The 44,319-nt window shown below is 71.0% G+C and carries 38 protein-coding genes and 2 rRNA genes (2 of these 40 cut by a window edge); 18 read left to right on the top strand and 22 right to left on the bottom strand.

Annotated features, from left to right (window positions below; translation table 11 throughout):
• Both NRK68_RS15940 and rrf read left to right on the top strand, forming a co-directional pair.
• Window positions 1–2,183 (top strand): 23S ribosomal RNA (locus NRK68_RS15940) (it extends 937 nt beyond the left edge of the window).
• Window positions 2,184–2,260: 77 nt separating this feature from the next.
• Window positions 2,261–2,377: ribosomal RNA gene (gene rrf / locus NRK68_RS15935) — 5S ribosomal RNA — on the top strand.
• Between the two features lie 86 nt (window positions 2,378–2,463).
• On the opposite strand, the gene NRK68_RS15930 is transcribed toward rrf, so the two are convergent.
• Complete coding sequence (locus NRK68_RS15930) at window positions 2,464–3,288, bottom strand: DUF3626 domain-containing protein (protein WP_257856054.1); 825 nt, start codon at window positions 3,286–3,288, stop codon at window positions 2,464–2,466.
• 48 nt (window positions 3,289–3,336) lie between these two features.
• Here NRK68_RS15930 and NRK68_RS15925 point away from each other — a divergent pair, with 48 nt between their 5' ends.
• The gene (locus NRK68_RS15925) at window positions 3,337–3,897 is read left to right on the top strand and encodes a GNAT family N-acetyltransferase (RefSeq protein ID WP_257857864.1); all 561 of its coding nucleotides are present in this window, start codon (window positions 3,337–3,339) and stop codon (window positions 3,895–3,897) included.
• On the opposite strand, the gene NRK68_RS15920 is transcribed toward NRK68_RS15925, so the two are convergent.
• From NRK68_RS15920 to NRK68_RS15895, 6 genes are all read right to left on the bottom strand, one after another.
• Window positions 3,894–5,519: a type VI secretion protein gene (locus tag NRK68_RS15920; RefSeq protein ID WP_257856052.1), complete on the bottom strand. Its 1,626-nt coding sequence runs from the start codon at window positions 5,517–5,519 to the stop codon at window positions 3,894–3,896. The genes NRK68_RS15925 and NRK68_RS15920 overlap by 4 nt on opposite strands.
• A 1-nt stretch (window position 5,520) precedes the next feature.
• Window positions 5,521–6,942, bottom strand: coding sequence for an ATP-binding protein (locus NRK68_RS15915; protein ID WP_183069707.1), 1,422 nt, complete (start codon window positions 6,940–6,942; stop codon window positions 5,521–5,523).
• Window positions 6,943–6,961: 19 nt separating this feature from the next.
• A complete protein-coding gene (locus tag NRK68_RS15910; protein WP_183069706.1) occupies window positions 6,962–8,524 on the bottom strand; it encodes an SCO6880 family protein in 1,563 nt (520 codons plus the stop codon).
• A complete protein-coding gene (locus NRK68_RS15905; protein ID WP_257856051.1) occupies window positions 8,521–9,849 on the bottom strand; it encodes a hypothetical protein in 1,329 nt (442 codons plus the stop codon). Before NRK68_RS15905 ends, NRK68_RS15910 begins: the two co-directional genes overlap by 4 nt.
• Complete coding sequence (locus NRK68_RS15900) at window positions 9,839–10,669, bottom strand: DUF8175 domain-containg protein (RefSeq protein WP_257856050.1); 831 nt, start codon at window positions 10,667–10,669, stop codon at window positions 9,839–9,841. Before NRK68_RS15900 ends, NRK68_RS15905 begins: the two co-directional genes overlap by 11 nt.
• Before the next feature lie 103 nt (window positions 10,670–10,772).
• Entirely contained in the window at window positions 10,773–11,081 is a 309-nt protein-coding gene (locus NRK68_RS15895) for a DUF8827 family protein (protein ID WP_008742356.1), read from the bottom strand.
• A 920-nt stretch (window positions 11,082–12,001) separates the two neighbouring features.
• On the opposite strand from NRK68_RS15895, the gene NRK68_RS15885 reads away from it, so the two are divergent.
• The 3 genes from NRK68_RS15885 (at window position 12,002) to NRK68_RS15875 (ending at window position 16,185) form a co-directional block, all read left to right on the top strand.
• Window positions 12,002–13,174, top strand: a complete 1,173-nt coding sequence (locus NRK68_RS15885) for an alpha/beta fold hydrolase (protein ID WP_308296179.1) — start codon at window positions 12,002–12,004, stop codon at window positions 13,172–13,174.
• Window positions 13,175–14,431: 1,257 nt separating this feature from the next.
• Window positions 14,432–15,058: an RNA polymerase sigma factor gene (locus tag NRK68_RS15880; RefSeq protein ID WP_183069702.1), complete on the top strand. Its 627-nt coding sequence runs from the start codon at window positions 14,432–14,434 to the stop codon at window positions 15,056–15,058.
• Complete coding sequence (locus NRK68_RS15875; protein WP_183069701.1) at window positions 15,058–16,185, top strand: CU044_5270 family protein; 1,128 nt, start codon at window positions 15,058–15,060, stop codon at window positions 16,183–16,185. The genes NRK68_RS15880 and NRK68_RS15875 overlap by 1 nt, the downstream gene beginning before the upstream one ends.
• A gap of 375 nt (window positions 16,186–16,560) precedes the next feature.
• Here NRK68_RS15875 and NRK68_RS15870 read toward each other — a convergent pair whose 3' ends face one another.
• Entirely contained in the window at window positions 16,561–17,370 is an 810-nt protein-coding gene (locus NRK68_RS15870) for a pentapeptide repeat-containing protein (RefSeq protein ID WP_257856049.1), read from the bottom strand.
• Window positions 17,371–17,374: 4 nt separating this feature from the next.
• On the bottom strand, window positions 17,375–18,130 hold the full coding sequence (locus tag NRK68_RS15865; protein ID WP_257856048.1) for a GNAT family N-acetyltransferase: 756 nt from the start codon (window positions 18,128–18,130) through the stop codon (window positions 17,375–17,377).
• Window positions 18,131–18,193: 63 nt separating this feature from the next.
• On the opposite strand from NRK68_RS15865, the gene NRK68_RS15860 reads away from it, so the two are divergent.
• The 5 genes from NRK68_RS15860 (at window position 18,194) to NRK68_RS15840 (ending at window position 23,600) form a co-directional block, all read left to right on the top strand.
• Entirely contained in the window at window positions 18,194–18,802 is a 609-nt protein-coding gene (locus NRK68_RS15860) for a LysE family translocator (RefSeq protein ID WP_030964704.1), read from the top strand.
• 51 nt (window positions 18,803–18,853) lie between these two features.
• Window positions 18,854–19,648 carry a thioesterase family protein gene (locus tag NRK68_RS15855; protein WP_257856047.1) on the top strand — a complete coding sequence of 265 codons (795 nt, stop codon included), beginning with the start codon at window positions 18,854–18,856 and terminating at the stop codon, window positions 19,646–19,648.
• A 140-nt stretch (window positions 19,649–19,788) separates the two neighbouring features.
• Window positions 19,789–21,555, top strand: coding sequence for a protein kinase domain-containing protein (locus NRK68_RS15850; protein ID WP_257856046.1), 1,767 nt, complete (start codon window positions 19,789–19,791; stop codon window positions 21,553–21,555).
• 76 nt (window positions 21,556–21,631) lie between these two features.
• Window positions 21,632–22,639 (top strand): C40 family peptidase, encoded by a 1,008-nt coding sequence (locus NRK68_RS15845; RefSeq protein WP_046778605.1) that lies wholly within the window; start codon window positions 21,632–21,634, stop codon window positions 22,637–22,639.
• 229 nt (window positions 22,640–22,868) lie between these two features.
• A complete protein-coding gene (locus NRK68_RS15840) occupies window positions 22,869–23,600 on the top strand; it encodes a phosphatase PAP2 family protein (RefSeq protein WP_257856045.1) in 732 nt (243 codons plus the stop codon).
• Between the two features lie 190 nt (window positions 23,601–23,790).
• Here NRK68_RS15840 and NRK68_RS15835 read toward each other — a convergent pair whose 3' ends face one another.
• On the bottom strand, window positions 23,791–24,009 hold the full coding sequence (locus NRK68_RS15835) for a hypothetical protein (RefSeq protein WP_183069693.1): 219 nt from the start codon (window positions 24,007–24,009) through the stop codon (window positions 23,791–23,793).
• Window positions 24,010–24,152: 143 nt separating this feature from the next.
• Window positions 24,153–24,383, bottom strand: a complete 231-nt coding sequence (locus NRK68_RS15830) for a hypothetical protein (RefSeq protein ID WP_257856044.1) — start codon at window positions 24,381–24,383, stop codon at window positions 24,153–24,155.
• A gap of 131 nt (window positions 24,384–24,514) precedes the next feature.
• Between NRK68_RS15830 and NRK68_RS15825 the strand changes: the two genes are divergently transcribed.
• Window positions 24,515–25,351 carry an SCO4651 family lipoprotein gene (locus NRK68_RS15825; RefSeq protein ID WP_257856043.1) on the top strand — a complete coding sequence of 279 codons (837 nt, stop codon included), beginning with the start codon at window positions 24,515–24,517 and terminating at the stop codon, window positions 25,349–25,351.
• 136 nt (window positions 25,352–25,487) lie between these two features.
• Window positions 25,488–25,673, top strand: a complete 186-nt coding sequence (locus NRK68_RS15820; protein ID WP_037864540.1) for a hypothetical protein — start codon at window positions 25,488–25,490, stop codon at window positions 25,671–25,673.
• Between the two features lie 109 nt (window positions 25,674–25,782).
• Here the strand turns inward: NRK68_RS15820 and NRK68_RS15815 are convergent, their stop codons facing one another.
• Window positions 25,783–26,166 carry a metal-sensitive transcriptional regulator gene (locus NRK68_RS15815; protein WP_257856042.1) on the bottom strand — a complete coding sequence of 128 codons (384 nt, stop codon included), beginning with the start codon at window positions 26,164–26,166 and terminating at the stop codon, window positions 25,783–25,785.
• 207 nt (window positions 26,167–26,373) lie between these two features.
• Between NRK68_RS15815 and NRK68_RS15810 the strand changes: the two genes are divergently transcribed.
• On the top strand, window positions 26,374–26,994 hold the full coding sequence (locus NRK68_RS15810) for a DUF47 domain-containing protein (protein WP_046778610.1): 621 nt from the start codon (window positions 26,374–26,376) through the stop codon (window positions 26,992–26,994).
• A gap of 5 nt (window positions 26,995–26,999) precedes the next feature.
• The gene (locus tag NRK68_RS15805) at window positions 27,000–27,998 is read left to right on the top strand and encodes an inorganic phosphate transporter (protein ID WP_183069689.1); all 999 of its coding nucleotides are present in this window, start codon (window positions 27,000–27,002) and stop codon (window positions 27,996–27,998) included.
• A 748-nt stretch (window positions 27,999–28,746) separates the two neighbouring features.
• Here NRK68_RS15805 and pstB read toward each other — a convergent pair.
• From pstB to mshD, 7 genes are all read right to left on the bottom strand, one after another.
• Entirely contained in the window at window positions 28,747–29,523 is a 777-nt protein-coding gene (gene pstB / locus NRK68_RS15800) for a phosphate ABC transporter ATP-binding protein PstB (RefSeq protein ID WP_046778612.1), read from the bottom strand.
• Window positions 29,524–29,552: 29 nt separating this feature from the next.
• Window positions 29,553–30,635, bottom strand: coding sequence for a phosphate ABC transporter permease PstA (gene pstA, locus NRK68_RS15795; protein WP_183069688.1), 1,083 nt, complete (start codon window positions 30,633–30,635; stop codon window positions 29,553–29,555).
• The gene (gene pstC, locus NRK68_RS15790; protein ID WP_183069687.1) at window positions 30,635–31,624 is read right to left on the bottom strand and encodes a phosphate ABC transporter permease subunit PstC; all 990 of its coding nucleotides are present in this window, start codon (window positions 31,622–31,624) and stop codon (window positions 30,635–30,637) included. The genes pstA and pstC overlap by 1 nt, the downstream gene beginning before the upstream one ends.
• Before the next feature lie 141 nt (window positions 31,625–31,765).
• Window positions 31,766–32,902, bottom strand: coding sequence for a phosphate ABC transporter substrate-binding protein PstS (pstS, locus tag NRK68_RS15785; protein WP_183069686.1), 1,137 nt, complete (start codon window positions 32,900–32,902; stop codon window positions 31,766–31,768).
• 248 nt (window positions 32,903–33,150) lie between these two features.
• The gene (locus tag NRK68_RS15780) at window positions 33,151–34,128 is read right to left on the bottom strand and encodes a CHAD domain-containing protein (RefSeq protein ID WP_183069685.1); all 978 of its coding nucleotides are present in this window, start codon (window positions 34,126–34,128) and stop codon (window positions 33,151–33,153) included.
• Window positions 34,109–36,424 carry an RNA degradosome polyphosphate kinase gene (locus tag NRK68_RS15775; RefSeq protein WP_183069684.1) on the bottom strand — a complete coding sequence of 772 codons (2,316 nt, stop codon included), beginning with the start codon at window positions 36,422–36,424 and terminating at the stop codon, window positions 34,109–34,111. The genes NRK68_RS15780 and NRK68_RS15775 overlap by 20 nt, the downstream gene beginning before the upstream one ends.
• Before the next feature lie 328 nt (window positions 36,425–36,752).
• Window positions 36,753–37,679, bottom strand: coding sequence for a mycothiol synthase (gene mshD, locus NRK68_RS15770; protein ID WP_183069683.1), 927 nt, complete (start codon window positions 37,677–37,679; stop codon window positions 36,753–36,755).
• Window positions 37,680–37,851: 172 nt separating this feature from the next.
• On the opposite strand from mshD, the gene NRK68_RS15765 reads away from it, so the two are divergent.
• Complete coding sequence (locus NRK68_RS15765; protein ID WP_183069682.1) at window positions 37,852–39,669, top strand: bifunctional metallophosphatase/5'-nucleotidase; 1,818 nt, start codon at window positions 37,852–37,854, stop codon at window positions 39,667–39,669.
• 98 nt (window positions 39,670–39,767) lie between these two features.
• Here NRK68_RS15765 and NRK68_RS15760 read toward each other — a convergent pair whose 3' ends face one another.
• Window positions 39,768–40,556, bottom strand: coding sequence for an alpha/beta fold hydrolase (locus NRK68_RS15760; RefSeq protein ID WP_183069681.1), 789 nt, complete (start codon window positions 40,554–40,556; stop codon window positions 39,768–39,770).
• A 143-nt stretch (window positions 40,557–40,699) separates the two neighbouring features.
• Between NRK68_RS15760 and NRK68_RS15755 the strand changes: the two genes are divergently transcribed.
• Both NRK68_RS15755 and NRK68_RS15750 read left to right on the top strand, forming a co-directional pair.
• The gene (locus NRK68_RS15755; protein WP_183069680.1) at window positions 40,700–41,269 is read left to right on the top strand and encodes a TetR/AcrR family transcriptional regulator; all 570 of its coding nucleotides are present in this window, start codon (window positions 40,700–40,702) and stop codon (window positions 41,267–41,269) included.
• 183 nt (window positions 41,270–41,452) lie between these two features.
• A complete protein-coding gene (locus NRK68_RS15750) occupies window positions 41,453–42,319 on the top strand; it encodes a phosphatidylinositol-specific phospholipase C (RefSeq protein WP_183069713.1) in 867 nt (288 codons plus the stop codon).
• A 46-nt stretch (window positions 42,320–42,365) separates the two neighbouring features.
• Here the strand turns inward: NRK68_RS15750 and NRK68_RS15745 are convergent, their stop codons facing one another.
• Together NRK68_RS15745 and NRK68_RS15740 are read right to left on the bottom strand one after the other, a co-directional pair.
• Window positions 42,366–43,808: a sensor histidine kinase gene (locus NRK68_RS15745; RefSeq protein WP_183069679.1), complete on the bottom strand. Its 1,443-nt coding sequence runs from the start codon at window positions 43,806–43,808 to the stop codon at window positions 42,366–42,368.
• On the bottom strand, window positions 43,805–44,319 hold the 3' portion of the coding sequence (locus NRK68_RS15740) for a response regulator transcription factor (protein ID WP_183069678.1). The gene runs 217 nt beyond the window's last position; only the last 515 of its 732 coding nucleotides appear in the window; the start codon falls outside the window, past its right edge; the stop codon is at window positions 43,805–43,807. Before NRK68_RS15740 ends, NRK68_RS15745 begins: the two co-directional genes overlap by 4 nt.

Raw genomic sequence — 44,319 nt, 5'->3', positions numbered from 1 at the left:
CGTCGTGTGTTTCTTGCCGGAGGTAGAGCACTGGATAGGCGATGGGCCCTACCGGGTTACTGACCTTAGCCAAACTCCGAATGCCGGTAAGTGAGAGCACGGCAGTGAGACTGTGGGGGATAAGCTCCATGGTCGAGAGGGAAACAGCCCAGAGCATCGACTAAGGCCCCTAAGCGTACGCTAAGTGGGAAAGGATGTGGAGTCGCAGAGACAACCAGGAGGTTGGCTTAGAAGCAGCCACCCTTGAAAGAGTGCGTAATAGCTCACTGGTCAAGTGATTCCGCGCCGACAATGTAGCGGGGCTCAAGCGTACCGCCGAAGTCGTGTCATTGCAGCTATAGGGCCAACGCCCGCTGTGATGGGTAGGGGAGCGTCGTGTGCCGGGTGAAGCAGCAGCGGAAGCTAGTTGTGGACGGTTCACGAGTGAGAATGCAGGCATGAGTAGCGATACACACGTGAGAAACGTGTGCGCCGATTGACTAAGGGTTCCTGGGTCAAGCTGATCTGCCCAGGGTAAGTCGGGACCTAAGGCGAGGCCGACAGGCGTAGTCGATGGACAACCGGTTGATATTCCGGTACCCGCTTTGAAACGCCCAATATCGAATCAGGCGATGCTAAGTCCGTGAAGCCGTTCCGGACCCTTCGGGGAAAGGAAAGTGGTGGAGCCGACGAACCAGACTTGTAGTAGGTAAGCGATGGGGTGACGCAGGAAGGTAGTCCAGCCCGGGCGGTGGTTGTCCCGGGGTAAGGGTGTAGGCCGAGGGGTAGGCAAATCCGTCCCTCATACAAGGCTGAGACCTGATGCCGAGCCGATTGTGGTGAAGTGGATGATCCTATGCTGTCGAGAAAAGCCTCTAGCGAGTTTCATGGCGGCCCGTACCCTAAACCGACTCAGGTGGTCAGGTAGAGAATACCGAGGCGTTCGGGTGAACTATGGTTAAGGAACTCGGCAAAATGCCCCCGTAACTTCGGGAGAAGGGGGGCCATCACTGGTGATCCAACTTGCTTGGTGAGCTGGGGGTGGCCGCAGAGACCAGCGAGAAGCGACTGTTTACTAAAAACACAGGTCCGTGCGAAGCCGTAAGGCGATGTATACGGACTGACGCCTGCCCGGTGCTGGAACGTTAAGGGGACCGGTTAGTGACCTTTCGGGGTTGCGAAGCTGAGAACTTAAGCGCCAGTAAACGGCGGTGGTAACTATAACCATCCTAAGGTAGCGAAATTCCTTGTCGGGTAAGTTCCGACCTGCACGAATGGCGTAACGACTTCTCGACTGTCTCAACCATAGGCCCGGTGAAATTGCACTACGAGTAAAGATGCTCGTTTCGCGCAGCAGGACGGAAAGACCCCGGGACCTTTACTACAGTTTGATATTGGTGTTCGGTTCGGCTTGTGTAGGATAGGTGGGAGACTTTGAAGCATCAACGCCAGTTGGTGTGGAGTCGCCGTTGAAATACCACTCTGGTCGTGCTGGATGTCTAACCTCGGTCCGTGATCCGGATCAGGGACAGTGTCTGATGGGTAGTTTAACTGGGGCGGTTGCCTCCCAAAGGGTAACGGAGGCGCCCAAAGGTTCCCTCAGCCTGGTTGGCAATCAGGTGTTGAGTGTAAGTGCACAAGGGAGCTTGACTGTGAGACCGACGGGTCGAGCAGGGACGAAAGTCGGGACTAGTGATCCGGCGGTGGCTTGTGGAAGCGCCGTCGCTCAACGGATAAAAGGTACCCCGGGGATAACAGGCTGATCTTCCCCAAGAGTCCATATCGACGGGATGGTTTGGCACCTCGATGTCGGCTCGTCGCATCCTGGGGCTGGAGTCGGTCCCAAGGGTTGGGCTGTTCGCCCATTAAAGCGGTACGCGAGCTGGGTTTAGAACGTCGTGAGACAGTTCGGTCCCTATCCGCTGTGCGCGTAGGAATATTGAGAAGGGCTGTCCCTAGTACGAGAGGACCGGGACGGACGAACCTCTGGTGTGCCAGTTGTCCTGCCAAGGGCATGGCTGGTTGGCTACGTTCGGGAGGGATAACCGCTGAAAGCATCTAAGCGGGAAGCCTGCTTCAAGATGAGTATTCCCACCTCCTTGAGAGGGTAAGGCTCCCAGTAGACGACTGGGTTGATAGGCCAGATGTGGAAGCCCGGTAACGGGTGAAGCTGACTGGTACTAATAGGCCGAGGGCTTGTCCTCAGTTGCTCGCGTCCACTGTGTTAGTTCTGAAATAACGAACAGCTGTGATGTCAGCCAGCGTTCGAATTTCATAGTGTTTCGGTGGTCATAGCGTTAGGGAAACGCCCGGTTACATTCCGAACCCGGAAGCTAAGCCTTTCAGCGCCGATGGTACTGCAGGGGGGACCCTGTGGGAGAGTAGGACGCCGCCGAACAATCATTGTGGGAAAGCCCCGCACCAGTCATGGTGCGGGGCTTTTCTGCGTTCACGGGGTTTACGGGGTTTGCGGGGGAGTGTTTTTCAGCGCATTCCGAATCCGAATCTTGCCAGGTAGTGCCACACCCGTTTGAGTGCCTGGTCGTCGTACCGGCCCGTGCGGGCCGCCTCGCCGAGGATGCGGGGGGTCAGCCGGCCGGCGACGGCTATTTCCGCGCCGAGGTCGACGTACTCCTGGCCCCGGTATTCGGGGTGGCGGCGGAGCTCGGCGACCGTGAGCACATAGCCCGGGTGCCATTCGGTGGGGCAGGGAAGCCGGGCGGCCGCGGCCTCGACCGGGGTACCGCGGTAGCTGGGGTCCAGGACGAGAGCGGCGACATCGCGTTCGAGGAGGACAGGGGTGTGGACCTGGGCCTCGATGTAGTCGTCGAGGGCGTCCTGGTCGTCCGCCTCGGCCAGGGCGATCAGGGACATGCGGTCCGCGACACCGAAGGACTCCGGTTCCAGGTAGCTGTCCGGGTAGCAGAAGGTGGTCAGCGACAGGGCCGCGGGCGTGAGGCGGAAGTGCGCGGAGCCGAAGCGCGGGGCGGCGCCGGCCGGGTTGCGGCGGAAGTTCAGGGCGCCGTACACCGGGCGGGCCTCCGGGGGCGCGTCGTCGTAGGCTCCGCCGAAGATGCGGCTCTCCCACAGCCAGCGGGCGCCCCCGGGATGGGCGGTGAGACCGCCGTTGCCGGTGCCCGTGACGAACTGGGATCGGTACACGCCGTCCTCGGCCAGAGCGGCGAGGATCGGGCGGTCGCCGGACCAGCGGTCGGGATGGAAGTTGAGGGTCACCGCGATGGCCGGGTCCAGCGGCTGGCCGTGAGACCGGGCGGTGACGTGGTCGATGGCTCTGACGTGCGGATTCATGGGTGAAGTCTGACTGATGGATGGTTAGGATCTCCGCTCATGAACGAACTGCGGTACGTGATACGTCCGGTGCGCGCCGACGAGTGGGCGAAGATCAAGGAACTGCGGATCGCCGGGCTCAAAGACCCTGCGGCTCCGGTCGCCTTCCTCGAGACGGTGGAGCAGGCAGAGGGACACCCCGACGAGTTCTGGCAGGGGCGGGCCGAGGGTGCGTCGCACGGACGGGCCGCCCGGCAGTTCGTCGCGGAGGCCGCCGACGGGCGCTGGGTCGGTACGGTGTCCGTGCTCGTCGAGGAGGGCGGGACCGTCGATTTCTTCGATCAGGCCGTCGAGCGGCCGCAGGGGCACCTGGTCGGGGTGTTCGTGCGGGCCGAGCAGCGCGGGACCGGGCTGACCGAGGCCCTGTTCTCGGCCGCGCTGGACTGGGCCTGGGGGCTGGAGGAGCCGGTCCTGGAACGCGTACGGCTCTTCGTGCACGAGGACAACGCGCGGGCCGGCGCCTTCTACCGGAAGTATGGGTTCGAGGCGACCGGCACCGTCGTGCCGATGCCCGGGAGTCCGGCCGCCAAGGAGCTGGAATACGCGCTCCGGCGGCCCGCCACCGCTTAGAGGTCGGCTCCGGGCCAGCGGGAGCGGGCCTGTTCACGGCTGCGGCACAGGGCGAGGAGGGGCAGCGTATCGCCGACCAGCAGCTCCGGGAGCTGGGGGATCGGGGCCACGGCCGCGACGTCTTCCAGCACCAGGGAGAGTGGTGGGTCGAGCCGACCGTGGGATGACCGTGCGGCCATGCGGCGGCCGTGCTCGACCACGTGAGAGGCGAGTGCGGTCAGCAACGGCATCGCACCCGGGTGGGTGCGAGGGTCCTCCAGAGATTCACCCACCACATACAGGCTGCCCCCTTCGGACAGGAACGAAGCCAATGTGAGCGAATCCGTTCGGTTCGGATTGCAGGCCTCGCGGATGTGGATCGAGGTGAGGCAGGAGAGGGCACGGGCCGTCAGGTGCAGGGCGAGCTCGCGGCGTTCGGGGTGCGCGGTGAGGGCGCTCTCCAGTTCGCCGGCCGCGCCCGCGGCGGCGTCGGGGTGGGTGCGCAGGATGCGTACGGGATCCTGGGCGCTGTTGCCCTGGGCCCAGCGGTGGAGCTGTTTGAACGGGCGGTCGTCGAGGGCGGCGGCCTGGAGCCAGCTGCGCAGGAGCGTTTCGGCGGTGTCGGCCACCGCCTCGTCCATCCGGGCCTGGGGGCGTACGGGGGCCAGCAGGGCGACCGCGCGGGCGGCGGCGGTGTCACGGTGGGCGCAGCCCTCGGCGGGGTTCCAGTGCATGCGGGCTGGGGTGTCGCACAGGTGGGAGGGGTCGTAGAGGAGCACCGGGCCGAGTTTGGCGCGGGCGTCCTTGGTCTCGGCCCAGAGAGTGGGGGAGGAGGTGACGATGAGGGCGGCGCCCTCGGTCTCGCCGATGCGGGTGGCTGCGGCGCGCAGGCGTTCGTGCGGGCTGCCGTAGGTGACCCCCTGCGGGGTGGCACTGGCGAGGGCACTGTGGGTGACGGTGGGGGTGACGGTGGTGGCTGTCGGCCGGGGCGCGTAGCCGAAGCCGTAGCGGTAGGCGTCGTGGTTCGGGCCGGTGTGGTTGGCGGGGGCGCTGCCGCCGGGCCCCTGCGGCTCAAGCGTCGGCGGGGTTGGATGTGGCGGGGTCGGTACGAGGTCTGCGGTGCGGAGGTGGGCGGGGGCGCTGTCGCCGGGCCCCTGCCGCTCATGCGTCGGCGGGGCTGGCGGAACGAGGTCCGCGGCGCGGGGGGCGGCGAGAGCGCTGCTCCCGGGCCTCTGCGGCTCATGCGTCGGCGGGGTTGGATGTGGCGGGGGTTTGGGGTTGGCGCGGCGGGCCTTGGTGCGGGCTACTACGCCGATCACGAAGACGGTCAGCACGAAGAGGATCAGCAGTTGGCTGACGAAGAGGCCCCAGAACAGGCCCCAGCCGGAGAGGGCCGCGGGGGCTGTGTCGGGCCAGGCGGCCGCGATGTCGTGCGGCTGCGCTATCAGGGCGCGCACGGCCGTCGGGGTCCGGGTGAAGGTGACGGTGTCGGGCCAGGAGCCGCGGGCGAAGAGCGCGGCCAGGCCGGTGGCCGTCCAGACGAGGACGGCCAGGCCGAGGAGGAAGGCCAGCAGGGCGACCAGCAGGCCGTCCGGGATACCGCCGCCGCGCGCGGCTGGTTCCGTACGTCGTGCTTCGTGCATGTCAGGCCACCGTGGTCGCGGATCCCGGGCTGCCGCTGCCGCGGCTGCGTTCGATGGACAGGGCGCGTTCCTCCGCTTCCAGTTCGGCGGCGAGGAGGTCGTCGGGGAGGCGGTTGGGGGTGGAGGACTCGGTCATGGCGCGGTCGGTGAAGACGAGGGGGCGTTCGGCTTCGGTGATCAGGTGTTTGACGACCTGGACGTTGCCGTTGACGTCCCAGACGGCGATACCGGGGGTGAGGGTCGGGATGATCTCCACCGCCCAGCGGGGGAGGCCCAGGACCCGGCCGGTCGCTCTGGCCTCGTCGGCCTTCTGGGCGTAGATCGTTCGGGTCGAGGCCATCTTGAGGATGGCGGCGGCTTCGCGGGCGGCGGCGCCGTCGACGACGTCGGAGAGGTGGTGGACGACGGCGACGAAGGACAGGCCGAGGCGGCGGCCGAACTTCAGGAGGCGCTGGAACAGCTGCGCGACGAAGGGGCTGTTGATGATGTGCCAGGCCTCTTCGACGAGGAAGATGCGCTTCTTGCGGTCGGGCCGGATCCAGGTGTGCTCCAGCCACACGCCGACGATCGCCATGAGGATGGGCATGGCGATGGAGTTGCGGTCGATGTGGGAGAGGTCGAAGACGATCAGGGGGGCGTCGAGGTCGATGCCGACGGTCGTGGGGCCGTCGAACATGCCGCGCAGGTCGCCGTCGACGAGGCGGTCGAGGACGAGTGCCACGTCGAGGCCCCAGGCCCGGACATCGTCTATGTCGACGTTCATGGCGAGTGCGGACTCGGCTTCGGGGTGGCGCAGTTGTTCCACGATGTCGGTCAGGACGGGCTGGCGGTCCCGGATGGTGTCGACGACGTAGGCGTGGGCGACCTTGAGGGCGAAGCCGGCGCGCTCGTCGAGGCCGTGGCCCATGGCGACTTCGATGATGGTCCGGAGCAGCGCGAGCTGGCCGGTCGTGGTGATGGCCGGGTCGAGGGGGTTGAGGCGGATCCCGGAGTCGTTGGCGGCGATGGGGTCCAGGCGGATGGGGGTTATTCCCAGCTGCTGGGCGATGAGGTTCCATTCGCCGACGCCGTCCTCGCCCTGGGCGTCGAGGACGACGACCTGGCGGTCCTTGAAGCGGAGCTGGCGCAGGACGTAGGTCTTCTCCAGGGCGGACTTGCCGTTGCCGGATTCGCCGAGGACGAGCCAGTGGGGGGCCGGGAGCTGCTGGCCGTAGAGCTGGAAGGGGTCGTAGATGTAGCCCTTGCCGCTGTAGACCTCGCGGCCGATGATGACGCCGGAGTCGCCGAGGCCGGGGGCGGCGGTGGGCAGGTAGACGGCTTGCGCCTGCCCGGTGGAGGTGCGTACGGGCAGGCGCGTGGTTTCGACTTTGCCGAAGAGGAAGCTGGTGAAGGCGTCCGTCAGCGCTGTCATGGGATCTCGCATGGGCGGGTCTTCCCTCCAGCTAGCGTCGGATGCCGGTGGCGAACGGCAGGGTGTTGACGAAGGCGCGGTGGTGCTCGCGGTCGCACCATTCCAGCTTCAGGTAGGACTTGCCGGCCGAGGCGCGGATGGTCCGCTTGTCGCGGGCGAGGGCCTCCGGTGAACGCGAGGACACCGTGATGTACCCGACAAGGTTGACTCCGGCAGCGCCGCTGGCGAGATCTTCACCCCTCTGGTCGAGTCGGCCGTGGGCGGCGATGTCGCGGGGGTCGACGGTGCGGTTCATCTTGGCGGCGCGGGAGGCGTCGGCCTCGTCGTTGGTCTTCTCGGTGAGCATGCGCTCGATGGCGACCTCGGTGGGCTCCAGGTCCATGGTGACGGCGACGGTGCGGATGACGTCGGGGGTGTGGACGAGGAGGGGGGCGAGGAAGTTCACGCCGACGGGGGTCATGGGCCATTCCTTGACCCAGGCCGTGGCGTGGCACCAGGGGGCGCGGGTGGAGGACTCGCGGGTTTTGGCCTGGAGGAAGGTGGGTTCGACGGCGTCGAGCTCGGCGGGCCAGGCGTTGCGCTTGGTCATGGCCTGGATGTGGTCGATGGGGTGGTCCGGGTCGTACATGGAGTGCACGAGGGAGGCGAGGCGGCCCTGGCCGAGGGGCTGGCGGACGCGGATGTCGGCTTCGGCGAGGCGGGCGCAGATGTCGGTGAGCTCGCGGGCCATGACGATGGCGAGGCCGGCGTCGCGGTCGAGCTTGCGGCCCTTGTGGGGGGTGGAGGCGCGGGCGATGGTGACGGCTTCGGCGGCGAGGTCGCGGGTGTAGTGCATGCAGGCGACGAGGTAGGCGCGGTGCTGCTCGGAGGAGGTGGACACCATCGACTGGAGCTGGTCGTAGGAGTCGCGGAGCCAGCCGGGTGCCTGGGTGTCGCCGCGCTGGGCGACGTCCTTGGCGTGGGCGTCGGGGTCGGCGGGCAGGGTACGGGCGAGCATCTGGAGGCGGGTGACGAAGCCGTCGCCGTTGGCGACGTGCTTGAGGAGGGTGCCGAAGCGGTCGACGAGGGCTTCCTGGTCCTCGCTGTCGCGCAGGCCGACGCCGGGGCCTTCGATCTCGATGGCGGCGGTGACGGTGCGGCGGTCGGCGTGGAGGAGTACGGCGATCTCGTCGGGGCCGAAGGGGGCGGCGAGCCAGTTGATGCGGCCGATGCCGGGGGGCGGGCCGACCTCGACCTCGCGGCCGTCGGCGGCGCGGACGCCGGCTTCGATCGCGCCGGAGCGGTAGGTGGTGCCGCGGCGCAGGGTGCGCTTGTAGCTGCGGTTGATCTCGAACCAGCGGTAGAAGGTGCGGCCCTTGTAGGGGACGTACACGGCGGCGAGCGCGAGCATGGGGAAGCCGACGAGGCTGACGATGCGCAGGGTCAGGTCGGGGACGAGCAGTCCGCTCATCATGCCGAAGAACGCCCCGGTGATGATGAGGGCGATCTCGCCGGTCTCGCGGTTCTTGCCGACGATCGCGTTCGGCCGGGCGCGGCCGATGAGATACGTACGGCGGGGCGCGACCGGGTGCAGCTGGTGGGACTGGGTCGTCAACGCCCGTCACCTCCTGTGTTCCTCGTGCTCGAGCTCGTGCGGGGCGGGGGTGCGGCGGAGGGGACAGATCCGCCGCCGGCCCCGCCGCCGGAGGCGGGACGGCTGCTGTGGGCGGCCACGCCTCCGGAGAGGGGGTTGGCGGGGCGGGGCGCGGCGCCGCCGCCGTCGCTTCCGCGGTGGGCGCCGCGGCTGCTGTGGGTTTTGATGCCCTGGGAGACGAGGGAGGCCGGGGAGCTGATGACGGCGGCTGCCTGGGCTCCGTCGGTGGCCTTGCTGCGGCCGGCGCGGGCGGAGGCGATCTCGTCGCCGAAGCCGGGGACGAAGCGGTAGATCATCGCGGAGGCGAAGATCGCCAGGAGGATGATGGAGAGGCCGGTGACGACGGCGGAGAAGGCGTTCGGGCCTTGTTCGCCGGTGAGGGCGCCGGCGAGGCCGAGGACGATGACGATGACCGGCTTCACGAGGATGACGGCGATCATGATGCCGGCCCAGCGGCGGACGTGGCCCCAGAGGTTGCGGTCGACGAGCCCGGAGTAGACGACGACGCCGAGGAGGGCGCCGACGTAGAGGAGGGCGGCGCGGATGAAGAGTTCGAGGAAGAGGATGCCGGCGGCGAGGACGGTGACGAGGGAGACGACGATCAGCATGATCGGGCCGCCGCCGATGTCGTCGCCCTTCTTGAGGGCTTCGGAGAAGGAGCCGAAGAAGACGTCGGTCTGGCCGCCGGTGGCGGAGGCGATGACCTCGGTGACGCCGTCGGTGGCGGAGACGACGGTGTAGAGGATCAGGGGGGTGAAGGCGGAGGCCAGGACGGTGAGCCAGAGGAAGCCGATGGCTTCGGAGAGGGCGGTGGTGAGGGGGACGCCGCGGACGGCTCGCTTGGCGACGGCGAAGAGCCAGAGGACGAGCGTGAGGATGGTGGAGGCGGCGAAGACGACGGCGTACTGCTTGAGGAAGGCGGCGTTGGTGAAGTCGACGTTGGCGCTGCCGTTGACCGCTTCGCTGAGCTTGGTGACGATCCAGGCGGCGGCGTCGGCGCAGCCCTTGGCGAGGGAGGCGAGGGGGTTGAGGGCGTCTCCGCTGTCACTGGGGGCCAGTCCGGTCCCGGGTGTGCCGCCGGATGCGCCCGTGCCGTTCTGGCAGTACTGCTTGGAGGGGCCGTCGAGCAGGGCGCAGGGGTCGTTGGTGGCCTGCGGTGTGGGGGCGGCCGGTGTCGGATCCGGGGCGGCGGGCGCGGCGTGAGCGCGGGTCGCCAGGGCGGCGAGGGCCACGTGGGCGGAGGCGATCACGCCCAGCCGGGCGGGAAGCCGGAGGCTATCGGGCATAGGTGAATCCTCCGAATTCCTTGATGGCCTTGCTCATGTCGTCGGACGTCGACACGAGGACATCGCCGGGAACCGGGGCGGGCCCGTCCTGTTGGGTGTCGTCGACGACTTTCCAGTCCTCGCCGATCCAACTCAGCTCGAAGGTCCAGGTCTTCCAGAGGGTCCGGACCGGGTCGGTGGACTTGGTGCCGGACATGCCGATGAGGCCCGTGTACCAGACGGAGACCTTGGCGGCGGTCGGCGTGTAGCTCTCCACGCGGGTGCCGATCGGGACGGTGCGGGTGACGAAGGTGCTGCCCTGGGGGGCGTTGCCGTTGGCGTCGAGGCCGAGTCTGGCGAGGAAGGCCGCCGAGTATGCCTCGTCCTGCGGGCCCTTCATTCTGGACGCGACGTCGGGTGCGTAGATGCCGTCGACGAGGGCGTGGCGGGTGTTCTTGCGGAACATGCCGTCGGAGCCGAGGGCTACCGCGTAGTTGGCGGCGGCCGACTGGGCGCCCTGTTCGTCGTGGGCGAAGCCCTTCGGGATGCTGGCGGTTTTGCCGGTGACCGGGTCGGTGCCCGTGGCTGCCGTGGAGGCGGCGGCCGGGGCCTCGTCCGAGGGGCGGTCGTCGGGGGTGTCCGGGGCCTGGTTGGCGAAGGCGATGGCGGCGATCAGGAGGACCACCACGCCGACCACGGTGACCAGGCTGCGGGGGGCGCGGGAGGTGCGCCGGGCGGGGCCGTACGGGTCGGAGGGGGCTTCGGGGAGGCGGGTGCGGGTCTGGCCCGTGCCGCCGACCTCGCCGTAGCCGGCGCCGCCGTACTGGTCGTCGTTGCTCATTCCGTTTCCGCCCCCTCCGCGTCGTTCGACGGTAGCGCTGGTTCCCGCGTGGACGCGGTGTGGTGAGCCCTCATCAGGTCGGGTCCACCGGTGGTCGGTCGGGCTAGACGGCCATTCCGTAGACGATCGTGAAGAGCGTGCCGAGGGAGCCGATGATGAAGACGCCCGTGAGGCCGGCCACGATCAGGCCCTTGCCCTGTTCCGCGCTGAACGTGTCGCGCAGGGCGGTCGCGCCGATGCGCTGTTTGGCCGCGCCCCAGATGGCGATGCCGAGGCAGAGGAGGATCGCCACGGCCATGACCACCTCGATCATGACCTTCGCTTCGTTGCCGAGACTGCCGAACGGCCCCCAGTTCGGGGCGATTCCGCCGATGATGGTGGTGATGTCGCCCTTTTCAGCTGCCAGGATCATGTAACTCACCGCCCCTGTATGGGTAGTTCCGGAAGCCCGCTGCCCGGCGGCAGGGGTCACGCACTATCTTCGCTGATGAAACCGCCGTCGTCGTCGACTTGTCGGCTCTCTTTACCCGATCTCGCGGCCTGCGACCGGCTTCCGTGCTCTGACCTGGGCCGGGTCGGTGTCCATGCGCAAGAACGTGCGGTCACTCTGTGTATCACGGGGGGTGACGCCGGGCAATGATTGCCCTCTCGGCGTACGGGGGGCGGGGCGAGGGGCCGCCGTTCGGAGCAACGGGGTCGCGTGTCGCTGGGCCGACTCGCTGACATATGTCCGACATTCCGTCAGTAGTCCATTCGTACGTGGGGTTGCGGGTGAAGCTCCACGTCGTCAGGTAGGACGACGCAGGGCGCGAAGGGGGTTCCGTGATCGGGGCGGCACGGCGCAGGTGGCCGGCTGCGGGTCTGGCCGTGCCTTTGGTTCTGGTGCTCGGGGGTGTTTCGGCTCCGGGGGCGGCCGCGGTGTCGGGGGTGGGTGGGTGGGTGGGTGGGTGGGGAGTCCGGGGCCGCCGGGGCCGCCCGGGCCGTGCGTGGACATCGACACGGTCGGGGTTCCGGGGGCGATGTCCGGTACCGAGTACAGCGCGGCGCTGAGCCGGGGCCGGACTTACGTCGGCCACCGGAGCGCGCCGACGGGTGCCTACGGGCCCCTACGGTGGCCCCGGCCGACGCCCGGTTGCCCGAGGAACGCCTGCGGGGTGTCGGTCAAGGTCGCCGACCGGGTCTACGTGAAGGTGCTCACCACCACCGGGGCCGCTTCTAGACCTCGTGCACCCTGACCCTGACGCTGACCTGCACGCTGGGCTGGGCCGCCGTCATCAAACCCTGAAACGGTGAGGCCGCTGCGCTGTCAGTGGGGTGCGGCAGGCTGGAGGGATGACGACTACCTGGACTCTTGCGGATCTCGAGGCGGCCATTCGGGCGGGATGGTCCGTCGAGACCTGCGAGCCGGCCGACATCAGCCGGGTGCCCTGGACTCCGGAGAATCCGGCGTGGGGGCAGTGCGACATCACCGCCCTGCTCGTACAGGACCTCGTGGGCGGGGACCTGGTGCTGGGCGAGGTGTTCCACGAGGGCCGGCAGGAGGGCTACCACTGGTGGAACCTGCTGCCCGGTGGCATCCGGGTCGACCTGACGAGGGAGCAGTTCCGGCGGGGCGAGGTGGTCACGCCCGGGCGGGTGGTGAAGCGGCCGGGCGGGCGGCTGAAGCGGCGCTGGGAGGAGTACCAGCTGCTGCGGCAGCGGGTCATCGACAAGCTGGGGCCGCTGCCGGGCCTGATGGTGACGGGGGACGGCCGGCGCCTCGCCTACACGGACTTCGGCGGTCCGGGGATGCCGCTGCTGGCGCTGCACGGGCACTTCGGGGCGGGGGCGGACTTCGAGCGGCTGGCCCGGGAGGTGGGTCCGGCGTGGCGGGTGATCGCCCTGGACCAGCGCGGGCAGGGGGGTTCCGACCGGGCGGCGGAGTACACGCGGGAGGGGTACGTCGCGGACGCGGCCGCGCTGCTGGAGCACGTGGGGCTGGGGCCCGCGGTGGTACTGGGGCATTCGCTGGGCGGGGTCAATGCGTACCAGCTGGCCGCGCGGCGGCCGGATCTGGTGCGGGCGGTGGTGGTGGAGGACATCGGGGCGGTGGTCGACGGCGATCTGTCCTTCGCGCGGGCGTGGCCGCGGCGGGCCACGACCCGGGCCGGGCTCCTTGCGGGGGTGGGGAGTGCGGCGCCGTATCTGGAGGGGGCGGTACGGGAGTACGCGGACGGGTGGGGGACCGCCTTCGAGGTGGAGGACATGGTGGAGTCCCAGCGCGGGCTGAACGGGGACCACTGGGCGGACTGGCTGCGGGTACGGACGCCGACGCTGCTGGTACGGGGGGACCGGAGCGGGGTGCTGTCGGCGGAGCACGCGCGGGAGATGACGGTGCGCAGGGCGGGGGTCCGGCTGGTGGAACTGCCGGCGGGGCACGCGGTGCGGGTGGGAGACCCGGAGGGGTACTTCGCCGCGGTGCGGGGCTTCCTGGCAAGGCTCGGCCGAGCCGCCACCCCGGCCTGACGACTGGCCGACGGGCCTGCCGGCCGGGCGGGCCTGGGCTGCCGGCCGGGTCGGCCTGGGCTGCGGGGGATTGGCCGGCGGTGCCCGGCGCCCGGGCGGGCGGGGCCGGTGGAGCCTGGCGGCCGGGCCGGTGGGGCCTGGGCCGTCAGGGCCTGTGGCCGGTCCGCCTGGGTTGATGGTTGGGCCGGCGGTGCCGCGGGCTTGGTTGGCGCCGGGCTGAGGGTGTGCCGGGTTGGCTGGTGTCGGGCTGAGGGCGTTGCTGGGCTGCCGGGTTGGCCGGTGGTGCCCGGCGCCCGGGCGGGCGGGGGCCGGTGGTGCCTGGTGGCTGGGCCGGTGGGGCCTGGGCCGTCAGGGCCTGTGGCCGGTCCGCCTGGGCTGGTTGGGCCGGCGTGCCGCGGGCTGGTTGGTGCCGGGCTGAGGCGGTGCCGGGGTTGGTCCGGGCTGCCGGGTGTGGCGCTGGGTCGTCAGACTGCGGGGTTGGCCGGTGGGGCCTGTGGCCGGTTCGCCTGGGTTGCTGGTTGGGCCGGCGGTGCCGCGGGTGTGGTTGGCGCCGGGCTGAGGGTGTGCCGGGTTGGCTGGTGCCGGGCTGAGGGCGTTGCTGGGCTGTGGGGTTGGCTGGCCTCGGGCCGAGGGGCTGCTGGGCTGATGCCGAGTTGTCAGGTTGGCTGCGGGGTTGGCCGGTGGAGCCTGGCGCCCGGGCGGGCGGGGGCCGGTGGGGCCTGGCGGCCGGGCCGGTGGTGCCTGGTGGCTGGGCCGGTGGGGCCTGGGCCGTCAGGGCCTGGGGCCGGTTCGTCTGGGTCGCTGGTTGGGCCGGCGGTGCCGCGGGCTTGGTTGGTGTCGGGCTGAGGCGGTGCCGGGTTGGTCCGGGCTGTCGGGTGTGGCGCTGGGTCGTCTGGCTGCGGGGTGGCTGGCGTCGGGCTGCCGGATCGGCTGGCTGCTTGGGCTTTTGAGTTGGCTGGCGTGGAGATGTCGGGCTGCCGGAGCCGGGCTGGCCGGTCCGGTGTGGTCATAGGTCGGCTCTGCCGCCGGGCGGCCGGATCGGGCCGTCGGTTGTGGTGCCAGGGTGCTGCGTGTGGGTGGGGTGTCGGGCTGCGGGGATTGAGGTGGTGCTTGGGTGGTGTCCGACGGGTTGGTGGCTTGGGGCTGCCGTGGGCCGGGCGGTCCGGCGGTAGCGCGGACCTGGCACCTCGGGTGCTGTGACGCGGGTCACGGGAACTCGGGCGGGGTGGCGGACAGCCGACAGGAGTGACCACAGAGATGCGAACTCGGGTGCGGGCCGGTGATCCGGACGCCTATGCGGAGCTGTTCGACAGTTACTCCCGCACCCTCTACAACCATGCCTTCCGGATGACCGGGGACTGGGCCGTCGCGGAGGACGTCATGTCGGCGGCCTTCCTGGAGGCGTGGCGGCTGCGCGGCACGGTCGATCCCGAGGGCGGTTCCCTCCGGCCCTGGCTCCTGGGGATCACCACCAACCTCGCCCGCAACCACTGCCGCAGCAACCGCCGCTTCCGGGCCGCCGCGGCCGCCGCCGCGGCGGCAGCGGGGGCCGTGGCCGTACCCGATCACGCCGACGAGGTGGCCGGCCGGCTGGACGACCGGCAGCAGATCGCGGCGACCCTGGCCCGGTTGAGTGCGCTGCGCGGACCCGAGCGCGAGGTGTTGCTGCTGTGCCTGTGCGAGGGCCTGGAGTACGCCGAGGCCGCCCGGGTCCTCGGCATTCCGGTTGGAACCGTGCGCTCGCGGCTGTCCAGGGCCCGTACGAAGCTCCGCAAACTCGCCGACGCGGAACTGAAGAAGAACCGGCGGGAACTCGCGGCCCGGGCCCGACAGACATATGAGGACCGCGCGAAGGCGGTCCGGTCCGCACAGGAGGGAATCTGATGAACGCCGACCTTTCCCGGCCCCGCCCGGCCGATCGGGAGGACGAGTCCTCCCTCCGCCTGACGTTCGTCGAGCGGGAACTCCCTGCGGGCCGCCACCAGTTCCACAAGGAGCGACTGATGGCCCAGATCCACGAAGACCTCCGAGCCGCCGGTACCGACGCCGACGCCGGCACCGTCACCCCCGCCCGTCGGACGGGGTCGCGCAATCCCTTCCTGCGCCGTGCGTTCCTGGTGCCCGCGGCGGCGTTCGCCCTGGCGGGCGCGCTCGCGGCCGGGTTCCTCACGTACGTGGACCAGGGCGCCGCGGACGGACCAGGCTCCACGATCGCCACGGGGCCGGCGATGACCACCCGGATCGGCACCGCCGAGGCCAAGGGCACGGCGGAGCTCCTGGACCGGATCTCGCTGGCGGCCGCCTCCGTGGGACCGGGCGTGAAGGTGCGCCCGGACCAGTTCATCTACATCGGGAGCAAGACGGCCAACACCTACGTGAAGATCGTCGAGAACAAGAGCAGCCTGGTCAGCCAGGAACTGCACATGCGCCACACGTGGAACTCCCCTGACGGCCTCAGGGGCTGGCTGATCGAGCCCGGCGCCACGGGCCCGGGGGGCCTGACCCTGGACCGGCCGAAGGTGAACGGCAAGGACATGCCGCCGAGCCTCAATGGCCCGAGCCACGACTATCTCGCCACGCTGCCCACCGACCCCGACGTGCTGCTGAAGAAGATCTACGAGGAGACCCGCGGGATGGGCCGCAACCCGGACCAGCAGGCCTTCACGACCATCGGTGACCTGCTGCGGGAGTCCTATCCGCCGGCGGAGCTGGCGGCCGCGCTCTACAAGACCGCGGCGAAGATCCCCGGTGTGGTGACGGTCGATGACGCGGTCGATGCCGAGGGCCGTCATGGGCTCGCGGTCGCGCGGCTGGATGAGGAGAACGGCCAGCGGGAGGAGTGGATCTTCGACCGGCAGACGCTGGAGTTCCTCGGGGAGCGGGTCGTCCAGGTGCGGGGTGACGCCGGCGAGGACGGGCTGATCAAGGAGGGCACGGTGGTGTACACCAGCGCGGTGATGACACGGGGGGTCGTGGACCGGATGAAGGAGGTGCCGGGGGCGGGGCGCTGACGCTTCGCCTGCGGCGGGCTGCTTGGCGGATGGCGTGAGGGTGGGGGCGTGTGCGGGGCCGGTGCGGGTGCGGGTGCGTTGTCGGGTGCGGCGCCGTTGCGGGGGCGCTGCCCCCGGGCCCCCGCGCCTCAAACGCCAGCGGGGCTGAAAAGAGCGGGGCTCCGCCCCGGACCCCGCGCCTCAAATGCCGGCGGGGCTGGGATGGTGCGGCGGGGCTGAAAAGAACGGGGCTCCGCCCCGGACCCCGCGCCTCAAATGCCGGCGGGGCTGGGATGGTGCGGCGGGGCTGGGAGGTCGGGGCTCCGCTTGGGACCCGGCGCTTCAAATGCCGGCGGGGCTTCGGGACCGGGTTCGTGTGGGTGGGGGGGCTGGGGGTCAGAGCCAGTGGGTGGGGTGGGTCAGGGGGGTGGGGAGTTGGGTGTGCTGGTCGCCTTGGGCGGCGTTCAGTTGGGGCTGGGTGAGGAAGACCGCTCCTCGGAGGTCCGCCCCGCGCAGGTTCGCGTCGCGCAGGTCCGCGCCGATCAGGTCGGCCGTACGGAGGTCGGCGCGCGAGAGGTCGGCGGCGATCAGGTAGGCGCCGCGGAGGTTGGCCCCCCGCAGGTTCGCCCCGGAGAGGCGGGCACCCATGAGGTCCGCGCCCCGGTGGTTCTTCTTGCGGCCCGGGACCTTGGCGCGGACCAGCTCGCTGGTCTCCAGCAGCAGTGTGTTGATCCGCCCGCGCAGGGCCGCGACGTCCAGGGCGGCGAGGGCGCCGGCGTCGGCGCGCGTCCACTCCTGCGTCTCGGAGAGCAGGCGGCGCAGGCCGGGGTGGACCGGAGCCGCGTCGGGGAGGCCCAGTGCCTGGTCGATGTAGAAGAGCAGCTCGTGCAGCTGTCGCATCACCGGGAAGACGTCGAACATCGGCCCACGGGTCTCGGGGTGCGCGCGCCAGTCGCGGCCGCCGAAGGTGACCTGGGAGACCTGCTGGCCCGCGCCGAAGCAGTCGAAGACGGTACAGCCCCGGAAGCCCTGGTCGCGCAGCCGGGTGTGGATGCCGCAGCGGAAGTCCTGCTGGAGGTTCTTGCAGGGGGTTCCGGCGGGCTTGTTCACGGCGAAGTCGTTGGACTTGGCGAACGGCAGCGCGACGCAGCAGAGCGCGAAGCAGTTCGCGCAGTCGGCTCGGAGAAGGGGCAGGCTCTCGGACACGCCTTCATTGTCGCCGGTCGGCGGCGGTCAGGCGCATCCTGTGGACGCTCCAGGGCACGCCGTCGACGACCTCGACCGCTTCGAGGGTCGCCGTCGTGCGGAAGCCGAGCTTCTCGTAGACGCGCAGCGCCGCCGTGTTGTGGCTCCAGACGCCCAGGCGGATCTCGGGCAGGACCAGTTCGTCGAAGGCGATGGAGACGGCGAGCGTGACGAGTTGCTCGCCCAGGCCCCGGCCGCGGGCTCCCGGGGCGATGAGGACGCGGCCCAGGCGGCCGTCGGCGAGGGAGATGTGCCCCAGCGGGGTGCCGAGCGGCAGGCCGGGCTGGAGGCCGGGCTGGAGGCCGTCAGCGGTGCCGCCCACCGCCGGGTCGGCCGGGGCGCCGAGTGGGGGGCCGTCTGCGGTGCCACCCGCAGTGCCGCCCGGGCGGCCGACCCCGGTTCCGCCCGCCGTGTCGGCCGACGTGCCGCCCGGCGTGATGCCCGGCGTGCCAGCCGGCGGGTCGGCCGCCGCGCCGCCCGCCGTGCCGCCCGGCGGGTCGGCCGGCGGGTCGGCTGGGGTGGAGGTGCGGGACACGGCGGTCCATGTGTGGCGGCCGGGTTCGGCGGCGTATGCGGTGAGCTGGGCGTCGGTCAGGGGCCAGGTGAAGTTCGGGCCTGCCCAGGTCATCAGGGCGGTGGGGTCCGGGATCCAGCTGCGGAGCACGGGGGCATCGGTGAGTGGGTGGAAGGGGCGCAGGGCGAGCGGCTGCGGAAGGGGCATACGGCAAGTGTGCTCCGCGGGAAGGGGGTTGATCGAGATGGAGGGGGCGGCGAGCATCGCCGTATGACAGAAGTGATCGCAGTCGCCGTCATCACCCTGCTCGCCGTGATCAGTCCCGGCGCCGATTTCGCCATGGTGGTCCGCAACAGCTACCTCTACGGGCGGCCCACCGGGCTGTTCGCCGCCGCCGGGGTCGCGGCCGGTGTGCTGGTGCACGTCTCCTACACGATGCTGGGGGTCGGCCTGCTGATCGCCTCCTCCACCGCGCTGTTCACCGTGATCAAGCTGGCGGGTGCGGCGTACCTGGTGTGGATCGGGATACGGACCTTCCGTGCGCGGGCCGAGGTGACCGTGGACCTGGAGTCGAAGCCGCAGCTGACGCGGCTGGGGGCGATGCGGTCGGGGTTCCTGACCAATGTGCTCAACCCGAAGACGACGCTGTTCGTCGTGTCGACCTTCACGCAGGTGGTCGATCCGGGTACACCGCTGTGGCAGCAGGCCGGCTACGGGCTGTTCATGTCGGCGGCGCACCTGGGCTGGTTCGGGGCCGTGGCGGTGTTCTTCTCCGTCTCCGGTCTGCGCGAGCGGATGCTGAGGGCGCAGAAGACGCTGAACCGGGCCATCGGGTCGGTGCTGGTGGGGCTGGGGGTGGGGCTGGGGTTCGCCCGCTGAGCCCGCGCCGGGGGCTGGTGGGCGTGGTTACCAGTCGGTAGCGTGGCCTGTATGGGCGCTGCCGAGGGGTTCTTCGAACGACGTGATGCCGGGCGGTTCACCGCCACCGAGTACACACGCGGGCCGTGGGACCCGGGCTCGCAGCACGCCGGTCCGCCGGCGGCGCTGCTCGGGCGGGCCGTCGAGGAGCGGCCGGGTGCCCGCGCGGACATGCGGATCGCCCGGATCACCTACGAGATCCTGCGCCCGGTGCCGATCGGCGAGCTGGAGGTCACCACCACCGTGCTGCGCTCCGGCCGCAGCACCGAGGTGGTCGAGGCCGCGATCGGCCCGGTGGGAGCCGCGCCCGTGATGCTGGCGCGGGCCCTGCGGATCCGGGTCGCCGAGGAGCCCGTACCGGCCGTGGTGAGCGGGCCGCAGCTGCCGACGCCCGGAGAGGTGGAGGTGACGCCGTTCTTCCCGGTGCCGTGGGAGACCGGCTACCACTCGGCCATGGAGACCCGGTTCACCGAGGGCGCCTTCGTCGAACCGGGCCCCGGCACCTGCTGGATGCGGATGAAGGTGCCGCTCATCGCCGGGGAGGAGACCCGGCCGCTGGACCGGGTGCTGATCGCGGCCGATTCCGGCAACGGGATCAGCGCGGTGATGGACTTCGGCGCCTATGTCTTCATCAACAGCGACCTGACCGTCCACCTGCACCGCCATCCGGTGGGCGAGTGGGCGTGCGTGCAGGCCCGTACGAGTGTGGACGCGGCCGGCATCGGTCTGGCGGACGCGCAACTGCACGACGAGAAGGGCCCGATCGGGCGGAGCGCGCAGAGCCTGTTCGTGGCGCCGCGTTCCTAGCCGGGGGCCGGGGTCGGGGCCGGGGACGGGGGCGTCGCTCCCGAGGTCGCGTCGGGGTCGCGTCGGGGTCGCGTCGGGGTCGCCGGGCGCGCCTCAACCCGGCGTCGTGGCACGGTAGTCGGTATGGCAGGCTCGTGCGGGTGGAGGCCCTGAGAGACGTCGACCCCGCCCAGATCGGGGCGCATGCGCTGCTGGCCCGGCTCGGTGCCGGAGGGATGGGGCAGGTGTACCTCGGGCGGTCGCCCGGTGGGCGCCTGGTCGCGGTGAAGGTGATCCGGGACGAGATCACCGGGCATCCGGAGGCGCTGGCCCGGTTCCGGCGCGAGGCCGAGACGGTACGTGCGGTGCGGTCGGCGTACACGGCGAACCTGATCGACGCGTCGCTGGCGGCGGCGCCGTACTGGCTGGCGACCGAGTACGTGGCGGGACCGACGCTCGGTCACGCCGTGGCCGAGCGCGGCGGCCTGCCGGCGGACACCTGCCTGCGGCTGTTCGCGGCCCTGGCCGAGGGACTGGCGAGCGTGCACGGGTACGGGGTGACGCACCGGGACCTGAAGCCGCAGAACGTCATCCTGGGCGCGCAGGGGCCGCAGCTCATCGACTTCGGTATCGCGCGGGGCGTGGGCGAGACGGCCCTCACGCAGGACGGGCACGCTCCGGGGACGCCGGGGTACACGGCGCCGGAGGTGTTGCGGGGCGCGGAGGCCGGGGCCGCGGCGGACGTCTTCGCCCTGGGCGCGACGATGGCGTACGCGGCGACCGGGCGCCCGCCGTACGGTACCGGCGACGCGGCGACGGTGAGCTACCGGGCGGTGCACGAGCCCGTCGACCTGGCCGGGGTCGCGCCGGGCCTGGCGGCGCTGATCGGGGCGTGCGTGGCGAAGGACCCGGCCGAGCGCCCGGACCCGGCGGAGATCGTCCGCCGCTGCGGGGTGCGGGACGCGCTGGTGGACGACCCGGTGTACGCGGGGCTGGGGGCGCTGGGCGAGCCGGTGCCGGTGCCGGCCCCCGCGCGCGTGCCCGTACCGGGTTCTGCCCCCGTACCGCGTTCCGCCCCCGCGCCCATATTCGGTCCCGTGCCGGTGGCGGGCGCGGTGCATGCGCTGCCGACCGAGGGGCCCGGGTATCCGTACGTCGCCACCCGGCCCGAGGAGTTCCCGGCGCGGCCCGTGGGGCGGCGCGGGCTATGGGCCGGTGCGGGGGTGGCCGTGGCGGCGGCTCTCGCCCTGGCGGCCTGGAAGCTGGTACCGCCGGCCGGCGGCGAAGGGTCGGGCCGCGGGGCGGAGGCCTCGGCCGGTCCCGCGGGCACGCCCGCCGGGAACCCGGGCGCGGGAGGCGTCGGCCCCGCGCCCGCGGCGTCCGGGGGCGCCGCCGGCAAGCCGCCCGCCGAGTACATCGAGGGCAACCGGATCTCGCGCTACTTCTGGCTGCCCTCCACCGACCCGGAGCGTGCGGCGCACGGCACCGGCGCATGCAATCTGGGGGCGGAGCAGAAGCCGCCAGGTGCGGACTTCCAGGTGGGCGCCGAGGTTTCGGGCAAGTCCGTCAAGATCAGCATGCGCGTGAAGTACGCCGAGAACAGCCCGGCCAAACCCGACCCGTACTACGTATCGGTGGCGGTCAGGGCCCCGCACGACCTCGACCCGCAGACCGGACAGCCGTTCCCGATGGACAACCGGTCCGTGGGCTTCACCAGCAAGCCCGTCGACATCTACAGCAAGTGGAAGACGGGTGAGTTCCTCACGCTCACGTACCCGGACGACTTCGCGGAGCACGTGAACGGCCGGACGTACCCCGGCGTGCCCCTGGCCAACGACCCGGGGGACTGGACGCTGGTCTTCTACCACGTCGAGGATGATCCTACGAAGTACGCGAGCATCGCCTGCTCCGGCTTCCAAGTGGGGTAGTAGGACATGCGACACGGGCGATTCGCACGTTGAAGTGACGTCGATGGGGGAGGGTTGACGGGTGCGCAGATTCTGGATGGCCGGCGGGATCGGGATCGGGCTGTGTCTGACGTTCGTGACGCTCCTCGTCGTGGGGACGTACTCGGCGGCGGCGGGGCTCGTGGGAGCGGGTGCCGGCGGCCGTGCCGTGGGCCTGACGAAGGGGGCCGTGCCCGCGAAGTACCAGGCCCTGGTGGAGAAGTGGGGCAACCTGTGCCCGTCCATCAGCCCGCCGTTGCTCGCGGCGCAGCTGTACTCGGAGAGCGGCTGGAATCCGAGTGCCGTGAGCCCGGCGGACGCGCGGGGCATCGCGCAGTTCATCCCGGGCACCTGGGCGGGCCACGGAATCGACGGGGACGGGGACGGCGACCGGGACATCTGGGACCCGAACGACGCCATCCCCTCGGCCGCTTCGTACGACTGCACGCTGGCCAAGGACGTGCGGAGCGTGCCCGGTGACGCGACGTCGAACATGCTGGCCGCCTACAACGCCGGCGCCTACGCGGTCATCAAGTACGGGGGTGTACCGCCGTACAAGGAGACCCAGGGGTACGTGAAGGCGATCACGACGCTGGCGAAGAGCTTCGAGCGGCCCGTGGGGCGGGTGGCGCCCTCGCAACAGGCCGCCGGGGCGATCTACTTCGCGCAGAAGCAGCTGGGCACGCCGTACCTGTGGGGCGGCAACGGTACGCCCGACCACGGCGGGCGGTTCGACTGCTCGGGGCTGACCAAGGCCGCGTACGAGACGGTCGGGATCGAGCTGCCGCGCGTGGCCAACGACCAGTACAACGCCGGACCGCACCCCTCGCGGGACGAACTCCTGCCCGGAGACCTGGTGTTCTTCTCCGATGATCTGACGAACTCTCGGGAGATCCGGCACGTCGGGCTCTACGTGGGCGGCGGATACATGATCAACGCCCCGTTCACCGGAGCGGTCATCCGCTTCGACAAGATCGACACCCCCGACTACTTCGGGGCGACCCGTGTGACGAAGGACGGTGCGGCCTCCCTCCCGGTGCGGGCCGCGGCCGGTCGGCCGTCCTAGGGGCGTCCCAGGGGGGGGTGTCTTGCAACTCTCCGTGATGCAAAGGCCCTGAGCTGCGACGACCAGTCACTCTTCGATAACGTTGCCGTGATCATTCGGTGGAGAGTGGAACCCGGCTGCCAGAACGGGCGTTCCATCAACGCGGGGGTTGATCAATTGGGTGTCGAAGGGGCGCACACCCGGGTGCGCCCGCAGGGGAACCACGGCAAGAGCAAGGGGCCGCGTCACCATGGCTGGACTCACAACAGGTGGGCCGAACGTGGATGTCAGCCTGCTGTACCAGGTCAACGGAGCGGCCCGGCGGGCCCCCGCGTGGCTGGACACGGCCGTGAGCCTGGCCGGTGAGTACGGGATCCTGCTGGCCCTGGTGCTGCTCGTGCTGTGGTGCTGGCGTGGCGCCCGGCGCCAGGACGAGACCACCGCCGTCGAATCCTTCACCGCGCTCGTGTGGGCCCCGCTCGCCGCGGGCCTGGCGCTGCTCGTGAACGTACCGCTGCGTGAATTCGTCGGCCGGCAGCGGCCGTTCCGCCAGCACGAGGGGCTGCAGGTGCTCGACCCCGGCTGGGGCGTGGGGCTCGCGAACACCGAGTACTCCTTCGTCAGCGGTCACACCACCGTCGCGATGGCCCTGGGCGTGGGCCTGTTCGTCGCGAACCGGAAGTTCGGGATCCTGGGGATCGGGCTGGCTCTCGTGGAGGGCCTCTGCCGTGTCTACATGGGCCTGCACTACCCGACCGATGTGATCGGCGCGCTCGCGCTCGGCACCGCCGTGGTCCTCGTGCTCGCGCCGCTCGCGCTGGCCGTGCTGAACCCGCTGGTCCGGGCGGTCGCCGACTCACCGCGCTTCGGGGGGCTCGTACGGGCCGGGGACCGGGCCCGGCCCCAGCCGGTCGGCCTCGCGGCGCAGCCCAAGAACCCGCCCGCGGGCCGGCGTACGCAGGACAACGACCTCGCCGCCTGACGACCTCGCCGCCTGACGGCCGGACCGATGTCGTCGGGGCCGGTCGCGCCGGGACCGCTGCCGCGGAGATTCCCCCTGTTCGGTCAGCCCGTTCCGTACGAGTCCCATACGGCGAGCAGCACGGCCGTCAGCAGGCACAGCGCGGCCACCCCGAAGCACAGCCGGACCGCCCGCGGGCGGGGCCGGGGAGTCACTGGTCACCCGCGTCGGTGTCGCCCTCGCGGCGGTAGCGCGAGCGCAGCCACATCCCGGTGGCCAGGGCGGCGGCGGAGGTGAGCCCGATGGCCAGGGCCACGTCGGCCGGGCTGTCCGCCGAGCCCACGGGTCTGGCCCAGGCCGCGGCGGCCGGGGCGAACGCGAAGAGCAGGGCCCAGAGAAGGGCCGCGAGGCGGGCTGCGGAACCTGGCATGAGTCAAGGGCATCCGCTGCGACACCCCCCGGCCAGCCGGGCCGTCCGAACGGGCGAGAGCACCGGCGGGGCCCAGCCGGCGACCGGATGCCCGACCCGGATGCCCGACCCGGATGCCCGACCCGGATGCCCGACCCGGATGCCTAGGGCGTCTCCGGGGTCTCGTGACCGGCGGCGTCCTTGCGGGCCAGGTCGCGGGAGCGGCGGGCCGGACCCTTCCAGCCGCAGGAGCAGACGGCCAGGCAGAACGATCCGCGGTCGGCGGTGGAGGCGATGTGGGCGGTCGGCGGCTGGGGCTGCGACTGCGACTGCGGCCGAGGCAGCGGTACGGCGTCGAGCGGAGGGACCGGGGTCGCGTCGATGTGCGGTTCCACTTCTCCACGGTACCCGGGGCCGGAGACGGGCGGGGAGGGAGTGCCCCGTGACGGGAAACCCGGGGCCTCGTTATCCGGAGCGGGTGGGGACCTCGGGCAAGCAGCGGTCATGCGTTGGGGGTTGGCAGGCGATGGTGGAACACCGGCACAGGCTGCTGCGCGGACGCGCGGCTGAGGTGGTGCTCGCCGCCGGAGTCACCCTGGCGGTCACGGCGACGGGCGGGTGCGCCGGCGGTGGCGGCGGGAGCGACGACCGGTCCCCGGCGGCAGCGGCCTCGGTGGTCCGCGGGGCCGCGGACGCCCTGGCGCGCACGGGCAGCGCCCGCGCCCGTACGGCCATGGAGATGGCCACGGGCGGGACCCGGGTCACGATCCGCGGCGAGGGCGGCGTCGACTTCGAGAAGCGGATGGGGCAGCTCCTGGTGCTGCTGCCGGCCGACGTGAAGGGCGAGGACGAGCACCGGCCCATCACCGAGCTCCTCGTGCCGGGCGCCCTCTATATGAAGAACCGCGGCGCGGGCGTCCCCGCCGACAAGTGGGTGCGCATCGACACGACGACCCTCGCCGACGGGAACCTGGTCACCGGCGGGGCCACCGATCCGCTGATCGCGGCCGAGCTGCTGCGGGCCGCGCAGGAGGTGACGTACGTGGGGGAGACCGAGGTGGCGGGCACCAGGGTGCGGCACTACCGGGGGACCACCGACATCGGGCGGGCCGCCGTGAGCGCGTCGGCCGAGATGCGCGGGGCACTGGCGGCTGCGGCGAAAGGGTTCAGCAAGGACACGGTCCCCTTCGACGCCTACCTGGACGAGGAGGGGCGGCTGCGGAAGGTCAGACACCGCTTCAGCTACGTCAACAATGGCGTGATCGATGTGTCATCGACCACGCTGCTGTACGGATTCGGGACGCCGGTGACCGTCGTATTGCCCGCGAGCGGGGACATTTACGCCGGAAAGATCGCCGACTAGCGGGGCGGGCGGTCCGGGAGCGGCGCGATCGGGCCATGGCCGGGTATCCGGAAATGGTCCATCCGTGTCATGCGGCGGGAGGAGCGTCCTCCCTACGCTGAGAAGCCGGGCGCCGGCAAGTGGTGCGGCATGACCGATGACGGCCGGTGGCCGGTGGCAGATTGAGGTGACACGCGTGACTCCCGCAGGCGGTACGACGGTGCAGGACCACGTGGCGCTCGCCGAGATCGAACTGTGCGGTGAGCTGATCATCGCCGCGTCCGCGGCCGCCGAGGACCGGCTGAGCCTGGACCGCATCGACGAGGTCCTGCTGGGCCGCTAGGGGGTGTCCGGCCCGAGGCCCTGTCGTCGAAGTCCCGCCCGCCCCCCCGCCGGTCGTACGGATGCCGCGCCGGGCCCGCGTCGTGCGGGCCGGCGGCGGGGCCGGGGGCTCAGGTGCGCAGGAGCCGCGCGATGGCCTTGGTGGCCTCCTCGACCTTGGCGTCGATCTCCGCGCCGCCCTTGACCGCCGCGTCGGCGACGCAGTGGCGCAGATGCTCCTCCAGCAGCTGGAGCGCGAAGGACTGGAGCGCCTTCGTGCTCGCCGAGACCTGCGTGAGTATGTCGATGCAGTAGACGTCCTCGTCGACGAGCCGCTGGAGGCCGCGGATCTGCCCCTCGATCCGGCGCAGCCGCTTGAGGTGCTCGTCCTTCTGGTGGTGGTAGCCGTGGACGGCCCCGCCCTCGGGGGAGGTGCCGGGTGCGGCCGCCGTCAGTGCCGTCGCCGCCGTGGCCGCCGTGCCGGCTCCGGGGCCCTCCGCCTCGATGGTCGTCATACGTCCTCCCGTGGTCCGGAGCGAGGGGGGGATTGCATGGATGCATACCCCTCATGGGTATAAGATACCGGGCTTGTGCCCGAGGTGCGGGGGCCCGTGTTCCTCACTCTGCCTGATGGAGGACACTGGGGAACTGCCGGTTAGCCGTGGCCGGGGGATGCGCCTAGCATCAGCCTGACCGACTCCAATGCACCCCGAGGACCTCACGTGCGATTTCGTCTGACCCCCAGGGAGACGAGCTTCTACGACATGTTCGCCGCATCCGCGGACAACATCGTCACGGGCTCCAAGCTCCTGATGGAACTGCTCGGAGCGGACTCGTCCGCCCGGGCCGAGATCGCGGAACGGATGCGGGCGGCGGAGCACGCGGGGGACGACGCGACACACGCGATCTTCCACCAGCTGAACTCCTCCTTCATCACGCCGTTCGACCGCGAGGACATCTACTCCCTGGCGTCGTCGCTCGACGACATCATGGACTTCATGGAGGAGGCCGTCGACCTCGTCGTCCTCTACAACATCGAAGAGCTGCCCAAGGGTGTCGAGCAGCAGATCGAGGTGCTGGCGCGGGCGGCCGAGCTGACCGCCGAGGCCATGCCGCACCTGCGGACGATGGACAACCTGACCGAGTACTGGATCGAGGTCAACCGCCTCGAGAACCAGGCCGACCAGATCCACCGCAAGCTGCTCGCGCACCTGTTCAACGGCAAGTACGACGCCATCGAGGTGCTGAAGCTGAAGCAGATCGTCGACGTGCTCGAAGAGGCGGCCGACGCGTTCGAGCACGTCGCGAACACGGTGGAGACCATCGCGGTCAAGGAGTCCTGAACCTCGTGGACACCTTCGCTCTGGTCGTGACCATCGGTGTCGCGCTCGGTTTCACGTATACGAACGGTTTTCACGACTCGGCGAACGCGATCGCGACCTCCGTCTCCACGCGGGCACTGACCCCGCGGGCGGCGCTCGCGATGGCGGCCGTGATGAACCTCGCCGGCGCCTTCCTGGGCAGCGGGGTGGCCAAGACGGTCAGCAGCGGCCTGATCGAGACGCCCACGGGCTCCACGGGCATGTGGATCCTGTTCGCGGCGCTGGTCGGCGCGATCGTCTGGAACCTGATCACCTGGTACTTCGGCCTGCCCTCGTCCTCCTCGCACGCCCTCTTCGGCGGCATGGTGGGCGCGGCCCTGGCCGGCGGCACGGAGGTCATCTGGTCGGGCGTGGTCGACAAGGTCGTCATCCCGATGTTCGCCTCGCCGATCGTCGGCCTCGTCGCCGGTTTCCTGGTGATGGTGGCCATCCTGTGGATGTTCCGCCGCGCCAACCCGCACAAGGCGAAGCACGGCTTCCGTATCGCTCAGACCGTCTCCGCGGCCGCCATGGCGCTCGGCCACGGCCTCCAGGACGCGCAGAAGACGATGGGCATCGTGGTGATGGCCCTGGTCATCGCCGACGTCCAGACCGCCGACGACCCGATCCCGGTCTGGGTCAAGGTCGTGTGCGCCGTGATGCTGTCGCTGGGTACGTACGCGGGTGGCTGGCGCATCATGCGTACGCTCGGCCGCAAGATCATCGAGCTGGACCCGCCGCAGGGCTTCGCGGCCGAGACCACCGGCGCCTCGATCATGTTCGGCTCGGCCTACCTCTTCCACGCGCCGATCTCCACCACCCACGTGATCACCTCGGCGATCATGGGCGTGGGTGCGACGAAGCGTGTGAACGCGGTGCGCTGGGGCGTCGCCAAGAACATCATCCTGGGCTGGTTCATCACGATGCCGGCCGCGGCGCTGGTCGCCGCGATCAGCTTCTGGATCGTGAACCTGGCCTTCGGCTAGCGGTGCCGCCGCCCCCTGCTGGGGGTCCGGGGGTTATCCCCCGGGCGGTGCAGCATCACGATGCCGGCCGCGGCGCTGGTCGCCGCGATCAGCTTCTGGATCGTGAACCTGGCCTTCGGCTAGCGGTGCCGCCGCCCCCTGCTGGGGGTCCGGGGGTCATCCCCCGGGCGGTGCAGCATCACGATGCCGGCCGCGGCGCTGGTCGCCGCGATCAGCTTCTGGATCGTGAACCTGGCCTTCGGCTAGCGGTGCCGCCGCCCCCTGCTGGGGGTCCGGGGGTCATCCCCCGGGCGGTGCAGCATCACGATGCCGGCCGCGGCGCTGGTCGCCGCGATCAGCTTCTGGATCGTGAACCTGGCCTTCGGCTAGCGGTGCCGCCGCCCCCTGCTGGGGGTCCGGGGGTCATCCCCCGGGCGGTGCAGCATCACGATGCCGGCCGCGGCGCTGGTCGCCGCGATCAGCTTCTGGATCGTGAACCTGGCCTTCGGCTAGCGGTGCCGCCGCCCCCTGCTGGGGGTCCGGGGGTCATCCCCCGGGCGGTGCAGCATCACGATGCCGGCCGCGGCCCTGGTCGCCGCGATCAGCTTCTGGATCGTGAACCTGGCCTTCGGCCAGTGGTACATGCCCGCGGTGCGCGGGTACGAAAGCGGGCCGGCTCCCCCCACCCAGGGGGAGCCGGCCCTCTTTTCTTTCTTCCGTCCCGCGGTGGCACCGCCATGCAGCACCGCGGGACGTCTCGCACATCTCTTTAGCCGAAGCGGCCGGAGATGTAGTCCTCGGTCGCCTGCACGGACGGGTTCGAGAAGATCCGGTCCGTGTCGTCGATCTCGATGAGCTTGCCGGGCTGGCCGACCGCCGCGAGGTTGAAGAAGGCGGTCCGGTCGGAGACGCGGGCGGCCTGCTGCATGTTGTGCGTCACGATGACGATCGTGAAGCGCTCCTTGAGCTCGCCGATCAGGTCCTCGATCGCGAGGGTGGAGATCGGGTCCAGGGCCGAGCAGGGCTCGTCCATCAGCAGGACCTGGGGCTCGACCGCGATGGCGCGGGCGATGCACAGACGCTGCTGCTGACCGCCGGAGAGGCCGGAGCCGGGCTTGTTCAGGCGGTCCTTGACCTCGTTCCAGAGGTTGGCGCCCTGGAGGGACCGCTCGACGATGTCGCCGAGCTCGGACTTCTTGAAGTTGCCGTTCAGCCGCAGACCCGCCGCCACGTTGTCGAAGATCGACATGGTGGGGAAGGGGTTCGGGCGCTGGAAGACCATGCCGACCGTGCGGCGGACCGCCACCGGGTCGACGCCGGCGCCGTACAGGTTCTCGTCGTCCAGCATCACCTTGCCCTCGACGCGGCCGCCGGGGGTGACCTCGTGCATGCGGTTCAGGGTGCGCAGGAAGGTGGACTTGCCGCAGCCGGAGGGGCCGATGAAGGCCGTCACCGAGCGGGGTTCGACGGTCATCGAGATGTCGTCGATGGCCTTGTGGGTGCCGTAGAAGGCGGACAGTCCGCTGACGTCGATTCGCTTCGCCATGGGGGTCACTTCGCTTTCATACAGTCGCGTCAGCGACCGGTCTTCGGGGCCTTCCAGCGGGCGATGCCGCGGGCCACCAGATTGAGGATCATGACGAAGGCGATCAGGACGAGCGCTGCGGCCCATGCCCGGTCGTAGGAGGCGTCACTGCCGACCTTGTACTGCTCCCAAATGTAGAGCGGGAGCGAGGACTGGGCGCCTTCGAAGGGGTTGCCGTTGATCAGCTGGGTACCGAAGACCAGCAGCATGATCGGGGCGGTCTCGCCGGCGATGCGGGCGACGGCCAGCATCAGGCCGGTGGCGATGCCGCCGATGGCGGTGGGGAGGACGACCTTGAGGATCACGCGCCACTTCGGTACACCGAGGGCCAGGGCGGCCTCGCGCAGCTCGTTGGGGACGAGCTTGAGCATCTCCTCGGTGGAGCGGACCACGACGGGCATCATCAGGATCGACAGGGCCATCGCGCCGGCGAAGCCGGAGGGGCCGAAGCCGAGCGCCAGGTTCCACGTCGTCAGGATGAACAGGCCCGCGACGATGGACGGGATGCCGGTCATGACGTCGACGAAGAAGGTGACGGCCTTGGCGAGCCGGCCCTTGCCGTACTCGACCAGGTAGACGGCGGTCAGCAGGCCGATCGGGGCCGCGATCAGGGTGGCCAGGGCGATCTGCTCGATGGTGCCGAGCAGTGCGTGGTAGACGCCGCCGCCCTCCTCGAAGCTGGTCACGCCGTTCATCGAGTGGGTGAGGAAGTCCCCGGTGAGGACCTTCACGCCGCGGCTGACGGTGGTCCAGATCAGCGAGAGCAGCGGGATCACCGCGAGGACGAAGGAGACCCACACGACGGAGGTCGCGATGCGGTCCTTGGCCTGGCGGCGGTTCTCGATCACCGCGCTGGCGGTGTACGTGATCACGAGGAACAGGAGGGCCGCGATCAGACCCCACTGGATCTTGCTCTGGAGGCCGAAGGCGAGGCCGATGCCGCTGCCGAGGGCGATCGAGAGGACCGCGATGCCGGCCGGGGCCCAGCGGGGCAGGCCGCCCCGGGTGAGGCCGGCGGGAGCGGCGGACCGGGGGGCCCGGGAGGGGCGCTGGTCCTGGAGTGCGTGGCTCATCAGGCGTTCGCCCCCGAGAAGTCCTTGCGGCGAGCGATGATCAGGCGAGCTGCACCGTTGACCAGCAGGGTGAGCAGGAAGAGGACCAGACCGGAGGCGATCAGCGCGTCCCGGCCGAACTCGTTGGCCTCGTCGAACTTCGCGGCGATGTTCTGCGCGAACGTGCCGCCGCCGGGGTCGAGGAGGTGGCCGGAGATCAGGAAGCTCGGCGACAGGACGGTGGCGACGGCCATGGTCTCGCCGAGCGCACGGCCGAGGCCGAGCATCGAGGCGGAGATGACGCCGGAGCGGCCGAAGGGCAGCACGGACATCCGGATGACCTCCCAGCGGGTCGCGCCGAGGGCCAGGGCGGCCTCCTCGTTCATGCGCGGGACCTGGAGGAAGACCTCGCGGCTGACGCTGGTCACGATCGGCAGGATCATGATCGCGAGCAGGATGCCGACGGTGAACAGCGAGCGGGCGACGCCGACCTGGGTCTTGTCGAAGACGTAGGTCCAGCCCATGTACTCGTCGAGCCAGAGGTTCAGGCCGGCCAGCTGCGGGACGAGGAAGAGGGCGCCCCAGATGCCGTAGATGATCGACGGCACGGCGGCCAGCAGGTCGACCACGTAGGCGATGGGCGCTGCCAGCTTGCGCGGCGCGTAGTGCGAGATGAACAGCGCGATGCCGACGGCGATCGGGACGGCGATGGCCATCGCGATGATCGAGCTGACGATGGTGCCGAAGAGGAGGACGGCGATGCCGAAGACGGGCGGGTTGGCCGACGCGTTCCAGTCGAAGGTGGTGAGGAAGTTCCCCTCGTTCTGCGACAGGGCGATCGAGGCTCGGTAGGTGAGGAAGACGGCGATCGACGCCATGATCACCAGGAGCAGGATGCCGGATCCCTTGGAGAGCCCGGCGAAGATCTTGTCACCGGCGCGGCCGGTGGACCTCGTACTCGTGGAGACGGGCGGAGCCGTGTCTATCTGGGTGGGTGTGGTGGAAGCCATGGTCTTTCCGGTCTGTGTGGGGGGCAGGCCCCCTGGCGGCGGTGCACCGGACTCCCCCGGGTGGAGGGGAAGGGGCTCCGGGGCCGGCCCGCCGCGTCCCCGGACGGGGGGAGGGGGCGGACCGGGCCTCGGAGCTCAGGACTAGCTCAGCGAGTTGATGACCTCGCGGACCTTGGCGTTGATCTCGGCCGGGATCGGCGCGTAGCCGTTCTCCAGGAGGATCTTCTGGCCCGCGTCGGACGCGGTGTAGTTCAGGAAGGACTTGACGGTCGGCAGGGTCTCCGCCTTGTTGCCCTTGTCGCAGACGACCTCGTACGTGACCAGGACGATCGGGTACGCGCCCTCGGCCTTGGTGGTGTAGTCGAGCTTGAGCGCCAGGTCCGAGCCGGTGCCGGCGATCTTGGCGGCGGCGATGGCCTTGGAGGCGTTCTCACCGGTGGCCTTGACCGGGGCGGCGGCGCCCGTGTTCAGGTCGACCGTCTTGATGCCCTGGGCGCTGGCGTAGGAGAGCTCGAAGTAGCCGATGGCACCGTCGACCTGCTTGACCTGGGTCGCGACACCGGAGGAGCCGGAGGCGCCGAGGCCGCCCGGGGCCGGCCACTTCTTCGCGGCCTCGTACGGCCAGGCGTCACCGGCGGTGGCCTTGAGGTACTTGCCGAGGTTCTCGGTGGTGCCCGAGTCCTCGGAGCGGTGGAAGTGCTGGATCGCGGTGGAGGGGAGCGTGACGCCGGGGTTCAGCTTCTTGATCGCCTCGTCGTCCCACTTCTTGATCTTGTCGTTGAAGATGTTGGCGATCGTGGCGGCGTCGAGGTTCAGCTTGTCGACCCCCGCGATGTTGAAGCCGAGGGCGATCGGGCCGCCGACCATGGGCAGGTCGATGCCCTGGCCGCCGGTGCAGATCTTCTTCGACTCCTCGACCTGCTCCGGCTTCAGCGCCGAGTCGGAGCCGGCGAAGCCGACGGTGCCCTGGTTGAAGGCGACGATGCCCTCACCGGAGGAGGAGGACTTGTAGTTGACCTCGACGCCGGAGCAGGCGGCCATGTAGTTCTTCACCCACAGGTCGACCGCGTTCTTCTGCGCGGAGGAGCCGGAGGCGAGCAGCTTGCCCTTGGCGCCGTCGCACTTGATGTCGCCGGCGGCCGGGGCGGCGGCCTTGGTGGCGCCGTCGCCGGTCTTGGTGTTGTCGTCCGAGCCGCACGCCGTGAGGACCAGGGCGCCGGACACGACAAGCGCACCGAGGGCGGAGGCACGAAGCATGTTCTTGCGCTGAAGCTTCACTTTCGGGTGTTCCTTCCAGAAGCCGCCGGCCGCTTTCCGTTCGTACCGGGCGGCGTGCGAAGAGGACTACGTCGGGTGCCGGGCGGGGCCGCTCCCTCTGTGGGCCGGCCTTCTCCGTGCACGACCGAAATTAGGCAGAACAGGTGAAGCAGCCGACCGGCCCGAGTGAACGGACGGTGAACCATGGCGGACGACCCGGTGCGTTCCGGCGCGTCCGCACGCAGTGGCCATCATCCGTTACCCCGCTGTTATATCGGTGTGACCGCGGGCTCCCTCAGCCACAGGTGCTGGAAGTCCGCCCGGGCCGCCTCGACCTCGTGGCGCTGGTCGGCGTGCAGGACGCCTAAGGCGTAGGCCGTGGCCGGGGCGATACGCGGGGTACGGGCCGCGGTGGCGGAGGCGGCGGCGGCCTCGGCGGCGTCACGGTGGCGGTCCAGGGCCTCGCCCGCGGCCGCCGGGCGGCTCACGTCCGCGCCGAGGACCTCCTGCGCGTACCGGTGGACCCTCAGGAGCCGGCGTACCTCGTGCCACTGGCCGTCGTGGTCCGCGTCGTACGGGCTCGGCGTCGCCTCGCGGGCACCGGGCGGCGGCAGCGCCGCCACCGCGGCCGACAGTCGGGATTCGGCCACGGCCGCGAGGGGAACGAGGACCTCCCCGACCCGCCCGCGGGCCGCGACCGCGTCGAGCGGGACCTCGGAGGCCAGCACCGCCACCGCGTCCGCCACCGCGTGGAAGCGGGACGAGCCGAGCGCCTGGAGGGTGGCCGAGTGGGCGCGGGTACGGGCGAGGGTCAGCTGGCGGTCCAGCAGTGCGCCCGCGCGCGCCGAGCCCACCGTCAGCGCACCGGCCGAGCCGCGCGGCGCCGGGAGCTCCGGGGACCCCGACAGCCGGTGCAGCGCGCCCGTCAGCCGGGCCAGCCGGGCGGCGTACGCGTCCTCGTCCGCCAGCGTCGAGGACAGCCACACCAGCTCGGTGCGCAGGCCGTCCGCCCAGGACGACTCGGTCACCACCCGGAACGTGGCCAGTGATCCGCTGATGCGGCGCGCGGCCCCCCGCAGGCTGTGCGCCGCGCCGCTGCTCTCGGCGGCGTCGGCCCCGCTCACGGCGCTCGGACTGTACCGACGCAGGGCGCGCAGGAACGCCGTGGCCTGCGAACGCAGGTACGTGCCCAGCACGTCACCTGCGTCCGGCTCTCCCGCCTGCGGGTTACGGTTTTGCTGAGCCACGCCGGCGCCTCCGGGCGTCTATGAGCGTCTCCTGTACGTGCCGCAGCGGCTGGCCGTCCGCGTCCGTGCTGTGCCGTGTCCATTCACCGTCCGGGCCCAGGTGCCAGGAGGAGGTGGCATCGGACATCCCGGTCTCCAGCATCCGGTCCAGTGCCGCGCGGTGGGCCGGGTCGGCGACCCTGACCAGTGCCTCGATACGGCGGTCGAGGTTGCGGTGCATCATGTCGGCGCTGCCGATCCACACCTCGGGCTCGCCGCCGTTGCCGAAGGCGAAGACCCGGGAGTGCTCCAGGAAACGGCCGAGGACCGAACGGACCCGGATGTTGTCCGAGAGCCCGGGGACTCCCGGGCGCACCGCGCAGATGCCGCGCACCCAGATGTCGACGGGAACGCCCGCCTGGGAGGCCCGGTAGAGCGAGTCGATCAGGGCCTCGTCGACGATCGAGTTCATCTTCAGGCGCACGTACGCGGGGCGGCCGGCCTTGTGGTGGGCGGCCTCCTTGTCGATGCGCGCGATCAGTCCGTCGCGCAGCGAGCGGGGGGCCACCAGCAGGCGGCGGTAGGTCTCGCGGCGGGAGTAGCCGGACAGCCGGTTGAAGAGGTCGGAGAGGTCCGCGCCGACCTGCGGGTCGGCGGTGAGCAGGCCGAGGTCCTCGTAGAGCCGGGCGGTCTTGGGGTGGTAGTTGCCGGTGCCCACGTGGGAGTAGCGGCGCAGGGTGTCGCCCTCCTGGCGGACGACGAGCGACAGCTTGCAGTGGGTCTTGAGGCCGACGAGCCCGTAGACGACGTGGCAGCCGGACTCCTCCAGCTTGCGCGCCCACTTGATGTTGGCCTGTTCGTCGAAGCGGGCCTTGATCTCGACGAGTACGAGGACCTGCTTGCCGGAGTCGGCGGCGTCGATCAGGGCGTCCACGATCGGGGAGTCGCCGGAGGTGCGGTAGAGCGTCTGCTTGATGGCGAGGACGTCCGGGTCGGCGGCGGCCTGCTCCAGGAAGGCCTGCACCGAGGTGGAGAAGGAGTCGTACGGGTGGTGCAGCAGCACGTCCCGCTCGCGCAGCGCGGCGAAGATGTCGGGCGCGTGCGCGGACTCGACCTCGGCGAGGTCGCGGTGGGTGCCGGCGACGAACTTCGGGTACTTCAGCTCCGGGATGTCCAGCGAGGCGATCCCGAAGAGGGCGGTCAGGTCGAGCGGCCCGGGCAGCGGGTACACCTCGGAGGCGTTGACGTTCAGCTCCTGCACGAGGAGGTCCAGGACGCCGGGGTCGATGGACTCCTCGACCTCCAGGCGCACGGGCGGGCCGAAGCGGCGCCGCATGAGCTCCTTCTCCAGGGCCTGGAGCAGGTTCTCCGCGTCGTCCTCCTCCACCTCCAGGTCCTCGTTTCGGGTCACGCGGAACATGTGGTGCGCGAGCACCTCCATGCCGGGGAACAGCTCCTCCAGGTGCGCGGCGATGACGTCCTCCAGCGGGACGTAGCGCTGCGGGGAGGCCTCCAGGAAGCGGGAGAGGATCGGCGGGACCTTGACCCGGGCGAAGTGGCGGTGGCCGCTGACGGGGTTGCGCACGACGACGGCCAGGTTGAGGGAGAGGCCGGAGATGTACGGGAAGGGGTGCGCGGGGTCCACGGCCAGCGGGGTCAGCACCGGGAAGATCTGGTTCCGGAACAGCGTGAAGAGGCGGGCCTGCTCCTTCTCGGTGAGGTCCGGCCAGCGGATGAGGTGGATGCCCTCCTCGGCCAGCGCCGGGGAGATGTCCTGCTGGAAGCAGGCGGCGTGGCGGGCCATGAGTTCGCGCGAGCGCGTCCAGATGAGGTCCAGCACCTCGCGGGGCTGCAGGCCGGAGGCCGATCGGGTAGCGACACCCGTCGCGATGCGCCGTTTGAGGCCGGCCACGCGGACCATGAAGAACTCATCGAGGTTGCTCGCGAAGATCGCCAGGAAGTTGGCGCGCTCCAGCAGCGGGGTCGTCGGGTCCTCGGCGAGCTCCAGCACCCGCTCGTTGAAGGCGAGCCAGCTGCGCTCCCGGTCGAGGAAGCGGTCCGGGGGCAGTTCCCCGCCGTCCTTGTCGTCGTAGGCGTCCAGGTCGGCGTCGAGGTCGGGGTCGAGGCCGAGGTGCGGGCGGTGCGCGGCGATGGAGCCTATGCGGGCGTGGGCCGCGGCGCCGGTGGCCTGGGCGCCGGCCTTGCCGGTGTCCTTGCCGGTGTCCTTGTCCGTGGGCTCGCCGGTGGCGGAGGCGGACGTGTGGGACGGGTGCTGTGCGGGGACCTCGGTGGGGCCGGCGCTGGGCTTGTGACTCATGACTCCATTCTTCCGCGCAAGCGGCAGGACAGGCGCGTCGGAGGCGTCGGCCGTGGGGCGGAGTCGGGGCTGCATTGGGGGAGGGTCGCAAGCGCGTCTGAATGCCCGGTTAATGGCGCATGGCTTCCCGGCTCCGGCTGCCGCACGAGTCGTTCCCGGAGGGCGCGGGGTGTGGTGGTGGTCGGGGGGTGTGCGCGGGTGCGGCGCCGTTGCCGGGGCGCTGCCCCGGACCCCGCGCCTTAAACGCCGGCGATGCCGATGGGGGCGGCGGGGCCGACTTGAGGCGGCGGGGTCGGGCGGGGCTGCCGGGCCTGGGGCTTGTGCGGGGTCAGCTTTCCGTGCGGTACATCAGGTCGACCTCGTGGGTGGTGAAGCCGAGGCCCCCGTACACGGCGAGGGCCGCCGGGTTGTCGGCGTCGACGTAGAGCATGGCCGTCGGCAGGCCCTGGGCCGCCAGATGCTGGAGGCCGATCGCGGTGAGGGCCTTGCCGAGCCCGCCGCCCTGCGCGCCCGGGAGGACGCCGACCACGTAGACCTCGCCGAGCTGTTCCGCCTCGTGGACCTTCGTCCAGTGGAAGCCGACGAGCTCGCCGTCGCGCTCGGCGAGGAAGAAGCCCTTGGCGTCGAACCAGGGCTGCGCGATGCGGTCGTCGAGGTCACGCTGGGTGAGCGAGCCCTGCTCGGGGTGGTGGGCGAAGGCGGCCGCGTTCGCCGCGAGCCAGGCCGCGTCGTCGGTGCCGGGCAGGAAGGTCCGTACCGTCACCCCGGGCGGGAGCACCGGCTCGGGGAGCGGGGCCCCTTCGGCCAGGGGCCGGCGCAGCTGGCGGAGCTCGCGGAAGAGGGTCAGGCCGAGCACCTGGGCGAGGTGCCGGGCGGCCGACTTGCCGCCGTGGGCCCATACCCGCAGCCGCTTGCCGGAGGCGGCCAGCAGGGCCATCCCCATCGCCCGGCCGTGGCCGCGGCCGCGCAGCGCCGGGTGTACGACGAGTTCGGCGGCCGGTGCCTCCACCGGGTCGGTGTCCTCCAGTTGCCCGTACGCGGCGAGCCGGCCGCCGTCGGTGAGCAGGAAGTGCCGGATGCCCGCGCGCGGTCCGCCGCGCAGCTGGAGCCTTCCCTGTTCGGACACGGCGGTGGTGCCGTCGGTACGCGCCGCGTCCTCGACCAGATCGAGGACGGCGTCGGCCTGTTCCCCCGTCAGCTCGTCGAGGGTCTCAATCTGCCGTCCCGGCTCCAGGGCCGCGCTTGCGTCAGTCATGGAACGAGCCTACGACCGTCCCGGCCGCCGAGCGGAGAGCGGCCGCGGGGTCGGTTTCCTTCTTCTGTGTGTAACCAACGCGATACCCGTTACCCCCTGGTAGAGCTACGCGCGTTGACCATAGGCTTCGGCGGACCTCCCGAGCAGTATCGCTGTCCACAAAGGGGACTAAATGTCAGCGACGCCACAACGGCACCGCCGAAACCGCCGGTTGACCTTCACCGCCCTCGCCGTCACGGCCGGGGCCGGCGCGATGGTCGCCGCCGCACTGCCGGCCGGAGCCGCGAGTGGTGGCGGTGCGGCCAAGAGCCGGACCGTCGATGTGCAGATGCTGTCGTTCAACGACTTCCACGGCACCCTGGAGCCCCCGCAGGGCTCCTCCGGCAACGTGACCGAGCGTCAGGCCGACGGCACCACCAAGGCCATACCCGCGGGCGGGGTCGAGTACCTCGCGACCGCCCTGCGCGAGGCCCGCAAGGGCCACGAGTACTCCGTCACCGCGGCGGCCGGCGACATGATCGGCGGCAGCCCGATGCTGTCCGGTCTGTTCCACGACGAGCCGAGCATCGAGGCGCTGAACAAGCTGGGGCTGAACGTCTCCAGCGTCGGCAACCACGAGTTCGACGAGGGCAAGGCCGAGCTGCGCCGCATGGCGTACGGCGGCTGCCACCCGGTCGAGGGCTGCTACGAGTTCGGCAAGGAGTTCACGGGCTCGACCTTCCAGTACCTCGCCGCGAACGTCACCGACGAGAAGACCAAGCGCCCCCTGATGTCGCCCACCTACGTGTGGAAGAAGGGCGACGTGAAGATCGGCTTCATCGGCGTCACCCTGGAGGGCACTCCGGACGTCGTGACCGCCGAGGGCGTCAAGGGCCTCAAGTTCGGCGACGAGATCGAGACGATCAACAAGTACGCCGCCGAGCTGAACAAGCAGGGCGTGAAGTCGATCGTCGCGCTGATCCACGAGGGCGGTCTGCCCGCGAGCGGCGCGTACAACTACGACTGTGACGTCCCGGGCGCCGGCGCCGGCATCTCGGGCGCGATCGTGGACATCGCCAAGAACGTCGACGCCAAGGTCGACGCGCTGGTCACGGGCCACACGCACCAGGCCTACGCCTGCAACATCCCCGACCCGGCGGGCAACCCGCGCGCGGTGACCTCGGCGGCCTCCATCGGCCGTCTGTTCACGGACACCACGCTCACCTACGACCGGCAGACCAAGGACATCGTCCGTACGCCGGTCAGCTCCCCCAAGCCGGTCAACAAGGTCGTCACCCGGGACCAGCCCAAGGCCCCGGACATGACCGAGCTTATCCAGCGCTGGAACGCCCTGGCGGCCCCGATCGCCAACCGCCCGCAGGGCTTCATCTCGGCCGACATCCCGGGCCGCGGCTCGGCGGAGCCCGAGAAGCCGCTCGGTGACCTGATCGCCGACGCCCAGCTGGAGGCGCTCGCCCCGGCGGACAAGGGCGGCGCGCAGCTGGCCATCATGAACCCGGGCGGTATCCGCTCGGACCTCGCCTACAAGGCCTCGGGGTCCGAGGGCGACGGTGTGGTGACGTACGGCGAGTCCTTCACGGTCCAGCCGTTCACCAACATGATGAACATCGTGGACCTGACCGGCGCGCAGCTGATCACCGCGCTCCAGCAGCAGGTCAGCGGCCCGGTCAACGGCGTGAGCCCGAAGATCCTGCAGGTGTCGAAGGGCTTCACCTACACGCTCGACATGACGAAGGCGGGCGCCGACCGCATCGTCGTGGACTCGGTCCGGCTCAACGGTGAGGCGATCGACCCCGCCAAGACCTACCGGGTCGCGATGAACGAGTTCCTCGCGGGCGGCGGTGACGGCTTCACCGTCCTGAAGGAGCACAAGAACAAGCTGGTGGGCGCGTCCGACCTGGACTGCTTCAACGCCTACCTGACGAAGAACTCCTCGGCGTCCTCGCCGATCGCCCCGCCGGCGGCGAACCGGATCACCGTCATCAAGTAGTACGCGCGTACAGCACGCCCGAAGGGGCGGCGGGCCCACCGGCCCGCCGCCCCTTCGGCGTTCCCCGTGCACCCCCGTGGCGCGGGGACGGGTGCGGATCAGTGGGCCGCCAGGAAGCTCCCGACGGCCTCGTGGACCCCCTGGGGGTCCGTGAAGGGCACGAAGTGGTCGCCGTTCAGGGGGGTGTACGAGGTCTTGGGGCGGCGCGCGACCATCGCGTCGGCGATGTCCCGGCGCAGGGCCTGGCTGTGGATGCCGTGGATGAGGACGGCGGGGCAGGTACTGGCGAGCCAGGCGTCCCAGTGGTCGCCCCGGCAGGCCTCGATGGAGTCGAGCATGTCCTGCGGGTGGAACGGCAGGCGCCAGCCGTCGCCGGAGGGGAGCGGGCGCAGGGCCTGCTCGACGAACCGGGCGCCCACCGGCCCGGCGGCCTCGAGGAGTTCCTCGCGGGTGGGGGCGGTGTACCGCATGGTGTGCAGGAAGTCGAAGAGGGGCCCCTCGGTGGTGGGGCGGATCTCGACGGTGGCGTCGACGCCGACGAGTGCGGAGATCCGGTCGGGGTGGGCGGCGGCGAGGTGGTAGGCGTTGAGGCCGCCGAGGGAGTAGCCGAGGAGGGCCACGGGGGCGTCGAGGCCGAGGTGGTCGAGGAGGGCGACGGCGTCGGAGACGTAGCCCTCGCGGCGGTGGTGCGGGGCCCGGTCGGAGCTGCCGTGGCCGCGCTGGTCGGGGGCGACGACCCGCCAGGCGTCACCGAGGTGCGCGGCGAGCCCGGCGAAGGCGAGGCCTTCGGACAGGCCGCCGTGCAGGGCGAGCAGCGGGCGGCCGGAGCCGCCGGAGTCCACGTAGGACAGGGTGCGGTCGTCGATCTTCATCTCGTGGCGCTGCATGGCGGTCCTCCCCGTTTCGGCGGTCTGCCGGTCTGCCGGTCTGCCGGTCTGCCGGTGACTGAACCCTGCCAGGATTTGGGCAAGCGCGCAATACGCATGTGTAGGGCGGTTGCCCAAAAAGGTGCGGCGGCTACGATCCGGGCATGGGAAATCGCGAGGACCTGCTGGCCGGAGCCCGGCGCTGCCTGGAGGAGAAGGGCTATCTGCGGACGACCGTGCGCGACATCGCCACGGCCGCGGAGGTGAGCATGGCGGCGATCGGCTACCACTTCGGATCGCGCGAGGCGCTGCTCAACCAGGCGCTGTTCGCCGCGATGGAGGAGTGGGCGGCGGGCTCCGGCCGGCTGGCCGGCGAGGGTGCGACCGCGGGGGAGCGCTACGCCGACACCTGGGACCGCAAGATCCGGGACTTCGCCGAGACGCGCTGGCTCTGGCTGGCCTCCGTCGAGGCCTTCGTGCACGCGCAGTCCTCGCCCGAACTGCTCGCGATCCTGGCCGAGGGGCAGCGCCGCAACCGCCGGATGGTGGCCGCCGTGCTGCGCGGGGTGCCGGAGGCGGAGGTCACGGAGGAGGACGTACGCTCCCTCGGCTCGCTGCACATCGCGCTGCTGAGCGGGGTGATGGTGCAGACCCTCACCGATCCCGAGCGGGCGCCGGACGGCCGGGAGCTGCTCCGGGGGCTGCGCGAGATGACCGGACTGCTCGAGGACTGAGCGAGGGCCGCTCGCCGGCCGATCCCTACCAATGGGTAGTAAAGCTGATGTGTGCACGCCATAATCCGGCCATCACCGGTCGGCGAAGGGGCGGGCATGCGCATCGGCACGAGCACGGGCAGGGCCGCGAGCGGGGGCGGGGCAGCGAGCACGGACACGAGCGGCCCGGCCGCCGCACCGGGCATGGGCCGCCGGGCGTTCCTCGCGGGCGCACTCGCCGTGGGAGCCGCCGCCGGTCTGGGAGCCGCGTCCGTCCCGGCCTCCGCGGCCGCCCTCGGCACCCAGGACTGGATGGCCGGCCTCGGCGACGCCACCGCCCTCCAGCGCATGACCATCCCCGGCACCCACGACTCCGGCGCGACCAGGGGCGGACTCTACGTCGCCTGCCAGAACACCTCGATCGCCCAGCAGCTCGACTCCGGCATCCGCTTCCTCGACGTCCGCTGCCGGGTCACGGGCGGCTCCTTCGCCATCCACCACGGCTCCTTCTTCCAGGACCTGATGTTCGGTGACGTCCTCGTCGCCTGCCGGAACTTCCTCGCCGCGCACCCCGGCGAGACCGTCCTGATGCGCGTCAAGCAGGAGTACTCCGGCGAGAGCGACGCCACCTTCCGCGCCGTCTTCGACGACTACCTCGACAACCGCGGCTGGCGCCCGCTGTTCCGGATCGCCGACGCCCTGCCCACCCTCGGCCAGGCCCGCGGCCGCGTGGTCCTGCTCGCCGACAACGGCGGCCTGCCGGGCCTGCGCTACGGCGACGGCAACGTCTTCGACATCCAGGACGACTGGAACGCCGAGCCCTTCGCCAAGCGCGGCAAGATCGAGAACCACTTCCGCAAGGCCGTTCAGCAGCCCGGGAAGCTTTTCGTCAACTACGTCAGCACCTCGGCCTACATGCCGCCGCGATGGAACTCCGACCGCCTCAACCCGCAGGTGCACGCCTTCGTCGACGGCGGGGAGATGGCCGGCCGGACCGGGCTCGGCATCGTCCCCATGGACTTCCCGAACACCCGCTCCGGCCTGGTCGCCGCACTGATCCGGCACAACTGACGCATCGGCTCACGGCTCGGCCCACGGGGGCGGCCCACGGCTCGGCCTACTGGTCGACCGGAGGCTCGACCGACGGCTCGGACGGCGGCGGGGTCGGCGCTCCCGGGATACGGAGCACCGCCTCCGTGCCCGGACCGCCGTCCGTCGCCGCCCGCAGCTCCGCGCTGCCGCCCGCGCGGGCCGCCGTACGGGCCACGATCGACAGGCCCAGCCCGCTGCCGGGCAGGGCGCGGGCCGAGGGGGACCGCCAGAACCGCTCGAAGACGTGCGGCAGGTCGTCCGCCGGGATGCCCGGCCCGTGGTCCCGTACGGTCAGCTCGCCCGCCCGCAGCGTCACCTCCACCGAACCGCCCGGCGGGCTGAACTTCACCGCGTTGTCCAGGACATTGACCACCGCCCGCTCCAGCGCCGCCGCCTCACCCCGTACGTACCAGGGCTCCAGGTCCGAGGCGAACACCAGCTCCGGGCCGCGCAGCCGGGCCCGGGACAGCGCGGCCGCGGCGATCTCGTGCAGGGCGACCACACCGAGCGGGCCGGGCGGGGCCGCGTCCGGCCGGGACAGCTCCTGCAGGTCACCGATCAGCGAGGCCAGCTCCGTCATCTGCGCCTTGACCGAGGCCAGCAGCTCCCGCCGGTCGTCGGGCGGGATGGCCCGGCCGGTCTCCTCGCTGCGCGCGAGGAGTTCGATGTTGGTGCGCAGCGAGGTCAGAGGTGTGCGCAGCTCGTGCCCGGCGTCCGCGATCAGCTGGGCCTGCCGCTCCTGGGAGGACGCCAGGGCCGCGGTCATCGAGTTGAAGGACCGCGACAGGCGGGCGATCTCGTCGTCGCCCTCGTCGGGGATCCGTACCGTCAGGTCCTCGGTGCGGGCGATGTGCTCGACGGCGTCGGTCAGCTCGTCCACGGGCCGCAGTCCCGTACGGGCCACCCACAGGCCGGCCGCGCCGGCGCCGACCACCCCGACGCCGCAGACCAGGAGCAGCACCCAGGCCAGCGTGGACAGGGGCTTGTCGATGTCGGCGAGCGGCTTGGCCACGGTCAGCGCGGCCGGCCCCCCGTCGAGCAGGGCGGGCTGGGTGTAGACGCGGACCGCCACCCCGTCGGAGGTGGTCGCGTCGTAGAGGGCGGCCCCGCGCCGCCGCTGGGCGACCTCCAGGTCGATGGAGCTGATCCGCAGGGTGCTGCGGCCGTCGATCCAGCAGTGGCTGCCGTCCGGCCGCACGATCTGCACCTGGGCGCTGAGGTTGTTGGCGGGCCGCTCCGGGAGCGCGCCGGTGACGGACACGCAGCCGATCGAGCGGTAGACCTGATTGGCCTGCGCCTCGGCGTTGGTGGCGCGCAGCGCGCTGTCCAGCTGGTCGCGCAGCTGGGTGCGGACCATCACCCAGGACACCGCGGCCACGCCCGCCACGGCCAGCGCCACCGCCACCGTGACCAGCAGGGCCAGCCGGGAGCGCAGCGGCAGCGCGCGGAAGCGGGCGAGCGGGCTCACTCGGGCCCGCCGTCACCGGCGCGCAGTACGTAGCCCACCCCGCGCACGGTGTGGACCAGGCGCGGCTCGCCGCCCGCCTCGGTCTTGCGGCGCAGGTACATCACGTACACGTCCAGGGAGTTGGAGCTGGGCTCGAAGTCGAACCCCCAGACGGTCTTGAGGATCTGCTCACGGGTCAGGACCTGGCGGGGGTGCGCGAGGAACATCTCCAGCAGCGTGAACTCGGTACGGGTCAGCTCCACCGGGCGTCCGGACCGGGTGACCTCGCGGGTCGCGAGGTCCATGCGCAGGTCGCCGAAGGCCAGGACGTCCTCCGGGGCTGCGCCGCCGGCCTGAGGGGCGGCGTAGGAGCTGCGCCGCAGCAGGGCGCGGACGCGGGCGAAGAGCTCATCGAGCTCGAACGGTTTGACGAGGTAGTCGTCGGCGCCCGCGTCGAGGCCGGTGACGCGGTCGCCGACGGTGTCGCGGGCGGTGAGCATCAGGATCGGCGTGGTGCTGCCGGAGGCGCGCA

Source organism: Streptomyces yangpuensis, from assembly GCF_024666385.1.
GTDB classification, from domain to species: domain Bacteria; phylum Actinomycetota; class Actinomycetes; order Streptomycetales; family Streptomycetaceae; genus Streptomyces; species Streptomyces yangpuensis.
This window is presented reverse-complemented; position numbering and strand designations above follow the sequence as displayed.

Excerpts from the sequence above, each read along its gene's own strand:
- NRK68_RS15930 (WP_257856054.1), bottom strand. The coding sequence starts at position 3,288 with ATGAATCCGCACGTCAGAGCCATCGACCACGTCACCGCCCGGTCTCAC.
- NRK68_RS15920 (WP_257856052.1), bottom strand. The coding sequence starts at position 5,519 with ATGCACGAAGCACGACGTACGGAACCAGCCGCGCGCGGCGGCGGTATC.
- NRK68_RS15915 (WP_183069707.1), bottom strand. The coding sequence starts at position 6,942 with ATGCGAGATCCCATGACAGCGCTGACGGACGCCTTCACCAGCTTCCTC.
- NRK68_RS15905 (WP_257856051.1), bottom strand. The coding sequence starts at position 9,849 with ATGCCCGATAGCCTCCGGCTTCCCGCCCGGCTGGGCGTGATCGCCTCC.
- NRK68_RS15900 (WP_257856050.1), bottom strand. The coding sequence starts at position 10,669 with ATGAGCAACGACGACCAGTACGGCGGCGCCGGCTACGGCGAGGTCGGC.
- NRK68_RS15895 (WP_008742356.1), bottom strand. The coding sequence starts at position 11,081 with ATGATCCTGGCAGCTGAAAAGGGCGACATCACCACCATCATCGGCGGA.
- NRK68_RS15885 (WP_308296179.1), top strand. The coding sequence starts at position 12,002 with ATGACGACTACCTGGACTCTTGCGGATCTCGAGGCGGCCATTCGGGCG.
- NRK68_RS15880 (WP_183069702.1), top strand. The coding sequence starts at position 14,432 with ATGCGAACTCGGGTGCGGGCCGGTGATCCGGACGCCTATGCGGAGCTG.
- NRK68_RS15875 (WP_183069701.1), top strand. The coding sequence starts at position 15,058 with ATGAACGCCGACCTTTCCCGGCCCCGCCCGGCCGATCGGGAGGACGAG.
- NRK68_RS15865 (WP_257856048.1), bottom strand. The coding sequence starts at position 18,130 with ATGCCCCTTCCGCAGCCGCTCGCCCTGCGCCCCTTCCACCCACTCACC.
- NRK68_RS15860 (WP_030964704.1), top strand. The coding sequence starts at position 18,194 with ATGACAGAAGTGATCGCAGTCGCCGTCATCACCCTGCTCGCCGTGATC.
- NRK68_RS15855 (WP_257856047.1), top strand. The coding sequence starts at position 18,854 with ATGGGCGCTGCCGAGGGGTTCTTCGAACGACGTGATGCCGGGCGGTTC.
- NRK68_RS15845 (WP_046778605.1), top strand. The coding sequence starts at position 21,632 with ATGGCCGGCGGGATCGGGATCGGGCTGTGTCTGACGTTCGTGACGCTC.
- NRK68_RS15840 (WP_257856045.1), top strand. The coding sequence starts at position 22,869 with ATGGCTGGACTCACAACAGGTGGGCCGAACGTGGATGTCAGCCTGCTG.
- NRK68_RS15835 (WP_183069693.1), bottom strand. The coding sequence starts at position 24,009 with ATGCCAGGTTCCGCAGCCCGCCTCGCGGCCCTTCTCTGGGCCCTGCTC.
- NRK68_RS15825 (WP_257856043.1), top strand. The coding sequence starts at position 24,515 with ATGGTGGAACACCGGCACAGGCTGCTGCGCGGACGCGCGGCTGAGGTG.
- NRK68_RS15820 (WP_037864540.1), top strand. The coding sequence starts at position 25,488 with ATGACGGCCGGTGGCCGGTGGCAGATTGAGGTGACACGCGTGACTCCC.
- NRK68_RS15815 (WP_257856042.1), bottom strand. The coding sequence starts at position 26,166 with ATGACGACCATCGAGGCGGAGGGCCCCGGAGCCGGCACGGCGGCCACG.
- pstB (WP_046778612.1), bottom strand. The coding sequence starts at position 29,523 with ATGGCGAAGCGAATCGACGTCAGCGGACTGTCCGCCTTCTACGGCACC.
- pstA (WP_183069688.1), bottom strand. The coding sequence starts at position 30,635 with ATGAGCCACGCACTCCAGGACCAGCGCCCCTCCCGGGCCCCCCGGTCC.
- pstC (WP_183069687.1), bottom strand. The coding sequence starts at position 31,624 with ATGGCTTCCACCACACCCACCCAGATAGACACGGCTCCGCCCGTCTCC.
- NRK68_RS15775 (WP_183069684.1), bottom strand. The coding sequence starts at position 36,424 with ATGAGTCACAAGCCCAGCGCCGGCCCCACCGAGGTCCCCGCACAGCAC.
- mshD (WP_183069683.1), bottom strand. The coding sequence starts at position 37,679 with ATGACTGACGCAAGCGCGGCCCTGGAGCCGGGACGGCAGATTGAGACC.
- NRK68_RS15765 (WP_183069682.1), top strand. The coding sequence starts at position 37,852 with ATGTCAGCGACGCCACAACGGCACCGCCGAAACCGCCGGTTGACCTTC.
- NRK68_RS15760 (WP_183069681.1), bottom strand. The coding sequence starts at position 40,556 with ATGCAGCGCCACGAGATGAAGATCGACGACCGCACCCTGTCCTACGTG.
- NRK68_RS15755 (WP_183069680.1), top strand. The coding sequence starts at position 40,700 with ATGGGAAATCGCGAGGACCTGCTGGCCGGAGCCCGGCGCTGCCTGGAG.
- NRK68_RS15750 (WP_183069713.1), top strand. The coding sequence starts at position 41,453 with ATGGGCCGCCGGGCGTTCCTCGCGGGCGCACTCGCCGTGGGAGCCGCC.